Origin of the sequence: Pelosinus fermentans DSM 17108 (assembly GCF_000271485.2) — a bacterium.
Classification (GTDB): domain Bacteria; phylum Bacillota; class Negativicutes; order DSM-13327; family DSM-13327; genus Pelosinus; species Pelosinus fermentans.
Genome location: NZ_AKVN02000001.1, coordinates 3,122,571 through 3,180,241 on the forward strand (window position 1 = coordinate 3,122,571; position 57,671 = coordinate 3,180,241).

The 57,671-nt window shown below is 41.1% G+C and carries 54 protein-coding genes and 3 rRNA genes (2 of these 57 cut by a window edge); 9 read left to right on the plus strand and 48 right to left on the minus strand.

Annotated features, from left to right (window positions below; genetic code table 11):
- From FR7_RS14425 to FR7_RS14450, 6 genes are all read right to left on the minus strand, one after another.
- Positions 1–252, minus strand: partial view of an inorganic phosphate transporter gene (locus FR7_RS14425; protein WP_007935559.1) — the 5' end (the start) only. It extends 738 nt beyond the left edge of the window; the window shows 252 of its 990 coding nt (coding positions 1–252); the start codon lies at positions 250–252; its stop codon lies beyond the left edge, outside the window.
- Positions 245–871 (minus strand): DUF47 domain-containing protein, encoded by a 627-nt coding sequence (locus FR7_RS14430; RefSeq protein WP_007935560.1) that lies wholly within the window; start codon positions 869–871, stop codon positions 245–247. Before FR7_RS14430 ends, FR7_RS14425 begins: the two co-directional genes overlap by 8 nt.
- A gap of 248 nt (positions 872–1,119) precedes the next feature.
- A complete protein-coding gene (locus tag FR7_RS14435) occupies positions 1,120–1,302 on the minus strand; it encodes a hypothetical protein (protein WP_007935561.1) in 183 nt (60 codons plus the stop codon).
- Between the two features lie 75 nt (positions 1,303–1,377).
- Positions 1,378–2,628: a pyridoxal phosphate-dependent aminotransferase gene (locus FR7_RS14440; protein WP_007935562.1), complete on the minus strand. Its 1,251-nt coding sequence runs from the start codon at positions 2,626–2,628 to the stop codon at positions 1,378–1,380.
- Between the two features lie 197 nt (positions 2,629–2,825).
- Positions 2,826–4,118, minus strand: coding sequence for an asparagine--tRNA ligase (asnS, locus tag FR7_RS14445; RefSeq protein WP_007935563.1), 1,293 nt, complete (start codon positions 4,116–4,118; stop codon positions 2,826–2,828).
- 151 nt (positions 4,119–4,269) lie between these two features.
- Positions 4,270–4,473: an alpha/beta-type small acid-soluble spore protein gene (locus tag FR7_RS14450; RefSeq protein WP_007935564.1), complete on the minus strand. Its 204-nt coding sequence runs from the start codon at positions 4,471–4,473 to the stop codon at positions 4,270–4,272.
- 230 nt (positions 4,474–4,703) lie between these two features.
- On the opposite strand from FR7_RS14450, the gene FR7_RS14455 reads away from it, so the two are divergent.
- Positions 4,704–5,357, plus strand: a complete 654-nt coding sequence (locus FR7_RS14455) for a DUF3794 domain-containing protein (protein WP_007935565.1) — start codon at positions 4,704–4,706, stop codon at positions 5,355–5,357.
- 216 nt (positions 5,358–5,573) lie between these two features.
- Positions 5,574–6,224 carry an SPOCS domain-containing protein gene (locus FR7_RS14460; RefSeq protein ID WP_007935566.1) on the plus strand — a complete coding sequence of 217 codons (651 nt, stop codon included), beginning with the start codon at positions 5,574–5,576 and terminating at the stop codon, positions 6,222–6,224.
- 83 nt (positions 6,225–6,307) lie between these two features.
- Here the strand turns inward: FR7_RS14460 and FR7_RS14465 are convergent, their stop codons facing one another.
- Both FR7_RS14465 and FR7_RS14470 read right to left on the minus strand, forming a co-directional pair.
- Entirely contained in the window at positions 6,308–6,700 is a 393-nt protein-coding gene (locus FR7_RS14465; RefSeq protein WP_007935567.1) for a class II SORL domain-containing protein, read from the minus strand.
- A gap of 117 nt (positions 6,701–6,817) precedes the next feature.
- Positions 6,818–7,939: a hypothetical protein gene (locus FR7_RS14470; protein ID WP_007935568.1), complete on the minus strand. Its 1,122-nt coding sequence runs from the start codon at positions 7,937–7,939 to the stop codon at positions 6,818–6,820.
- A 293-nt stretch (positions 7,940–8,232) separates the two neighbouring features.
- Here FR7_RS14470 and uraA point away from each other — a divergent pair, with 293 nt between their 5' ends.
- Positions 8,233–9,486 carry a uracil permease gene (uraA, locus tag FR7_RS14475; RefSeq protein ID WP_007951067.1) on the plus strand — a complete coding sequence of 418 codons (1,254 nt, stop codon included), beginning with the start codon at positions 8,233–8,235 and terminating at the stop codon, positions 9,484–9,486.
- A 59-nt stretch (positions 9,487–9,545) separates the two neighbouring features.
- Here the strand turns inward: uraA and FR7_RS14480 are convergent, their stop codons facing one another.
- Together FR7_RS14480 and FR7_RS14485 are read right to left on the minus strand one after the other, a co-directional pair.
- A complete protein-coding gene (locus FR7_RS14480; protein WP_007935570.1) occupies positions 9,546–10,040 on the minus strand; it encodes a YajQ family cyclic di-GMP-binding protein in 495 nt (164 codons plus the stop codon).
- A 20-nt stretch (positions 10,041–10,060) separates the two neighbouring features.
- Entirely contained in the window at positions 10,061–10,303 is a 243-nt protein-coding gene (locus FR7_RS14485; RefSeq protein ID WP_237714868.1) for a hypothetical protein, read from the minus strand.
- Between the two features lie 300 nt (positions 10,304–10,603).
- Between FR7_RS14485 and FR7_RS14490 the strand changes: the two genes are divergently transcribed.
- The 4 genes from FR7_RS14490 (at position 10,604) to fba (ending at position 13,653) form a co-directional block, all read left to right on the plus strand.
- Positions 10,604–10,936 (plus strand): hypothetical protein, encoded by a 333-nt coding sequence (locus tag FR7_RS14490; protein WP_007935575.1) that lies wholly within the window; start codon positions 10,604–10,606, stop codon positions 10,934–10,936.
- A gap of 84 nt (positions 10,937–11,020) precedes the next feature.
- Positions 11,021–11,485, plus strand: coding sequence for a hypothetical protein (locus tag FR7_RS14495; RefSeq protein ID WP_007935577.1), 465 nt, complete (start codon positions 11,021–11,023; stop codon positions 11,483–11,485).
- Between the two features lie 209 nt (positions 11,486–11,694).
- Positions 11,695–12,579: an RluA family pseudouridine synthase gene (locus tag FR7_RS14500; protein WP_007935579.1), complete on the plus strand. Its 885-nt coding sequence runs from the start codon at positions 11,695–11,697 to the stop codon at positions 12,577–12,579.
- Positions 12,580–12,723: 144 nt separating this feature from the next.
- Complete coding sequence (gene fba, locus FR7_RS14505) at positions 12,724–13,653, plus strand: class II fructose-1,6-bisphosphate aldolase (protein WP_007935580.1); 930 nt, start codon at positions 12,724–12,726, stop codon at positions 13,651–13,653.
- A gap of 196 nt (positions 13,654–13,849) precedes the next feature.
- Here the strand turns inward: fba and rrf are convergent.
- The 4 genes from rrf to FR7_RS23920 all read right to left on the minus strand — a co-directional run bounded on the left by rrf (position 13,850) and on the right by FR7_RS23920 (position 20,092).
- Positions 13,850–13,966, minus strand: a 5S ribosomal RNA gene (gene rrf, locus FR7_RS14510).
- Between the two features lie 188 nt (positions 13,967–14,154).
- Positions 14,155–17,088, minus strand: a 23S ribosomal RNA gene (locus FR7_RS14515).
- 416 nt (positions 17,089–17,504) lie between these two features.
- Positions 17,505–19,163 (minus strand): 16S ribosomal RNA (locus FR7_RS14520).
- The 16S, 23S and 5S rRNA genes sit together here, the layout of an rRNA operon.
- A gap of 755 nt (positions 19,164–19,918) precedes the next feature.
- Positions 19,919–20,092, minus strand: coding sequence for a hypothetical protein (locus FR7_RS23920; RefSeq protein ID WP_007931704.1), 174 nt, complete (start codon positions 20,090–20,092; stop codon positions 19,919–19,921).
- A gap of 203 nt (positions 20,093–20,295) precedes the next feature.
- On the opposite strand from FR7_RS23920, the gene FR7_RS14525 reads away from it, so the two are divergent.
- Positions 20,296–20,514 carry a hypothetical protein gene (locus FR7_RS14525; RefSeq protein WP_017531461.1) on the plus strand — a complete coding sequence of 73 codons (219 nt, stop codon included), beginning with the start codon at positions 20,296–20,298 and terminating at the stop codon, positions 20,512–20,514.
- 1,358 nt (positions 20,515–21,872) lie between these two features.
- On the opposite strand, the gene FR7_RS14530 is transcribed toward FR7_RS14525, so the two are convergent.
- From FR7_RS14530 to FR7_RS14540, 3 genes are all read right to left on the minus strand, one after another.
- The gene (locus FR7_RS14530) at positions 21,873–22,259 is read right to left on the minus strand and encodes a MerR family transcriptional regulator (RefSeq protein ID WP_007931706.1); all 387 of its coding nucleotides are present in this window, start codon (positions 22,257–22,259) and stop codon (positions 21,873–21,875) included.
- A gap of 330 nt (positions 22,260–22,589) precedes the next feature.
- Complete coding sequence (locus FR7_RS14535; protein ID WP_007931708.1) at positions 22,590–23,714, minus strand: aldo/keto reductase; 1,125 nt, start codon at positions 23,712–23,714, stop codon at positions 22,590–22,592.
- Between the two features lie 78 nt (positions 23,715–23,792).
- Complete coding sequence (locus FR7_RS14540) at positions 23,793–24,794, minus strand: aldo/keto reductase (RefSeq protein ID WP_007931709.1); 1,002 nt, start codon at positions 24,792–24,794, stop codon at positions 23,793–23,795.
- A 313-nt stretch (positions 24,795–25,107) separates the two neighbouring features.
- Between FR7_RS14540 and FR7_RS14545 the strand changes: the two genes are divergently transcribed.
- Positions 25,108–25,350: a hypothetical protein gene (locus FR7_RS14545; protein WP_007931710.1), complete on the plus strand. Its 243-nt coding sequence runs from the start codon at positions 25,108–25,110 to the stop codon at positions 25,348–25,350.
- Between the two features lie 438 nt (positions 25,351–25,788).
- Here the strand turns inward: FR7_RS14545 and FR7_RS23515 are convergent, their stop codons facing one another.
- The 31 genes from FR7_RS23515 to gatB form a co-directional block, all read right to left on the minus strand.
- Positions 25,789–25,875, minus strand: coding sequence for a hypothetical protein (locus FR7_RS23515; RefSeq protein WP_237714800.1), 87 nt, complete (start codon positions 25,873–25,875; stop codon positions 25,789–25,791).
- Positions 25,844–26,167 (minus strand): hypothetical protein, encoded by a 324-nt coding sequence (locus FR7_RS24210; protein WP_237714805.1) that lies wholly within the window; start codon positions 26,165–26,167, stop codon positions 25,844–25,846. The genes FR7_RS23515 and FR7_RS24210 overlap by 32 nt, the downstream gene beginning before the upstream one ends.
- Before the next feature lie 572 nt (positions 26,168–26,739).
- Positions 26,740–27,969, minus strand: a complete 1,230-nt coding sequence (locus FR7_RS14555) for a Bcr/CflA family efflux MFS transporter (protein ID WP_007931712.1) — start codon at positions 27,967–27,969, stop codon at positions 26,740–26,742.
- Between the two features lie 98 nt (positions 27,970–28,067).
- Positions 28,068–28,676, minus strand: coding sequence for a TetR/AcrR family transcriptional regulator (locus FR7_RS14560; protein ID WP_007931713.1), 609 nt, complete (start codon positions 28,674–28,676; stop codon positions 28,068–28,070).
- 514 nt (positions 28,677–29,190) lie between these two features.
- Positions 29,191–30,123: an MBL fold metallo-hydrolase gene (locus FR7_RS14565; RefSeq protein WP_237714791.1), complete on the minus strand. Its 933-nt coding sequence runs from the start codon at positions 30,121–30,123 to the stop codon at positions 29,191–29,193.
- Positions 30,116–30,289 (minus strand): hypothetical protein, encoded by a 174-nt coding sequence (locus FR7_RS24215; RefSeq protein WP_237714793.1) that lies wholly within the window; start codon positions 30,287–30,289, stop codon positions 30,116–30,118. Before FR7_RS24215 ends, FR7_RS14565 begins: the two co-directional genes overlap by 8 nt.
- Positions 30,290–30,781: 492 nt before the next feature.
- Positions 30,782–31,861 carry a phosphatase PAP2 family protein gene (locus FR7_RS14570; RefSeq protein WP_237769527.1) on the minus strand — a complete coding sequence of 360 codons (1,080 nt, stop codon included), beginning with the start codon at positions 31,859–31,861 and terminating at the stop codon, positions 30,782–30,784.
- A 131-nt stretch (positions 31,862–31,992) separates the two neighbouring features.
- Entirely contained in the window at positions 31,993–32,811 is an 819-nt protein-coding gene (locus tag FR7_RS14575; RefSeq protein WP_007931718.1) for an undecaprenyl-diphosphate phosphatase, read from the minus strand.
- A gap of 62 nt (positions 32,812–32,873) precedes the next feature.
- Positions 32,874–33,305 (minus strand): EamA family transporter, encoded by a 432-nt coding sequence (locus FR7_RS14580; RefSeq protein ID WP_007931720.1) that lies wholly within the window; start codon positions 33,303–33,305, stop codon positions 32,874–32,876.
- Complete coding sequence (locus FR7_RS23275) at positions 33,214–33,507, minus strand: hypothetical protein (protein ID WP_071524668.1); 294 nt, start codon at positions 33,505–33,507, stop codon at positions 33,214–33,216. Before FR7_RS23275 ends, FR7_RS14580 begins: the two co-directional genes overlap by 92 nt.
- A 28-nt stretch (positions 33,508–33,535) precedes the next feature.
- A complete protein-coding gene (locus FR7_RS14585; RefSeq protein WP_007931722.1) occupies positions 33,536–34,831 on the minus strand; it encodes a sensor histidine kinase in 1,296 nt (431 codons plus the stop codon).
- A complete protein-coding gene (locus FR7_RS14590) occupies positions 34,812–35,504 on the minus strand; it encodes a response regulator transcription factor (protein WP_007931725.1) in 693 nt (230 codons plus the stop codon). The genes FR7_RS14585 and FR7_RS14590 overlap by 20 nt, the downstream gene beginning before the upstream one ends.
- Before the next feature lie 22 nt (positions 35,505–35,526).
- The gene (locus FR7_RS24220; RefSeq protein WP_237769528.1) at positions 35,527–35,871 is read right to left on the minus strand and encodes a hypothetical protein; all 345 of its coding nucleotides are present in this window, start codon (positions 35,869–35,871) and stop codon (positions 35,527–35,529) included.
- Between the two features lie 158 nt (positions 35,872–36,029).
- Complete coding sequence (locus FR7_RS24225) at positions 36,030–37,037, minus strand: ArnT family glycosyltransferase (RefSeq protein ID WP_237769529.1); 1,008 nt, start codon at positions 37,035–37,037, stop codon at positions 36,030–36,032.
- A 178-nt stretch (positions 37,038–37,215) separates the two neighbouring features.
- Positions 37,216–38,772: an ArnT family glycosyltransferase gene (locus FR7_RS14600; RefSeq protein ID WP_007931729.1), complete on the minus strand. Its 1,557-nt coding sequence runs from the start codon at positions 38,770–38,772 to the stop codon at positions 37,216–37,218.
- 85 nt (positions 38,773–38,857) lie between these two features.
- A complete protein-coding gene (locus tag FR7_RS14605) occupies positions 38,858–39,877 on the minus strand; it encodes a glycosyltransferase family 2 protein (RefSeq protein WP_007931731.1) in 1,020 nt (339 codons plus the stop codon).
- Positions 39,878–40,260: 383 nt separating this feature from the next.
- Positions 40,261–40,842 (minus strand): phosphatase PAP2 family protein, encoded by a 582-nt coding sequence (locus FR7_RS14610; RefSeq protein WP_007931732.1) that lies wholly within the window; start codon positions 40,840–40,842, stop codon positions 40,261–40,263.
- Between the two features lie 316 nt (positions 40,843–41,158).
- A complete protein-coding gene (locus tag FR7_RS14615) occupies positions 41,159–42,145 on the minus strand; it encodes a lysylphosphatidylglycerol synthase transmembrane domain-containing protein (protein ID WP_007931743.1) in 987 nt (328 codons plus the stop codon).
- Positions 42,142–42,849 (minus strand): YqaA family protein, encoded by a 708-nt coding sequence (locus FR7_RS14620; protein ID WP_007931745.1) that lies wholly within the window; start codon positions 42,847–42,849, stop codon positions 42,142–42,144. The genes FR7_RS14615 and FR7_RS14620 overlap by 4 nt, the downstream gene beginning before the upstream one ends.
- A gap of 11 nt (positions 42,850–42,860) precedes the next feature.
- Entirely contained in the window at positions 42,861–43,742 is an 882-nt protein-coding gene (locus FR7_RS14625) for a ChbG/HpnK family deacetylase (RefSeq protein ID WP_007931746.1), read from the minus strand.
- A gap of 186 nt (positions 43,743–43,928) precedes the next feature.
- A complete protein-coding gene (locus FR7_RS14630) occupies positions 43,929–45,206 on the minus strand; it encodes a Y-family DNA polymerase (protein ID WP_007931747.1) in 1,278 nt (425 codons plus the stop codon).
- Between the two features lie 455 nt (positions 45,207–45,661).
- A complete protein-coding gene (locus FR7_RS14635) occupies positions 45,662–46,207 on the minus strand; it encodes an ECF transporter S component (RefSeq protein WP_007931749.1) in 546 nt (181 codons plus the stop codon).
- Positions 46,208–46,502: 295 nt separating this feature from the next.
- On the minus strand, positions 46,503–49,124 hold the full coding sequence (gene ppsA, locus FR7_RS14640; RefSeq protein WP_007931750.1) for a phosphoenolpyruvate synthase: 2,622 nt from the start codon (positions 49,122–49,124) through the stop codon (positions 46,503–46,505).
- A gap of 55 nt (positions 49,125–49,179) precedes the next feature.
- The gene (locus tag FR7_RS14645; RefSeq protein ID WP_007931751.1) at positions 49,180–49,770 is read right to left on the minus strand and encodes a TetR/AcrR family transcriptional regulator; all 591 of its coding nucleotides are present in this window, start codon (positions 49,768–49,770) and stop codon (positions 49,180–49,182) included.
- 391 nt (positions 49,771–50,161) lie between these two features.
- On the minus strand, positions 50,162–50,548 hold the full coding sequence (locus FR7_RS14650) for a dihydrofolate reductase family protein (RefSeq protein WP_237769530.1): 387 nt from the start codon (positions 50,546–50,548) through the stop codon (positions 50,162–50,164).
- 290 nt (positions 50,549–50,838) lie between these two features.
- Entirely contained in the window at positions 50,839–51,186 is a 348-nt protein-coding gene (locus FR7_RS14655; RefSeq protein WP_007931753.1) for a cupin domain-containing protein, read from the minus strand.
- A gap of 218 nt (positions 51,187–51,404) precedes the next feature.
- Entirely contained in the window at positions 51,405–52,787 is a 1,383-nt protein-coding gene (gene rlmD / locus FR7_RS14660) for a 23S rRNA (uracil(1939)-C(5))-methyltransferase RlmD (protein ID WP_007931754.1), read from the minus strand.
- 99 nt (positions 52,788–52,886) lie between these two features.
- Positions 52,887–55,310, minus strand: a complete 2,424-nt coding sequence (locus tag FR7_RS14665) for a Lon protease family protein (protein ID WP_007931755.1) — start codon at positions 55,308–55,310, stop codon at positions 52,887–52,889.
- A gap of 101 nt (positions 55,311–55,411) precedes the next feature.
- Positions 55,412–55,666 carry a hypothetical protein gene (locus tag FR7_RS14670; RefSeq protein WP_007931756.1) on the minus strand — a complete coding sequence of 85 codons (255 nt, stop codon included), beginning with the start codon at positions 55,664–55,666 and terminating at the stop codon, positions 55,412–55,414.
- 14 nt (positions 55,667–55,680) lie between these two features.
- Complete coding sequence (locus FR7_RS14675) at positions 55,681–56,361, minus strand: CPBP family intramembrane glutamic endopeptidase (protein WP_007931757.1); 681 nt, start codon at positions 56,359–56,361, stop codon at positions 55,681–55,683.
- A 139-nt stretch (positions 56,362–56,500) separates the two neighbouring features.
- Positions 56,501–57,671, minus strand: partial view of an Asp-tRNA(Asn)/Glu-tRNA(Gln) amidotransferase subunit GatB gene (gene gatB / locus FR7_RS14680; RefSeq protein WP_007931758.1) — the 3' portion only. Its footprint extends 266 nt past the window's final position; the window shows 1,171 of its 1,437 coding nt (coding positions 267–1,437); the start codon falls outside the window, past its right edge; the stop codon is at positions 56,501–56,503.

Genomic DNA, 57,671 nt, shown 5'->3' on the forward strand with positions numbered 1-57,671 from the left:
CGCTGCAATAATAATGTGCTGATTCACCATCTGCGCCGACTTTACCAGATCGCTGCCAATTGTCTTAGCAACGCCTGTACTGTACATAGCACCGAGAAAGTTAAGCATTGCAGCCATCCATACTGCAACCCTTGGTGTTAATGCTCGTGTAGACACCGATGTAGCTATAGCATTAGCAGTATCATGAAATCCATTAATATAGTCAAAGGCTAATGCTAATAAAACGACAAAAATGATCAATGTATCAGGCATATTTCATAACCACGCCCCGCAATAAGTCTGCAATGTCTTCACAGTGGTCAAGGGCGTCCTCCATATGTTCCAATATTTCTTTCCATTTAATAACCTCGATTGGATCAGAGCAGGTTTCAAATAAAAGAGCTACTTCTCTTCGATAAATATTGTCGCCTTGGGTTTCTAAGTCAGCAATTTTATGCGTGTGACTAAGGATTTTCTCTTGATTTCCCTTAATGTTCTTAAACAAAGTAAATACCGCTACCATTTCCTCGGTACAGTCCACTAGCACATTAACTAATTGGACAGCTCCTGGTGCAGGTTTTCCAGCCTTATAGAGCACCATACGCTGCATTGTACCTTGTAGAAAATCCACAACATCATCTAACATTGTTGCCAAAGAATAAATATCCTCGCGATCAAGAGGTGTAATAAATGTCTGATTTAACTTATCAATGATTGCATCATTAATATCGTCAGCTTTATGCTCAATATCAGAAATTTGCGCCATTTTCTGCTCAAGCTGCGTATACTCATTCATTACACTTTGAAGCACATAAGCCCCTTCCCGCAACACCATACTACTTTCTACAAATAACTTAAAAAATTCATCCTCTTTTGGTTTTAAGCCAAACATCTTTGAACCCCCATTTTTCAAAATTAGAAAAATTTAGTATACAAAATGAACCCAATAAAATTAGCCCAAAAATACTATATCATCAATATCATAATAAAACAATGACCTATATTATAGTAAACCATAAGTTTGATTTTTAAAAATAATGCAAATTTTATAACATTTCTTTTTTTTTATCCATTAATATGAAATCAAATACACAGGAAAAGAGGGTGAACCAAAAATGTGTTCACCCATCTTTGCTGGATTTACCTCTCCATCAGCCTACGCAATAAACGATAAGCTACCATAGAAGCAGGCGCACGTTGAATTGCAAATCTCATACCTAAAACAAAAATGATCACTGGCCCAATTACATGTATTATCCAAAACAAAGAACGAGGAAACTCTAAGACTGTATCATCAATACAATTTTTATGCTGTCGTCCCAAATTCATCTCCTCCTTTATTGTAGTATTTCCTTCCATACTACAATCTACAAATGGATAATAGTGTAATTGGTACTTTTATTGAATTGAAACAGCTTGGATCGCTTTAGCAAATTTACCAGCCATCCCAGTCATTTTCTCAGACGTTACCGCACATACTGCGATTCGAATTCCTTTTGCTAAAGGTACAGCAAAGATATGATCCTCATGCAGTTTCTCACAAACCGCCTCAGGATTTTCAACGGGGACGGTAATAAAGAAACCAGCAATATAAGGAAGCATATGTAAATTAACTTCCTGCGCTTCACGCATAAAAATATCAGCTCGTTTGCGAATTAAGGCATAATATTCGCCGCGCTCTTGCTCTGCTTGTGCTAATAAACGCTTATCCTGATAAATATCAGCCAATAGTTTCATAGCACTATAGTTAATATTTGACCATGTAGCTCGACTTGTAAATTGATTAATGCTTTGAAATTCTGTAATTACTTCTTTATTGGAAGAAATGCCAATCATAACACCTGTCCGTTGACCATACATCGTAAATCCTTTTGACATACTGCAGGCCAAAATAGGTAATATATTAGCAGGTAAATTGCCAAATTTCTTTAAAAAAGATCGGCAAGCATTCTTTTCGCCTGCATAATCAATATAAGCAATATCAATTAAAGGAATAATATGTTTTGTAGTATCTTTAACACAGTCTTTAAAAAGATCTAATACCTGATCCCAATCACTGTCACTCAAACTAAAACCAGTTGGGTTATGAGCAGGAGTATTAATAATTATAACCAAGTTATTCTGCTTTGCGATTATTTCTCTTACTTTAGCACTAAATGCCCCAATATTAAACTTTTGCTGCTCATCAAATAATGTATAGGTATCCAATGTACGCAAGGCATCTTGACACAGTATTTTATAGGGTCCCCAATACCAATCAGAGGTTAAAATCGTATCGCCAATCTCTGAATAATTCCAAATGGTATGATGAATAGCACCCGTGCCCCCAGCAGTAGCTACGGCATCAAGATAAGCCTCTGGCTTATGATCCGCAAAAGTTAACTCTATCATCGCCGCTAGATAATCCGGCAAACCGGCAATTGGAGCATAGGGTATAATATGGTTGATTGAAAAGTTTTTAAAAACTTTCTCAACTGTTGGTATGCAAGCTAACCTCTCTTGCTCATCCATAAAAGCACCGATGGTAGCATTGATGACCTTATTTTTACCATACTGAGCAGCCGCTTTGGCAGCAGCAGCATTGGCACCGAAAATTTTGTCTGTAGCACACTTTCCCTTTGCATGACATGCAGCAACACTATAAGTCATTATTGTTCCCCCTTGAGATCGTTTTATTAGCCAAGTTGTTAGATAACAACTTGGCTAATAAATAAAATAAATTCTTTTTATGGCCTAATGTATTTACTTTTCCGTAGTAGTTAAAAGTTCCTGCTTTTAAAATTATGTATACAAAGTTTTTTATATTTTCTCTTAAGAAAGTGCTGCATCACAACTAAATCTACTGTTTAAGGATACATTTTATGTAACATTCGAGGAAATGGGATTGTTTCGCGAATATGTTCAAGACCGCATAACCAAGCAACAGTACGTTCAAGTCCTAAACCAAACCCAGAATGTGGCACTGATCCATATTTTCGCAAGTCCAGATACCACTCAAAAGCTTCTATCGGTAAATGATGCTCTTCAATACGTTGTTTTAAGAGTTCAAGATCATCAATCCGCTGTCCACCACCAATAATTTCGCCATATCCTTCCGGTGCCAGGAGGTCTGCACCCAGTACGACATTAGGATCTTCCGGATCAGGCTTCATATAAAAGGCCTTAATTGAGGTTGGATAACGATGTACAAAGACAGGTGAACCAAAGTGATTTGAGATAATCGTTTCATGAGGTGCACCAAAGTCTTCTCCCCAAGTAAAATCTTCTCCTGCTTCTTTCAGTATTTCTACTGCCTCAGTATAAGATATACGTGGAAATGGCAATTGTATGTTTTTTAATTTTTCTACATCCCGGTCTAAAATGGTCAGTTCTCTCGTACAGCGTTCTAATACCCGTGTGATTACATAGTAAACCATTTCTTCCTGCAGCTTAATATTGTCATCCATGTCAAAATAAGCCATTTCAGCTTCCACCATCCAAAACTCCATCAAATGACGGCGAGTTTTGGATTTTTCTGCACGAAATGTGGGACCAAAGCAATAGATTCTTCCTAATGCCATCGCATTTGCCTCACTATATAATTGACCGCTTTGGGACAAATATGCTTTTTCACCATGATAATCTAAACCAAACAATGTGGAGGTTCCTTCACATGCTGACGGTGTAATAATCGGAGCATCTGCCAGAACAAAATCACGATGGTAAAAGAAATCTCTAAAAGCATGTTCAATTTCTGATCGAATTCGCAGAATTGCCATTTGTCTAGGAGTCCGAATCCATAAATGACGGCGCTCTAGTAAGAAATCTACCCCATGTTCTTTATGTGTAATCGGATATTCTTCTGCAATATTAATCACATCAAAACCTGTAACTTGCATTTCATAACCACCTGCTGCCCGAGGTTCCTCCTTTACAATTCCTGTTACTGTTATCGAAGTTTCCTGTGTTAATACTTTGGTTTTATCAAACAGTTCTTCTCCTATATCTTGTTTTACAATTACACATTGCAAAAGACCGCTGCCGTCACGTAAAATCAAGAATTTTACTTTTCCTGAACCACGCTGATTATATAACCATCCTTGAATTGTGACTTCTTCGTCTAAATGTTTTCCCAGATTTTTTATCAATACGGTATTCAATATCTCCACTCCTTGTGATTCAATTCGCTGTTTAGGTATCATAATTACATTTACTATTAAGCCTAAAAAATCCTTCTATAAGAAAGTAAAAAGTATATGAAAAGATAAGCAGGTAAAAACCTGCTTATCTTTTCAGCCATATAAATGACTCTTATTTACCACTGAATTGCTGTTCTTGGGCCTGAATCATCTTGCGGACCATTTGTCCACCTACACGGCCATTATCAGCAGAAGATAATGCACCTTTATAAGTGTTCTTATAGTCTTTAAGACCAATCTCAGCTGCTGTTTCTTCCTTTAATTGATCAAGCGCCTTTTGTGCGGCAGGGTTTACAGGTTTTTTACTCCTAGACATTACGCAACACCCTCCAATAAATTTATTTGTAGTGCCTGTTTATATATTGCCTATAATGAATCGAATACATACATTGAAATTTTTGGCTGCAATACAAATTCTATCCTTCTCAATAAAAATCTTATATATAATTCAACTTTTCATTTTAATGAAGAACATCCCTTAGTAAAGCAACATAAAATAATAATAAAAATACTCTATATTTACATTTTAGTAAAGGAGGAGTTCACATGAATACGAGCAATATTGAAATTTTAGGTATAACCCCTCAATCTGAGTTTCCAATTTGTCCTCCACATTATCCTTGCGCTCAAATTTGCCAAATAGATAAACTCTTTTTAGCTTGCCAGCATGATATTCAAAAAATACTCAAAGTAATTGTAACAATTACGATTTCTTCATTTAAAATTATCAATACTCCCATTGGCAAAAAAGTAGTTGTACATGGTTTTAAGCATATAAAAGTTATTTCTGTTATTGATAAACATTGTACCCACTCTGCTTGTTTCGATATTCCTTTTTGTCTTTTTATAAAATTAAAGGAATTCGATGCTGTCATTACCAAAATATGTACTATAGTAGAAGATGTTTCTGTTCAATGTTTGAAAAATCAATTCTTATTGGTATCTAGTGTTATTTTTGCATGTCCAGTCTTTAAACCTAATATACCTATTTGCCACCATGAAAACAATAAACCTTGTAATTGCAATAAACCATCCCAGGATTGCTCAAATATTCCCATTTATCCTAAGCAATGTGGATGGAATCAAATCGATAAACCTAATCTTTTTGAAAAACAAAATCACCATCCGTCTTGTCCTTTATGCCAAAACATTCCTTCCGAAGCTTATCATACCTATCAAAGTTACCACGATGATTGCTAGTCATTTATAAGCTTTCTCATGACAAATCTTTTTATAAATTTATACTATAAAAAAAAGAGGTTGGAAAATACCTCTCTTTTTTGTAACTAAATGGCATCACCATTGATATGATATTATAAATCATTTAGATCGATTTCTAAACATCTGAAGGCTGACCACAATCTTCATAAAAATTTAGCAATAACAAATCTCTACAATCAAGGAGGAATGTATCATATGGCATGCAAAAAAAGTACACAATTTACAGTAAACGGCTTATTACCTCTCCCAAGCCACACACCAGATATTGACTTTTTACTTCGTGTAACTTCTACCCCGATCATAAAAAAAACCATAATCTTAGATAAACAAATCAGTTTTTCTGGTCATGTAAATATTTATATAGAATTTGTATCATCCAATTTTAATTCCACACAAACAGTCCATTTCATCTCTTTTGAAGCTCCATTTATTGCTCTTATTAAGAACTGCCGTGCAAAAGCAGGTATGGATTGTCAATTAAAGGCTTCTATTAAACATCAAGATTTTCAACTTATCAATAGCAGATGCATTAATAAAGTAATCGTTCTAAAGGTTTGTGTCATCAAACTGAGTAAATCCTGCATTAATTCCAAATTCCACTGCTCTGAGCCCAATCTGACTTTGCTATGCACACCCGAAAGAATTAACCTTTGTCGCACTGCAGACTATCATACAACACATCCCATAGCACCTATGGATGATTTACATGAGATGTCTGCCTTCAGCAATTATCATACTCCATCTTCCCAGCAATTAGAACCCTCTGATCCTGAAACTATTTCCAACGAACATGATAATACCCAATCCTCTTTTCATACCTGCGAATGCCAAATTGACCAAGAATAACTATTTTAAGAAAGATCTAAAAATGCAATATGTTACTTCATAAAAAAACTGTTCCAGCTAGCTGGAACAGTAAACCCTTGCTTTTATTCTACAGTAATGGTTTGAGAGCTTTCCCACAAACCATGGATATTACAGTACGAAGTCGCTAGTAATGTACCTGAACCATTAAGCTTTATAACAGCTTTCGTTGTAGGCTCAGCATATACTGGTCCTTTATTTGCGCCATCCGTAGACTCACCATGCACATTAAATTCAGAAGCTGCAACTTCAAAGACAAATTTGCTATTATCAGATTTAAAATATAACTTAATCCAACGAATATGATGTTCAGTAGTATTCGGATGAGCAATTTCCTTCCCTACCGAAAGCTCTACAGCGAAGCTTTCACCTGCTTTTACTTTCTCTGGAGCCTCAATAACTGGAGCGTGTTTTTCAGTTTTCCAATCAGCACTTTGAATTACATCAGAAATTTTCATAAATCAAAAAACCTCCTTTTATTTTTAGTATGTCTTACTACTATTACATATATTTGCTAATAAATCAAAAATCCCTTTTAATTTATTTTTTTACTATAATTTGTTCATGTGGCATTGTTAAAACAAGTCCACATGAACATTACGCACTAATTTCGTTTCTACATTGTCCCATTCCATTGGATCATCGGACTCAAAGGGTATTAAAGAAAGGGAAGTATCACAATCAAACGTAGCTTTAAGAATCTGCAGGGCAGCTAAGCCATTAGCTGCATGACAAGCATCTTCTACTATTGAACGCTCCAATTTACTGGTAAACAAACATTCTGTATTTCTGCCGTCCTTTGACATTCCATAAATATATCCTATATCAAAGGACGGTATATGAGCATAGATTAAAGACATTACTCTCATGGAAATCGCTGCACACAATTCAAAATACTGTTTGTTAATTGTACGTATTTCCTTTTCCTGAAAACTAGGTCTTCCTGATGACTGCAAAGAGCAAATTTGCGTAGGAATAATTGATTTTGGCGGCAGCCAGATCTTCACCGAGGGAATATTCATATATACAGCAATATCTGCACTTACATGAAAAGGAAAGGGAGCTGCAGTCAACACTTGATCAATTTTTGCAAAAATAGCAGCAATATCTCCTGCTAATAAACGTTCAATTCCTTTAATACGTTCATCTTCCTCACGTTCATGTTTCTCTTTTTCTTCTTTAATTAACCGTTCTTCATTTTCAATCCAATCATCGATTTCTTTTTGCTTTTCTAGAACAATACGCTCAATCTCCTGATGACGCTTTTGCAGCAACATAACGACTAATACCAGCAACGTAACCACACCAATTCCAGATATCCATAATGCAATCACATTACTACTGACAAGCAATACAACTAAAAAAATTAATAATAAACCTGTATGCATGATAATAGGCATAACAAATTTACGTTCTTCTTCAATTCTTACTTTCTCCAGTACACCGGAACAATCAGGCACCGTTCGTTCTTTCCATGGGTTTCTAACCTTCAATGAGGTATAATCAACTTCTTCATAATCTAACTTACTAATTCCAATCAATGCATTTTCTACCGATTGAGAATACTCGTATTCTTGGCGCCAACGCTCCATCTGATCTACATGACGAAAATATAATTCATCAACATACACTTTACCTTTATCCTGTCTTGCACCAGATTGTATTCGTACGCCCTGGTCATCTTTTTTTCTAGCCATTCTATTTACACCTCTCAGCTAAATCCCATACAGCATTCATATTATAGATATTTTTTCCTATCCTCTATTGTAAACTAAAGATCTATATCTGCCCAGTTATTTTTATAAAATAATAGACAAACAATATGTTTTATGATACATTTTAATAAAATAACCTTTAAGTTAGTCCAGAGAGGCTAATAAGGTACACAATGATATGGCTTTAACTAGGCCTGTCCTGTATTGACCTTAAGACTCTTACTCTGGTAAGAGTCTTTTTTATTGTGTGCTAAGGTACTATTAAGGAGGATTATATGAATACGCGTGTCATTCAAGTTGAAGAAAAACTGCCCTTGCTCCAATTATTTCCCCTCAGCCTGCAACATTTATTTGCTATGTTTGGTGCTACTGTACTAGTTCCTATTTTATTTAAGGTGAATCCTGCAACCATTCTACTGTTTAATGGTATTGGTACACTTTTATACCTTTTTATCTGCAAAGGTAAAATTCCTGCCTATTTAGGCTCTAGTTTTGCTTTTATTTCACCGGTCTTTATTGTTCTGCCCCAATATGGCTATAATGCAGCCCTCGGTGGCTTTATAGCTGCTGGCGTCGTATTTTCTCTTGTTTCATTTCTAATTGGCATCATTGGTACGAAATGGATTGATACGGTCTTCCCACCCGCTGCAATGGGCGCTATTGTTGCTGTAATTGGATTAGAGCTAGCACCTGTTGCTGCTGATATGGCAGGCCTTACAGCCAAAACATTCGATCCTCATGTTATTTTAGTCTCACTGTTTACGTTAGCGGTTACAATCATAGGTTCCATCATGTTCCGCGGTTTCTTAGCTATCATTCCAATTCTGATCGGTGTACTTGCTGGTTATATAGCAGCCTTCCTGCTTGGATTAGTCGATTTAAGCATTATAGCTGCCGCTCCTTGGTTTGCTGCTCCCACCATATATTCTCCTGAGTTCAACTTTAATGCAATTGCGATTATTTTACCTGCAGCATTAGTCGTAATCGCTGAGCATATTGGGCATCTCGTAGTCACTGGAAATATCGTAGGTCGGGATTTAACACAGAATCCAGGACTGCACCGTTCATTATTCGGCAATGGTTTATCCACTATCGTTTCAGGATTCTTCGGCTCCACCCCCAACACTACTTACGGTGAAAATATTGGTGTAATGGCGATTACTAAAGTGTATAGTGTACAAGTTATTGGTGGTGCTGCCATCCTCGCGATTGTTCTTTCTTTCATCGGCAAGCTGGCTGCTGCTATTCAAAGTATTCCAGTACCTGTAATGGGCGGAGTCTCCCTATTATTATTCGGTGTCATTGCGGCTTCTGGAATACGTATACTTGTAGAATCAAAGGTAGATTACAGTCGTTCCCGAAATCTCATTTTAACTTCTATCGTATTAATTCTAGGTATTAGCGGAGCCAGTATCACAATCGGCACCGTCACCATGAAAGGTATGGCCTTAGCCACTATTGTCTCCATCTTTCTTAGCTTAAGCTTTAAAGCACTAGACCTTCTGGGATTAACAAATGATAAAATCTAAAACTCTTTAGAAAGTTAAATCGTTCATAAAAAAGACTTCCGCTTTTGCGGAAGTCTTTTTTATGAACGAAAATTAACAAACTGAAGAGCAATCTTAAAATCACCTTGTTTCAGGTGGGCAATTGCATTTTGCAAATCATCTTTATTTTTACCTGATACGCGTACTTGGTCATCCATCAGCTGAGCTTGTACTTTTATTTTACTATTTTTAAGGGAAGAAATTACATCTTTCGCATTCTCTTTGTCAATACCTTTTTTTATTTTGATAATCTGACGAGCTGTACCACTAAAAGCGGCTTCCACTTTTCCATAATCTAAGTTTTTTAATGAAATTCCTCTTTTAATAACTTTTGCTTGTAAAATCTCGACTACATTCTTCAGTTTGTAATCATCATCAGCAGCCACTTTGATCTCAATGCCCTCTAAAGTTACAGAAGCCTTACTGCCACGAAAATCAAAGCGTTGGCTGATTTCTTTCGTTGTCTGATTCACTGCATTATCAACTTCTTGCATATCAACCTCTGAAACCACATCGAAGGAACAATCTTTAGCCATAGGATGACCTCCATTTTATATTATTTTTTTATTGCTATGTGAATCGTTTTACGCATCACAACATAAACGAAGGCAAATACACCGCCTATCGTGAAGAAAAAAGCTGCTGGCTTAACCATAAGAAGTTCGGAACTACCAACCAAACTAAATAATAAAGCCGCCATATAGGCCAAAAAGAACTCACCATATCGAGAACTATTGTTCCTCGGCGCAATAAATAACCATACAAGAAAACCATACATGATAATATTACTATTTTTCATTATTTCCAAAAAAAATCACCTCATTGTAAGCACTTAACACTTATAAATTCGAAACTAACGTTTTTTTTCCTGCATATTTTACAATAATATTTATTTTATACAGAATTCTTAAATTTAAATAGAAATATATCCCACAATAACCAAAATAATACCTTCGATCAAAAAATAATTCATATATTTTGCAAAAAAGTCTTATAAATTCCCGAAAAAAAGTTTACTGGCAGTATCATTATGTCTCTGTTCTTCATATGATGTATCATATACTCCAAGAAAATATCAATAAAGGAGGCTATCAAAGTTATGGATGGCAAATATCCACATTGGTATCATGAAGAAATGGACCCATGCTGTGACTACATGGACAAAAAGATGATGCCCCAAGAATGTTGCACCTCAGCTAAACCATACTCATATCCTGATAATTCGTTTAAAGATCGCCTATTATGTATGTTAGGTGATGATGTAATATTCTCCGTTGACGCGCGCCTTTGTCACCAAGATTCTTTTTGTGGCTCGCTCTGCTATGTAGGCTGCGATTTTATTATCGTAAATGTTTGTATGCGTAAAAGACCACTTTCTATGATGGTACCCATCAAAATGATTCGTTTTATTGGTCCTAAATCACATCGTTAATAAAAAATCTAGCTAATCCTTCACCTTCCATTCGCTTATTGCATACTATGTGGCAAAAGTCGCTGTTTTAAGGAGGTTACCCTGTTGAAAAGAACCCAGAGTAAAAAACCTATGTCAATGGACTTAGAGCATATGCGTATGCTTCATACAGAAGCGATTGAACAACTGGATTTAATGTATACTACATTAGAAGCAGCTGAGCAAGCCACGGATACTACTCGCGATAGTCTTGATGATATCTCTGTAAATCACTGGGATGCCTACATGGATATTATTCATCTTATTTCTATGCACGATGAGGCAATGAGTGCTTCCATAAAAAAGTATAGTATGAGAGAAGGAGAATTCCACAATGCAAAGGAAAGACAACTCAGCTTACAGCGTGGATTTGTCATCTATCTCTTACTTGCCTTATTGCGCCGCCACCACCGAATGGAACATATTTTTAGCTTACGTGGTAATCCTATGAATGACTATTTCCAAGAATCCTCAAACATGGAACGAGAACATATTGCTCACCTTATCACGATGACACAAAATTTAATGTAACGTCCTGAAGTGATATTCCTCTTCAAAAAGCACAAAGACACAAGGAACACAAATATTTCTATACATTATTTGTGTTCCTTGTTATGCTGTAGATCAGCATATTGTCTTTGTGTTTAATTCATTAAGAGGAACTTTTACTTTATTTAGCGAAAATAAAACATTGCAAAATAAAGAATACTAAACATAATATTACATATTAAGGAGTACCCATGTTAAATCTCATCGTACCACAGATCCTATCTCCTATGCCAATTAAGGAATACTTACGCTCCCATATCGGCCTTTCTCTTACAATATGGAGAAAAATAAAAAACACAGGTTCCATCATAGTCAATGGAAAAGAAACGACTATAACACATGTGATTTTTCCAGGCGATGCCATTACACTTCATTGGCTGCAGCCTTGTGATATTGTACCTACAAATATTCCCCTGCATATTTCTTATGAAGATGACACCTTGCTCATTATCGATAAACCAGCCGGAATGTTAGTCCATCCAACAACATCTGAACATACAGCCACATTAGGAAATGCCATTATGCACTATTTTCATACCCGAGGACACTCTTACGCCTTTCATCCTGTCCACCGCTTAGATCGCAATACTTCAGGTTTAGTGCTAATTGCAAAATACCCTCATGTTCAACACCTTTTATCCGTTAATGGCGCTAAAAATATTAACAGACAGTATATCGCACTTACAACAGGCATCATAAAACCATCAGAAGGCACTATAGACGCCCCCATTGCCAGGCATCCTGATAGTATTATCCAGCGTATCATTGACCCCAAGGGACAGCATGCCACGACCTGCTATCAAGTACTCAAGCCATTGAAAAATGCTAGTATTGTCCAATTAACGCTCTTGACTGGACGCACCCACCAAATTCGAGTCCACCTCTCCCATCTTGGTCATCCAATTATAGGAGATGATTTATACGGAGGCTCAAGAGAATTAATCTCCCGCCAAGCTTTACATGCTGCAAGACTTTATTTTACGCATCCTCTTTCAGGGAAAGTTATTGATGTAACCAGTCAGCTTCCAAATGACATATTAAACGTCATTGACAAGCTTTCCTGTCATGAAACTTAGCCTACTTTTCGAAATCCAAAATAAAAGTAAAGATACAGCATAAACAGTTGCTAAAAACATTCAACTTTTAGCATACTTTTTGTACACAAGCCTGCTAAAATCTGGTATAATTAACATAGTAAAAAACTTTTAGGAGGAATTACTTTGCCATTAGTTACAACCAAAGAAATGTTCAAAAAAGCTTACGACGGTCAATATGCAGTTGGCGCTTTCAATGTCAACAATATGGAAATTATTCAGGGAATTGTTGACGCTGCTAAAGAGGAGCAAGCTCCACTTATTCTACAAGTGTCTGCAGGAGCTCGTAAATATGCAAAACATATTTATCTTACAAAATTAGTAGAAGCGGCACTAGAAGATTCAGGTCTACCCATTGCATTGCATTTGGATCATGGGGATGATTTCGAAATTTGTAAATCTTGTATTGATGGCGGCTTTAGTTCAGTTATGATTGACGGCTCAAAGTATTCTTTTGAAGAAAATATTGCTTTAACAAAAAAAGTAGTAGAATACGCTCACGCACATGGTGTAGTCGTAGAAGCTGAATTAGGTAAGCTTGCGGGTGTTGAAGATGCCGTCAAAGTATCTGCCAAAGATGCGACTTATACTGATCCTGATGAAGCGGTGGAATTCGTTGAACGTACAGGCTGTGACTCACTTGCCATTGCGATTGGAACGAGCCATGGAGCTTATAAATTTAAAGGTGAACCAAGTCTTGATTATGCTCGTTTAGAAAAGATATCTAGTCTATTACCTAATTATCCATTAGTACTTCACGGTGCATCTACTGTACTTCCTGAATTCGTTGCAAAATGCAATCAATTCGGTGGACACATCCCAGGTGCCCAAGGCGTACCTGAAGATATGTTATTACGCGCAGGAAAATTCGGGGTCTGCAAAATTAATATTGATACCGATTTACGCTTGGCTATGACAGCTTCTATTCGTGAACATTTTGTCAATAATCCTAGTGATTTTGATCCTCGCCAATACTTAAAACCAGCTCGAGAAGCGATTAAGAACATGGTTAAACATAAAATTAAAAATGTACTAAACTGCAGTAACCGTTTATAGTAAAAAAGCTGAGATATAACGTCTCAGCTTTTTTAGACCCCTAATCGAATCACTTTTATATTTATTTTATTAATAGAGCGCAAAAAATCCCTTATGAACGTGACTTTTCAATCCTCATAAGGGATTTACTCTTCTAAATATCAATACTTCTCATTATATGATAAAAAGCACTCACATAAATGAGTGCTTTTTTATTAACCAGCAACTATCTATCCTCCCAGGCCGTTTCCAACCAAGTACTTTCGACGTATAAGGGCTTAACTGCTGTGTTCGGTATGGGAACAGGTGGAACCCCTTAGCTATCGTCACTGGATTAAAGTGAAGCAGCGCACCAAATCTTTGCTAAAAGATTTGTGTAAGTCGCTTCGTTAGCATCGCAATGCTAACATCATAGAACCTTATGGCTCTACAATAGAGATAAACATACTAGTATGTTCTCTCAAAACTTCACAGAAGAAAGACTGCATGTTAGTCGTTAGCAGCCATGCTGCTAACTAAATTTAAGTCAAGCCCTCGTCCTATTAGTACCAGTCAGCTGAATCCATTGCTGGACTTACACACCTGGCCTATCAACCTTGTCATCTACAAGGGGACTTACTAGCTTATGCTATGAGAGATCTCATCTTAAGGCTGGTTTCACGCTTAGATGCTTTCAGCGTTTATCCTTTCCGAACGTAGCTACCCAGCTGTACTCCTGGCGGAATAACTGGTACACCATTGGTTCGTCCACTCCGGTCCTCTCGTACTAGGAGCAGTTCCCTTCAAATCTCTTACGCCCGCGATGGATAGGGACCGAACTGTCTCACGACGTTCTGAACCCAGCTCACGTACCACTTTAATGGGCGAACAGCCCAACCCTTGGGACCTACTACAGCCCCAGGATGTGATGAGCCGACATCGAGGTGCCAAACCTCCCCGTCGATATGGACTCTTGGGAGAGATTAGCCTGTTATCCCCAGGGTAGCTTTTATCCGTTGAGCGATGGCCCTTCCACGCGGTACCACCGGATCACTAAGTCCGACTTTCGTCCCTGCTCGACCTGTACGTCTCGCAGTCAAGCTCCCTTCTGCCTTTGCACTCTGCGCGCGATTTCCAACCGCGCTGAGGGAACCTTTGAGCGCCTCCGTTACATTTTCGGAGGCGACCGCCCCAGTCAAACTGCCCACCTGACACTGTCCTTAGCATCGTTACTGCTAAAGTTAGAATTCCAGTAAATAAAGGGTGGTATCCCAACAACGACTCCACACATACTAGCGTACATGTCTCGCAGTCTCCCACCTATCCTGTACATCATTTACCAAAATTCAATGTCAGGCTACAGTAAAGCTCCATGGGGTCTTTCTGTCCAGTCGCGGGTAACCTGCATCTTCACAGGTATTTCAATTTCACCGGGTCCCTCGTTGAGACAGTGCCCAAGTCGTTACACCTTTCGTGCGGGTCGGAACTTACCCGACAAGGAATTTCGCTACCTTAGGACCGTTATAGTTACGGCCGCCGTTTACTGGGGCTTCAGTTCACACCTTCGAATTGCTTCTAAGCACTCCCCTTAACCTTCCAGCACCGGGCAGGTGTCAGCACCTATACGTCAGCTTTCGCTTTAGCAGGCACCTGTGTTTGTGGTAAACAGTCGCTTGGGCCTCTTTTCTGCGACCTTCTTTAGCTCATACCGCGAGGGTAATCACCTAAAAAGGCTCCCCTTCTCCCGAAGTTACGGGGACATTTTGCCGAGTTCCTTAACGAGGGTTTTCCCGCGCACCTTAGGATTCTCTCCCCGCCTACCTGTGTCGGTTTGCGGTACGGGCACCCACAGCCTCGCTAGAAGCTTTTCTTGACAGTGTGGGATCAGTAAGTTCATCAACCTTGCGGTCAACTCCCCGTCACTCCTCAGGCTTAACGTTTAGCGGATTTGCCTGCTAAACACCCTACAAGCTTAGACGCGTTTCTTCCATTCACGCGATTACTTACCCTTCTGTGTCACTCCATCACTCAAACGGATGTGGGTGGTACTGGAATGTTTGCCAGTTGTCCATCGCCTACGCATTTACGCCTCGGCTTAGGCCCCGACTTACCCTGAGACGACGAGCGTTGCTCAGGAAACCTTAGGCTTTCGGTGGACAAGATTCTCACTTGTCTTTTCGCTACTCATACCGGCATTCTCACTTCTATATACTCCACAGCTCCTTACGGTACTGCTTCGATGCGTATAGAACGCTCCCCTACCACTCATGCCCAAAGGCATAAATCCATAGCTTCGGTTCCGTACTTTAGCCCCGGACATCTTCGGCGCAAAACCTCTCGACCAGTGAGCTATTACGCACTCTTTAAATGGTGGCTGCTTCTAAGCCAACATCCTGGTTGTTTCTGAAGTTCCACATCCTTTGCCACTTAGTACGGCATTTGGGACCTTAGCTGATGGTCTGGGCTGTTTCCCTCTTGACTACGGATCTTATCATTCGCAGTCTGACTCCCAAGGTCCGAGTACAGCCATTCGCAGTTTGACAGAGTTCGGTAACCTATAAGGCCCCTAGCCCAATCAGAGCTCTACCGTCTGTACTTATTTCTTGAGGCTAGCCCTAAAGCTATTTCGGGGAGAACCAGCTATCTCCGCGTTCGATTGGCATTTCACCCCTATCCACAACTCATCCCAAAACTTTTCAACGTTCACGGGTTCGGTCCTCCACGCAATTTTACCTGCGCTTCAACCTGGCCATGGATAGATCACTGCGGTTTCGGGTCTACAACAACTAACTAGTCGCCCTATTAAGACTCGCTTTCGCTACGGCTCCACATTTTCTGCTTAACCTCGCTAGTTACTGTAACTCGCCGGTTCATTCTTCAATAGGCACGCCGTCGACCACATAAGGGTCTTCGACTGCTTGTAGACATACGGTTTCAGGTTCTTTTTCACTCCCCTCCCGGGGTGCTTTTCACCTTTCCCTCACGGTACTATACGCTATCGGTCGCCAAGGAGTATTTTGCCTTGGAGGGTGGTCCCCCCTGCTTCCCACAAGGTTTCACGTGTCTCGTGGTACTCTGGATCTCAGCCATCTCGCTCTGCTTTTCGTCTACGGGACTGTTACCCCCTATGGTCTACCTTTCCAGGTAGTTCGACTAAGCCTGACTTGAATTATGCTGGTCCTCAACCCCGATTCAGTAAACTGATTCGGTTTGGGCTCTTCCCCGTTCGCTCGCCGCTACTTAGGGAATCTCACTTGATTACTTTTCCTCTGGGTACTTAGATGTTTCAGTTCCCCAGGTGCCCTCCTCATACTCTTAAGGTATGGGTAACAATGCATTACCATTGTTGGGTTTCCCCATTCGGATATTCACGGATCAATACCTGCTTGCGATTCCCCGTGACTTTTCGGAGCTTACCCCGTCCTTCTTCGGCTCTTGGCGCCAAGGCATCCACCGTATGCCCTTCATAACTTGACTTATTGTCTCGTTACTCGGTTGTCAATAACCTATCATCTGCGTTGTTGTCGCTGTGGGCATTCGTTCGACGTACAGAAGTACGACTCACTCTTGTCCTCGCTCCGCCTAGCATCTGACAGCTTCTTGCCAACCTTTAGTTGGTGGTATATTCGAGTACTAAAACAAGAATATACATGTTTCAAAAAATCCTAACATGCTCGGTAATCACCCTAATATTGCTATTAGAATTAATTACGTTGCTTTCTTCTGTGCAGTTTTCAAAGAACATCAAAGGTACTACATATACATACTACCACCATCACTGGCAGCAACATGGGATGTATTCCCTCAAAACTAAGCAATGTAAGTACCGTGAACAACCAGATGTGTCGACCTTGGATTAGAATCCTGTATTTCAAGAATTCAAATCTCCATAGAAAGGAGGTGATCCAGCCGCACCTTCCGATACGGCTACCTTGTTACGACTTCACCCCAATCACTGATCTCACCTTCGACGGCTGGTTCCATTGCTGGTTACCTCACCGGCTTCGGGTGCTCTCAACTTTCGTGGTGTGACGGGCGGTGTGTACAAGGCCCGGGAACGTATTCACCGCAGCATGCTGATCTGCGATTACTAGCGATTCCGACTTCATGCAGGCGAGTTGCAGCCTGCAATCCGAACTGAGAGCTTGTTTTTGGGTTTGGCTTCACCTCGCGGCTTCGCTACCCTCTATTTAAGCCCATTGTAGTACGTGTGTAGCCCAAGACATAAGGGGCATGATGACTTGACGTCATCCCCACCTTCCTCCGTGTTATCCACGGCAGTCTCCCATGAGTTCCCACCTTTACGTGCTGGCAACATAGGATAAGGGTTGCGCTCGTTGCGGGACTTAACCCAACATCTCACGACACGAGCTGACGACAGCCATGCACCACCTGTCTATCTGTCTTCCGAAGAAGAACTTCCTATCTCTAGGATCATCAGACGATGTCAAGCCTTGGTAAGGTTCTTCGCGTTGCGTCGAATTAAACCACATACTCCACCGCTTGTGCGGGCCCCCGTCAATTCCTTTGAGTTTCAACCTTGCGGCCGTACTCCCCAGGCGGGGTACTTATTGCGTTAACTCCGGCACTGGAGGGGTCGATACCCCCAACACCTAGTACCCATCGTTTACGGCCAGGATTACCGGGGTATCTAATCCCGTTCACTACCCTGGCTTTCGCGCCTCAGTGTCAGACACAGTCCAGAAAGTCGCCTTCGCCACTGGTGTTCCTCCTAATATCTACGCATTTCACCGCTACACTAGGAATTCCACTTTCCTCTCCTGCACTCAAGAATAACAGTATCCAATGCTTCACGGGGTTAAGCCCCGAACTTTAACATCAGACTGATTATCCCACCTGCGCGCGCTTTACGCCCAATAATTCCGGACAACGCTTGCCACCTACGTATTACCGCGGCTGCTGGCACGTAGTTAGCCGTGGCTTTCTTGTCAGGTACCGTCATTATGGATCATTATTTACAATCCACACATTCGTCCCTGAAAACAGAGTTTTACGATCCGAAAACCTTCTTCACTCACGCGGCGTTGCTCCGTCAGACTTTCGTCCATTGCGGAAGATTCCCCACTGCTGCCTCCCGTAGGAGTCTGGGCCGTGTCTCAGTCCCAGTGTGGCCGTTCATCCTCTCAGACCGGCTACTGATCGTCGCCTTGGTGAGCCATTACCTCACCAACTAGCTAATCAGACGCAGACCCGTCTTCTAGTGATAGCTTATAAATAGAGGCCACCTTTAGTACATCGAGTATGCACTCAATATACAACATTCGGTATTAGCACCACTTTCGCAGTGTTGTCCCCAGCTAGAAGGTAGGTTGTCTACGCGTTACTCACCCGTTCGCCACTATCTGATATTCAACACTCAATCCTCAGCTTTTGTGTTGGCACTTATTAAATGCGTGAAGCGCTCTCTTCTTTCGCGCTTGACGCTTGGCTACACTGCTAAATATTCAGTGTTGAATACCAGACCGTTCGACTTGCATGTGTTAGGCACGCCGCCAGCGTTCGTCCTGAGCCAGGATCAAACTCTCCATAAAAGTGTATTTATGAAGAACCTTGATGGCTCTTTAAAAAACAAATTGTTTGTGTCAGTTCATTTGCATGAACCAACTGTTTTGTACTCCAAAACGAGTACCGCACATCTGGCTTATTTTAACCTTACTTACATTGTTTAGTTTTCAAGGAACACATTCTTTCATAACATTGTCATAGGTTTTAGCGACAACTTTTAAATTATATCATTTCTAAAAAATTATGTCAATATTTTTTCTTTTTTTTTGCTGTTGTGTTTAACAGCTTGCTTATAATAACACGAGCCAATACTCCATGTCAACACTTAATTATTCCAATAAGTTTATATTGCAAAAATGATATTATCTTTAATTTGTTTTAACTGCTATTCAGACCTAAACGTCAACAATAAAAACAATCGTCTATTTTGAAGATAGACGACTAAAAATGTACAATACTCATCAGACCTCGTTCCATCCTTTTAAATTAAATAAACGACTATTTATCCGATAATTCGCTAAGACTATATAAATATAATACTAAGCCTGCAGTCAATATAATATGAACTATGTTAAATAACCAATCTCCTAATATCACAATATCATCTCCTTACTTTTAGCTAAGCATTAATATCATTATAGAGTTACGTATAAAATTTTATAAACTATTACCTGTCGCTTACCTGTTTTTATATTACCAAAAAACTATGACGAAAATGTGACGAGAGCAAACAATAGCCGCCTACCTTAAAATCAAAGATAGACAGCCACTCTTACTACTCTTATTCTTTTGCGAGAAGTCTAGCAACAACTATAATCCCTGAAATCTTAAGTAATTCCATACTCGATACCATAATTGACGTGTTTAAAGGTATGTCCGAGGATATGATCAAATCCATGCCTGAAACTAAAACCACAATCATAGCTGATACCATGACCGAATTCTCCAAAGTCACGACCAACCACCTCAAATATTCTGTTTACTACTATACTATGTAATGAAGAAATAACGGTGCCAATTGAAAGTCACTATGTAAAGAAATCGGCTTTCTCAATTAAATCAGCGATTCTGCCGATAAGAAAACGACTACATTCTAAAATCTCGAACATTTAATTCTTTAATAATTTATTGATAAAGCATTACTAAGGGGATGTTACCATGAAATGTCCAATGTGCGGTACAAATACACAATATAATTTCTTATATTGTCCAACTTGCGGCTATAAAACAGCGCTAGAGGTTGAGCAGCCAATACCAAATTGGAGACAACTACCAGGTTTTCGTTCTAAGACACCATGGAAGATGATCCTAGCTGTAATAATTTACGTATGGATATTACTCGCAATTATTGTTTCCTTTTTTGGCGGTATAATATGATGGGCACAAATGATGGGCACAATCGCTTCACCTAAGATAATCTTATTATTGAAATAATAAATTCTAGCTCATAACAAAAGCAAAACCATGTCCTGGAGTCTTTTCTCCTCAGACATGGTTTCAGATGTTATTGCAATACATCATTTTTTGCTATTGGTATAATTATATACTATTTGATAATGATTGTCAATTGTTTTTCCCTTTTTTGATACTAATTTTATATTTTAAAAGTATAAGAAAAAGCACCTCAAAAGATGCTCTTACAATGAACATTAACCTTTCAACGTAAAAATTTGACCGTAAATCTGGCAAATGGCTACTTAATGGCTATTTTAATTGAAGTAAACATTTTCGGTTTTAAATCATTATCTTATACTTCCAAAAGCACACAAAAGCAGAATTCATAGCAAAAAATACTAAAGGAAATTGGTCTTGGTTAAAAGTCTGGAAATTCTTCAACCTTTTCCATGTTGCTTAATTGTTCTATCGCTTCATTTTTGGTTTTGCCAATTATTTTACCTTGTTTTGTTTTAAAATTTAAGAAAAAAAATCCATCATTTGATACAACAATTGCTGAAGTTTTGTCGTTACTGAATATTGGAGTAGTAAAATCTGCACTCTTGCTTATGATAACCCTCTCCCTTTATTGTCTGATGATTCGGAATATACTTCTATCTTATCCAATAAGAGGTAACATTATCCTTTTAAATTAGAAATATTAGATAATTATAAGATTTTTATCAGTATCACAAGATTCTTAAATTTAGAGAAGTTATCAAAACCAGCAAAATTCAATTTTACTCCTTCTTGCGCCAGTTGCTACAGTACTTATATAGATTACCTGCTGAAAATTTAAAGGTTCATTAAATCTTCAGTATAGAATATGTTTTACCAGGACATACTGTTATTGACGACCTCTCTTGTCGTTTTTTAACACTTCTTCTCTCCCATTTTTTTATGGCTCTCCTTAGGAGAGCTTTTTTTATTTTTTTGCACATAAAGTAATGAAAGGAATATGATACAGTAGTACATCTCCAATTTATTGCTTACATAGCAATAATCTACTGGCTGCTTATTTTAAGCAGCCAGTATTTTTATAGATACCAGATGACTCACTCTTATTTACCATAGATTATATTAATACAGCTTATACTTATAAAAGAAATACACGGGTTAAAGCAAGTGCTTTAACCCATGTATTTCTTTATTATTTAATCTTAACTTATGATAAACAATCTCCACATATACGGATTTTATCATCCCTGCTATGACATTAAGCAACATAGCCGGTGGTTCTCTATAATAAAACAGAGAGCAAACTCATTACAGTTTAACGCTCTTATTCCCAAGTGTAGTTGCTAATCTTCCGGCCTTTTTAGTGCTTTTTCTTTATCAACTATTGCTTGTTCATAGCTTGTAATTTTATAATCCAGGCGTTCCAGGGTTTTTCTCATATCTTCCATTCTTTTTATTATCTGCTTACGCTGCTCAATAAAGAGTTCTTTCCTTGCTTCAATGGTTTCATCACCCTGTTGAAACAGCCCGATATACTCAATCAAGACTTCAATCGGAAGACCTGCACTCCGCATGCATTTGATAAATTCGACCCACTTACAGTCTTCTTCAGTATAATCCCTGATTCTGCTTTTATTGCGATTCACACGTGGAAGCAGTCCGATGCGTTCATAATACCGGAGCGTATCTTGTGAAACATCAAATTTTTCACTTACTTCTGTAATAGTCATGCGATTTCACCTCCTAATATATATATCATTTAAAATTAACTCTAAGTCAAGAGTTTCTGATTAAGGGCAGGTAAGCCGTGTTTCAGCCATCCGGTATCTCTCATTTAAGGATTCGTGTTGATCACGATATGTGTAAGCCAGTTATCCAGCTTAGCATCATTCCAATATTTCACACTTTGTGCACAATCAATTAATGCTCCGCATTCGTCATAACTTATATTTTTAAAATCCCTCACCGTCAATTCCTATGGCACTTACCTTACTCCCTGTTCTTCAGAGCTTTTGATATTCCATAGTAACCACCACCATAACGATCTACCCGAAAGAAAGTTATGATGCTTCAAATGTATCCGCTACATCCTTTAAAGCTTTGGTAATCTCAATATGCTGCGGACAATGTTTTTCACACAGTTTGCATTCGATACAGTCTGATGCTTTACCATGTGTTTTTGCATAGTTATTATAATATACCTGTTGTATTGAAAATGCTGTTTTTAAAGATTGTTTTTCTGTATTGTATAATGCAAAATACTTGGGGATGGCTATGTGTTTCGGACAGTCATCTACACAGTACTGGCAGGCTGTACAGGGAACTGCAATTGCTTCATTAATCGTCGTTACAGCCTGTTTTACAATATCATATTCTTCCTGCACCAATGGTTTAAACGCCTGCATATATCCTGTATTATCCAGTAACTGCTCCTTGTCAGACATCCCACTTAACACCATCATAACGCCTTCCAGACTTGCTGCATAACGAACAGCCCATGAGGATATGGACAAATCAGGATGATATTCTTTAAATAATGCCTCTGCTTTTTCAGGCACCTTTGCAAGATTACCACCTTTGACAGGTTCCATAACAATAATCGGCTTATTATGTTTTCTTGCTACTTCGTAGCACTTCCGTGACTGAATGCTTTCATTGTCCCAATCCAGATAATTAATCTGCAACTGGACAAAATCGACTTCCGGATGTGCTGCCAGGATTTCTTCTAATAATTCAGCATGATCATGATAAGAAAATCCCATCTGTCTAATTTTTCCTGCTTTTTTCTTTTCTTGCACAAATGCAAAACTATCTAATCGTTGAGCTGTCTCATAATTCGTTACACCCAGATTGTGAAGAAGATAGTAATCGAAGTACTCTACACCGCATTTTTCTAACTGTTCGTTAAAGATTCTTTCCTGGTCTTCCTTGGTTTTCAAAAACATGGTTGGTAATTTTGTGGCCACGGTGAAGCTGTCTCTGTTATGCCGCTTTACTACAGCCTCTCGAATCGCGATCTCACTCTTACCCGCATGATACATATAAGCGGTATCAAAATAGGTAAAGCCTCTTTCCAAAAAAGTATCCACCATTTGATTTAACGTATCCATATCAATACTTGTCGGATCCTCCTGACTCTTTACCGGTAATCGCATGAAGCCAAATCCTAATTTTTTCTGTTCCATCTCTTATTTCCTCCTGTTGTTTTTTACAAAGCAGCAAACCAGTTACCTGATTTCAGGCACCTGGTTCACTACGATAAATTATTTTTTTACAAATCTGTTTTCACGGGCACTGTAGCGCGGCCCGATATTTGGATATTTCTTTAATACGTTTTCCATCTCTGCCAGATCCTGAGCAGTCAGAGTTACATCTGCAGCACCTGTATTTTCTTCTAGATAGTTTCTGCGCTTTGTTCCAGGAATAGGAATGATATTATCACTTTGTGCCATTACCCATGCTATGGCAAGCTGTGCAGGTGTGCAATTTTTACTTGCAGCAAATTCGGCAAATTCAGCTGCTAATTTTTGATTATTATCTAAATATTCTCCATTATAGCGAGGCAAATTTTTGCGGAAATCATTAGATGCAAGTGTGCTTATATTGAGATTGTTAGTAATCAATCCACGACTTAACGGCGCAAAGGGAACGAATGTTATACCTAACTCTCTTGTTAATGGAAGAATTTCTTTTTCCACTTCACGAGTGAGCAACGAGTATTCACTTTGTACCGTCGCGATCGGATGGACAGCATACGCCTTTTTCAAATCCTCTGGTGTACACTCACTTAAACCTAAGTAACGGACCTTTCCTTCCTTTACCAGTTGAGACATGGCACCTACTGTTTCTTCTACAGGAACATTCGGGTCAACACGGTGTGCATAATAAAGATCAATGGTATCGACTTTCAAACGTCTGAGACTGCCCTCAACGGCCTGTTTCATCCACTTCGGAGAAGCGTCAAGATACGTATCACCGCCAACAAATGCATCACCGTTTGTATCTCTTACGCGAAAAGCAAATTTCGTTGCAATAAAAATCTTATTACGATTCGGAACCAGCACGTTAGAAATCAATTCTTCATTTGCACCGTTTCCATAAATATCAGCAGTGTCCCAGAAGTTTATCCCAAGATCTAATGCATATTGTAAAGTGGCAATGCTTTCTTTATCATCTTTCTGCCCGTAAGCAGTGCTCATTCCCATGCAGCCTAACCCAACTGCTGAAACTTCCATGTCTGTCTTTCCTAATTTTTTGTATTTCAAAGTAATAACCTCCCTTTGCTTACTGTTTTTACTTGTCTATCATTTTTATCTTTCAGCTATCTTAACTTTATCATTTAGAGTTTACTCCAAGTCAATAGTTTTTTGAAATTTTCATTTTATATTAAATATTTATAAACTCTACTGGCTTTGAGTCTACTCAAAGTTGTAACATAAAATATAAAGCATAATTTTTTGTGAGATATCGGTATAGCGGAGTAGCTCAAATTTCATCCATTCAATTGAACAGCTAATACTACAAATGAGCTCAGGTATGTCAATTGAACTCTTCATAATAGTACGAGGAGGAGAGCCTGTGAGAGAAAAATTATATAGAACTACTATTTTTATCAGCTTCTTATTGAGTCTTGCAACGCTCCTCTGGACAGAATGTATTATTTCAGAAACCACCGAGGTGGTATCTGCGTGGGCTGAATGCAGAACAAATTCAATGGAAAATAAACCGGCTCCAACCGTGCATTTTCCCCAGCAAATACCAGCTTCTATAAAGCCTGTGCTGACCTGGACCAAGGTCGAAGGAGACGCTTATATTCTTTAGAATCAGCCCCTAATTTATTAATAATTACTACAGCATAATACTCACCTCTTCTGTTTAGGTATCATACAATATATTAATTGACGATAAAGGAGGAATACTTATGGGTTTAGGTTTTGGAGGTGGTCGAAATGGCTTCGGCGGTTCCGGCTGTATTATTATTATAATTATTATCCTATTATTATTCTGTTGCGATAATAACGATTGTTCCTCTGGTTGTTAATTCTTCTAAATTAATCCGCCAAACCGTTTCCTCTTGCAAACTACGTTTCCACCAAAACGTGGTTTGCTTTTTTTCATAAAAAACCGTCCTATTCTGACGGTTTCATACATACTTTATATCCGATTTTAAAAACAACTATCACGCCAAGTTTTTTTTACTGACTGTTGAACGACTTCGCGAAGGAGTAATCCTCAATATGGTGATAGGAAAATGCCTTGTTACAGGATTTCTACATACCCTTCCGTCCCATTCACCCAAATTCGCTGTCCGTGTTTAATCAATTGAGTAGCATTCTCTACGCTCACTACAGCCGGAAGACTGTATTCCCTTGCTGTTGAATAGTAGCCGTCTGAGAATGCAAGAAACGTTACGACGGACAATACCCGTATTGAACATGCTGAGCGTTGCCACCGCTTTGAAACGCTTGTCAGTTTGCACTGCCTTCAGCGTATAGCCGCCATCGCCGCAGATCCCTATGATTCCCAGGCTCTCTGCATTAACTCCCGGGTAAGAAGAAATGACATCTGCCATACCATGAATGTCTTCAACCCGATAAAAATACCTCCTCCTGCTATGCAGCTCAACGCATCTTTTCAATCATCATTTTTACTCTGTCAATCGTGGAGTTTCAATCCATGCAGCATTTTTACAAATGCCGGGTCGCTGTGGTCAACAATTTCGCTATGGCCAATGTCCATTTTTGCTATAGTGTCCATTTCCCCGGAGGTAACTGGAACCCCATCCCCCTTATTATGCTACAAATAAAAAGAAACCGTTATCCCATTCATCTCAAATGATTGCCTAATCCTATCACGCCCCCTTCACCTGCTAGACTGCGTCCATGTCGGGCATACTGAAAAAAGCTATCCTGGATTATCCGAGGCCACTGAAAAACTTGTGGTTTTGATGAGGGCAAAGCAAATGAGTACGAAACACAAGACGACCCTTGTTCCCAATTTAGGGATAAGGGTCGTCTTGTACTGAGAAAACCTTTATAACTTGTCTCTTACTTTACTTTCAATATTCTCTTTATATTAACAGCAAGATCGTCATTGCCCTTTATAACGTCATGCCAACAAGGCAAAAAAAGGTACAGTCTCCTCTATTCTCTTGAGGGACTATACCTTTTTGACTTCAAGGGACTTTTTCAGTGCCCTCGCTTAGACCTGCTATTCCTTTATGCCTGCACAGGGAATATCGGATTTCATGAATACGTACCAGGCAACTAACGATATACCGGAAAATATAGCTATCATAGCGCCCAGGCTTATTACGATATTTCCCCAGGGCATGGATGCAATTAACATACCGCAACTACCCATGACAGTAAATAATATCCCCATCAAGGAAGAGACTGAACCTGTGTCTCCATTGATCTGATCGAAAAGGATATTAGTACTAAAGGGACGTATGGCAGAACCGGTAAAAGACATTATGATGAACGAAAGCAAAAAAATGACCGGAGATAAGCTGCCTATTGTCATGACTAAAATACCACTTACAATGCTTAGCACAAATGCTCCTGCTGCGATAGCGTTTTTGTTAAAATTACGCAAATACCGAACATAGATTATTGGTCCGGCAATGGATATAAATGCGTTAATTGCAAAGAAATAGCTGTATGCCTGCTGGCTGAGCCCAAAGTAATCTATGTAGATATAAGAAGAAACTGCAATATATCCCATAAAAGGAAATGCACTTAACGCAAAAATGACTGCCGGAAAAAAAAAGCTTTTATTTTGTGCTACGACAATCAAACGGCCCATTGATTCCAAAATACTCCCTTTGTTTCTTTCGTGATCTTTTAGCGTTTCCTGGTACAAAAGCGATAAAACCAGATTCCCGATAGCAATAATACTCAATGTCCAAAAAGTACCTCTCCAGCCGACATACTGGATGACAAAGACGCCAATGATGGGGGCAATCATGGGCGCGAGAGCTGACATGGATTGTGTGATTGCCAAAATAACATCTCTTTTCTTTCCGATAAAACAGTCCTTGACCATGGCGACAGATACCGCCGTAATGCCTCCGGCTCCGATACCCTGGAAAGCTCTTGCTAAAATTAGCAGATAAGCATCTACAGCCACGGCACAAAAAATACTACTCAGGAGATAAATCAAGGAACCTACAATAAGAATGGGCTTACGTCCATATTTGTCGCTTAAGGGGCCCCAAACCAGCATGCCTACGGCATAAAAGAAAAAGAAAGCACTTAAGGTTAAATTAATGATGGCAGCACTACTATCTAAATTCATACCCATGGAAGGTAATGCAGGCAAATATAAGTCAGTTGATAATGGAATGAACATATTCATTAAGGTAATAAAAGCAACAAGACCCTCACTCCCCAAATATTTCTGCGTTACTGCTATTTCAATAATGTCTGTCTTATTCATCTATCGTTCTCCTAAAACTATGTTGATTTATGCAATTCATAAGACCACTTTGCGAACGCCTTATATTTCTATTTTCAACAACGGTCTATCGGTCAAGTCTATGATTTTGATATATATTCTTTTTGTAGACCCTTAAGCAAGAAGGTAAACATATGCTCAGCATCGGCAACAATTTCTTCGTGTGCTCTAGAAATTGCAACTGGACCATGAAAACTTGCAAAAGCAAAAAAGATCATGCGGGCAGTAATGTTGATATCATCAAAAAAGAACAATCCTTCCTTTCCCCCCCGCGCTAAAGCAATCTTAATAGCTTCAATCCGCTTTGACTCAAAGCTCTGACGATGGGCAATCAAGTTGTTCTTATTTGTATACTTAATTACATCATTGTGAAAAAAATCAGCTAAGCTTTTATTTTCACGACAAAACCTACTTTCAAGCACAACACTGTTTACTGTCAAGCTATAGAGCATCTGCTCGGGATTACTCGGCTGCTGCAAAATCTGGGCAAAATAGTCTTCAGTATTTTGAAAAAAGCTCCGTAAGAAAGTTTCGACTAAGTCCTCCTTGTTTTTAAAATATAAGTAGATAGTTCCAACACTAATTCCAACCTCTCTGGAAATGTCTTTCATTGTAGTATTATCAAGGCCTTTTCTGCGGCCGATCTCAATAAAAGCATTAAGTATTATTTCCCGTCTATCTGTGTTCATATCCGCTCCATGAATCAATGAATTTTTTTTTCATAAATTCATTATAAGGATAATCTTACCTCCTGTCAATTGCTTTTTTGCCTTCTTTCTCCTTCATCTGCTCGTTGTGCTCAGACAGAAGCATTCCCGCCCACTTCACCATACATCGGTCGAAGTAAACTATCCGAGCCATTTGCTGGTAAATAGGGATACTATACATGCTACCAGAACATATTTTCTATGCAAATGTTGATGAACGTGGTAATTTATTACAATTTTGAATGCAAAACTATAACGCCGACTAAGCTGGTTACCAAAACCACCCTAGTCGGCGTTATAGTTTTGCATAAAGGTTCAGCCCCCCCTGCCCCAGAGGTAGTGCTGCTTTTGCAATCACTTTACTCCTTGGAGTCCACTCAAAATCAATACCTGAAAATCATTTCCACGTAAAATGAAAAGGTAAATTCGTGATTGCAAGGTTAAATTCATGTTTGAAGATTTTAGTCTTGCACAAAATGTGGTATGCAAGTTCCTTTTACTTCATCTTTTCCCACCAGTGATCAAAGTTGTGTCCGTTTGCGCCGATATATGCAAGTTCACCGATTTGCGGTGTGATAACTTCGTAGCTTCTCCCCCGGCTCTCCTCAACCAAAGCACGATACGGTGCATTCCAAGCATGTCGTGCCAAGGCAAATTTTCCACTATGAGCGGAAATTACAGTCTTGGCACCGATATCTTCCGCAGCCTGTACAGTTTCCTTCGGCATCAAATGAATACGATGCCAACGCTCGTTGTATTGCCCATTTTCCATAATTGCAAGGTCAAATTTACCAAACCTGCGGCCAATATCCTTAAAATGCGCACCATAACCGCCATCACCGCTAAAAAAAACGCGATGATTGCGTGTCACAAATGCAAAGCTGGCCCACTCCGTTGCATTCCGCTGCAAAAAACGACCGGAAAAATGCTGTGACGGCAAAACATGGACACTGAAGTCATCCGCCAGTTTAACCTCACTAAACCAGTCCTCCTCATGGAGCTGCTTTAGCGCAAAACCCCATTGCTCGAAATACTCGCCCACGCCTAGCGGGCACACAATTTCTCGGATTTTGGGCTTTAATGACATGATCGTCGGATAATCAAGATGGTCCCAATGATCATGTGACAGAACAAGTACATCGATATCCGGCATATCAGCCGCTGTATACACATTACTTCCTGGGAATGCCTTGTTAATGAAAAAGAGCGGCGAAGCATAATTGCTAAATACCGGATCGGTTAGGATACGCCGCCCGCCTAGTTGCAAATAAAACGTCGAATGACCCATCCAAACGATAATGTTTTCATTCACATCCAATGCCTTCAAATCTGTTTTACGTGAAAGCATTGTTTGCTGCGGTGATATTTCCGATTTATCACCAAATAAAAACTTATACATAGCTACAAAGCGATTTTCATCGTCATCCATAATGTTTTCCACTGGCTCCAAGCACTGGAATTGGCCGTTTTTGTAATGAGGCGACGCTTGTATACGCGCCAGTCTCTCCCCAGTCGGTGCACGTCCAAATTCTGGCCGATGCGTGAACAATCCCCCGCTTCCAGCAGCCAATCCCAGCACCCCAAGACTTCCCCATATAAAATCTCGCCTTTTTATAGTTCTCACCACTTTTTCTGTTTAATTCTTCACTGCCAGTTTACATACTTTCATGCCTCGTTTAAGATATAACCTCCTATCGGGTCAGCAGCTAAACATGTTTTTTTATTGTCAGCAATTCAACTAATTCTAATACATATACTATTTTACACTTTGGACTTAACTCAAAGTCAATACTCTTATCGGAAAACAATAGAAATGTACCTTTTTTCTTTTTTGGTGCCCACACTTCTAAAAGATATTAATTATGATTGGTAAGCCCAGCTATTGATAAAAGAAGAATGAACTGGCCTCTCCTATAACGGAAAGACCAGTTCAGAGACTAGTGATGCTAGAAAGCCAAATCCTCATCAGCCAAACGCAATACTCCACGTGTATGGAGGTTACATAAGGTATGAAAAGAAAACACTTTCAGCTTTTATCTTTATTATTTATGTTCAAAGATACTTGTTGGATAAAATTTTATGTAATCTTACTTATCTCTTTCGGACAGTTCCTGTTCCCACCACATGACTAATGAAATAGAGAAGCCTAACCAAGTTGCGCCAGCGGCATATCCCGCTACGACATCGCTTGGGTAGTGAACCCCCAAGTAAATTCTACTTACTCCTATGGCTACTATCAGTAACGTCGCGACAACAGCTCCCGCAATACGCCACTGCAAAGATCGCTTTCGAACAATTAGAAAAGCTACTATGCCATAAAAACATAAAGATACCATCGCATGTCCGCTCGGAAAACTAAATCCTGACTCAGCTACTATCTGAAAAGCTTCTGGTCGGGCACGTTCAAACAGGTGTTTTAACATTTCATTTAAAGCAGCTCCGCCCAATAGACACACGGTTAATCCTTTAAGCTCAATCCAACGTCGCAAGGCAACTAATATTGATACCGTAATAAACACTATAACTCCGTAAGAAAAACCAAACCCAAGATTCGTTATTGTTATCATTATTCGATCTAATTCAAAACTCGCAAAATAACGAATCAGCCAGATAAAGGCACTATCAAATATTCCCGTCGCCTGTCGGAAAATGGTCTTCCAAGCAAGCACCCCAAACAGAATTAGCATGGATGCACTGACAACAAGTGTTATGGCTATATAAAAAAAGGGCCACCGGTTCCGTATTTCCAGTAGACGATCTTTAATACGCAAAAAGGTCGGGAAACGGCTTGCAAAATGAAAAATCAGCCACAACAAATATGGTATTAAAATAAGACTAACAACGAAAAGAAGCATTAGTCCACCAAGGACAATCCTGGTAAACGGCGATTTCGCGGGAGAGACGACCCATGGAGCTTGCTCAAAATCATTGCCTGAGTAATTATTAAGTTGTCCACCCAATATAATGATCTTTCCTTGGATCTCTGCACCGGGCAAAACAGTCAAATTACCATCGACAATTATAGCTCCTTCCATTATCCTTCCCGCGACAACAGCATTGGCGCTTGATACTAAGAGCCTTTCAATATGATGGTGAGGCTCAAGCTGAATGTCCTTATGAGAAAAAAGGCTTGGTGGCTCATCATCCCTGCCATGATTCGCAGTCACAAGAACCTGTATGCTTAACAGGAAGATTAGAAGTAATACAAGGACTAATGCTTTTCCCTGCAAAGCGCTTTCCCCCTTCCCGATATCGATTAATATTTAATGTAACAACGATGCCTAACTAATTATACGTTCTAGGCTCCCCGGATCGTATAGACGATAATGGTCAGTGCCGCTATTGCTAACCTATATATTGCAAATATAGTAAAATTATGTTTTTGAAGGTATTTGAGTAAAAAACTAATGCTGATAAGACCTACTATAGCTGATGTGATGGTTCCAACCAAAAACAGGGGATTGGCAATGTTATGAATGATGCCGGGAGTTTGTTTTAATGCCGCCCCAGCAATGATCGGTGTGGCCAACAAAAAAGAAAACTTGGCGGCCGCTTCCCGCGTAAAGCCTAACAGTCGTCCTATAGTCATCGTAATTCCTGAACGGGATACGCCGGGAATTAGGGCTAGTGCCTGGGCGATACCAATCAACATTGCCTGCTTAAAGGTGATTTCTTCAAAACCGACGATTTGATCCGCTTTTTTGTCAACATAGTAAAGAACAATACCCATAATTGCCAAACCCGCCGCAATAACCAGTATCTGAGATCGAATAAAATGCTCAATCACTGATTCCAAAGCAAGTCCCGCGATCCCTCCGGGAATGGTAGCTGCCACGAGATACCAAAACATTTTCCCCTCTTGCGTCTTAATCCCCTTGGATAGACCGTGTGTAAGCAGTTGCAACCAATCCCGAAAAAAATAGATCAGCACTGCCAGCAGTGTTCCTACATGGAGGGCCACATCTAAGACTATATCAGTGTTTTCACCTAAATACTTAATAATAGGGTCCCAGTCAAAAAACCAACGAGTAAGAATTAAGTGCGCTGAACTGGATATAGGCAAAAATTCGCCAATGCCTTGCACAATTCCAAGAGTAATTGCAATATGCCATAACATATCTACATCACGCTCCCTTTTAATAAATAATCGCGAAGTAATTTCCTTCTCTGAAGAACAAATTACCCCACCGCCACGAGTATCGCCCCCAACGCAATCAAAGCCACGCCGATACCACCTAGCATACTGATCTTTTCCCCCAATAAGCTAACGGCGATGATAGTGGCAATTACGACGCTCAACTTGTCGATGGGCGCAACCTGAGATACATTGCCGAATTTGAGGGCCAGAAAATAAAACAACCAGGACAGCGCTCCGGCAACACCACTAAGGGCTATATAGGTTATCGCTTTTTTATCAGCGATGATTGCCGGGATTTCCAATAGACTCCCCTGGCACACAACGACTAAAATTAGAAATACCGCCATAATGACCGATCTGATCGCCGTGGCGGTATTGGCATCAACCGATTGCAGGCCGACTTTGCCGAATACCGTTACTAACGCCGCCATGATGGCGGATAACAACCCGAACACTAGCCAAAGCTTCTCCATATTCATCCCTCCGTTCGACCGAATATCCTGCCACCTCCAGTCGCAGCGGCACAATCAGTAGGTCTAGGTTTACCACCAGTGGCAGCATGATACTTGACAACGACACCTGCAATGCTAGAGCTTGACGATACGCCAGCTCACAGCCGCGCCGCCTTCCTGGCGAATTGACACTGCCTCTGTTTGGATTTTTGAATGGCTGCACCTTTTAAACCGAGATAATAGTGACTACATTACTGGGGTAAAATAACAATAAAGGAACTCCCTTTCCCTGGAGTGCTTTCCACTTTTATTTTTCCGCCATGGACATCTACGATCCACTTGGCAATAGACAGTCCAAGGCCAGTACCACCTTCTTCCCGCGATCTTGCCTTATCGATTCTGTAAAACCGCTCGAAGATTAGCTTTCGCTCTTTTTCTGAAATACCTTCCCCCGTATCGCTTACAGCAATCGTAACAGATGGTTTCGGAGTCGCTGTCCTTGTGAGCAAAACATCCACCTTACCGCCGGCAGGAGTATATTTGATCGCATTATCAATCAGAATCAAAAGCAGTTGGCTTATTCTTTCGCGGTCGGCCGTAATAGGAAGTGTTTCATCACCACTCATTGCTAATTTAAGCCTCTTCACTACCGCTAACGGTTGTATTGAACGAACCAGCGGCTTTGCCATGGCAACCAGATCGAATTTCTCTTTTATAATATTGGTTGCTCCAGCATCAGCCCTTGCGAGAGTTAATAAGTCGTTAATAAGTCTAGTCATCCTGCGGATTTCACTGTTCATGTCATCAAGCACTTGAGTGGAGAATGGTGATAGCTTTTGGTCATTATCGTTTTGTACTGCCTCCGCGGAAAGCTGGAGGACGCTAAGGGGCGTACGCAATTCATGAGAAGCATCGGCAACAAATTCACGTTGTCGGGAAAAAGCCTGTTTAATGGGAATCATTGCCGTCCCGGCTAATAAGTGTCCGGCAAAAGCAGCGATGATCAGGAAAACAAGGGAAAGTATCACCATCATGATTAATAGCATTTTTAACATTTGATAATACGAGCTGATATCTTCTCCTACAAAAACTGTGCCCAATACTTGGGAACCATTGTATATTTTCATGCTGCATAACATCACTACGGCTCTGTCTCCATTAGGAAGACGAAATTTCTTCAGTTTAACTTCTCCATCCGCTGCGTCCCAGTTGTGAATAAGGCGTAGCACACCATCGCGAATTACATATGATGGTTCCTCGGAAGCAGCCAACTGACTATCGGTATCGAAAACATAATAAAAAATCTTTGCACCATGGTCTAGATCCTCAGTTTCCTTCGGTGACAGTTGAAAAAAGCCAGTCTTTTCTTTATACATCCCTGCTTGCTCTCTAGCCTCTTCTTCCGTAAAAGACCGTAGATCCTGCCGTTCTTCCTGATAAAGTATCCAAAGCAGACCACCGGAGCTTGTAATAATAACAGCCATCATCAGCAGCATCATGACCATCGCATACCGCAGAGTTAACCGATTACGGATTTTTGCAAACATCTTGAACCTCCAGCTTATAGCCAATGCCCCGAATAGTTTGTATGACGACGATATCCTCAAATAGACTCAGCTTTCGCCGTAATAGACGTACATAGGCATCCAGATTATTCGAAGAAACATCGGTTTCCAATCCCCATATTCGCTCCAAAATAACTTCGCGCGGGATTACACGTTCCTGATTGCGGACCAGCAGATCAAGCAGTTGAAATTCACGACTAGTAAGCTGTACTTCCGTATCGCCCCGCAGTACACAATGTGTCAGGCCATTAAAGACTAAATTACCGACCTGTAAAATATCTTCCTCCAATCTCACTCTACTGCGCCTAGCTAAAGCACGTATCCTAGCAAACAACTCTGCAAACTCGAATGGCTTCACAAAGTAATCATCAGCTCCCGTATCCAAGCCCAGTACCCGGTCATCAATGGCGTCTTTTGCTGTCAGCATCAAAACAGCGCCGTGATAACCCCGTTTACGCAGCTGGTCACAGACGGCAACACCGGTTTGACCGGGCATCATCCAATCCAAGATAACCACATCATAGGGATCGTAGAGTGCATACTCCAGGGCCATATCCCCGTTTAACACCCAGTCAACCTGAACTCCGGATTTTTCCAGCATATGCTTAATTAGCTTCCCCAGCTTTGCATCATCTTCGGCAAGTAATACTTTCATCTAGACTCCTCCTTATCCAGCATCAGTACCGTCCCTTATTCTGTATTAAATAATAAGACAAGCCTTCACTATTTTTTAGCAATTGATAGTTAAACTTAGCTGCCTCCCGCAGAAATTGGTCTCTTTGCTTATCCTCCACGATGATCAAACGATCGGATAACGGGGGATTCGCCCCAAAGTCAGCTATTCCCTGGGTCGGCATGGTGTATTTGCTTGACCAGTCCAGCACTTCCGCCTGACGTGAAGGCACTTCACTTGGCGGTATAAGCTTGAATGCGACCTTGCCGCTATAAAAAACCGCTGAAGTACTGTAAAACTTGTATATTCCTATTTTCTCCGCTCCAAGGTTAATCATACTTTCTGCCATCCCTTTTCCCGACCGACTTTCCGCTATAGTAGGAAATATAAACAGGGAAAGTATGATATATGACCCCAGTTGGCACAAACAAAGCAATTTTAAAACATCGACCGCAGTACGATTTCTTGATCTCCACGCGCTGAATACCAGGAGCAACAATAAACTGACTATCGCCAAACTAAGCTCCCCCCTGCCAGATAGCGATACGCTGCAATGATATATACAAACATGAGCAGGGCTACCGGAACCCCTATCCAACAGAAAATTTCCGCCGCTTTATCTTGCGTAATCATCTGCTCCAGTTGAGTAGCCGTTAAGATTGCCACTGGAAAGAGAATAGGAAACGTATAAGTCAGGTATTTGGTTGCCATTAGCGAATAAAAGCCAAAGTAAACGGCTATCCACAGGAAAAGGAATAACAGCAGCGGGGACTTCTGTGAACGCAAGTCCTTACATCCTTGGATCAAAGCTTTGACTGCCAAAGCAGACCAAGGCAGCATACTGAGCATAAATACAGCAAGATAATAGTAGCTTACATTATCCTTGGGGTGTTCGGAAACGGTCGCACGAAGATAGTTGTGAACGCCAAAAAAGTTATCAATAAACTCCGTACCATGCAGGGTATACATCGCAGCATACCAGGGCAGCGCCACAACGACAAAGAGAACAACCCCTGTCGGCAAAAACATTGCTTTAAGTTCCGTCCAGTTGCGCTGCAGCATAATAAACAGCAGCATAACCAGACCAGGAAGTAGAGCACCGACCGGTCCTTTGGTCAATACAGCCAGCGCCATGCTGACATAGGCTGCCAGATACCATCGCTTAGTGCCATCCATTTTTACATACCCCAGGTAAAAAAATCCCAGAGCAGCACAATTAAATACAAAAAACACCATATCAGTAATGACCAGCTTTGACAACAGAATATACTCAAAGGATGTTCCCATAATCACCACGGCTAAAAGCGCTGCTCTTCGCATTGTTGTTTTAATTATAAACCAGTATAGCAGCACTAAGCCTGCCGAAGCAAACAAAGCTGGCGCCAACCGGGCTGCCCACTCGGAAAAACCGAAGAGTTCAAAGGATAACGCCGTAAGCCAGTAGAAAAATATCGGCTTGTCAAACCAGACATTCCCATAGATCCTTGGTGACACCCAGTCCGCTGTCAGCACCATTTCTTTCGCTGTAAGCGCATAGTTCGATTCTACTGGATCGGTGATGGGGATGGCCTGATTGAAAAGGAGATAGAAACATAACGAACCCAGAAATATAACCCAATACATTTTTGGGGAAGCTGCGAAGTCATTTATGCCACCAGATGTTTTCATATCAAAAACCCTTTCTAACGAACAGTTACTTGTTTTCATACATTAAAAGAACCTTATCCTCTTGCATAATGAACAAGCGAAACTTACTCTGCATTGCTGTGGGGAGCTTGTCATAGTTCTTCTTTTTCATAACCAAATACGCCCTGCCACTTTTGCTGTCAGCAACTGCCGCTAAATTCTCCCGGCTTAGTTCAGTTCCTGGAATCCCACTGTAGTACATAAAGCCAGGCCGGTAAAATTTTTCAACATAGACCGGAGCCTGTCCATCATAGTGCTGCTGAAACTCATTAACAAACGGTTTTACAGAAAGCCCAGGAGTAATAATAGGCAGGGCTTGCATCATTAAAACCGCGAAAAAGATCATTACGCCCAGTACCTGAATGGTAAACACAGCACGAAAATTACGGCGAAAACTCTGCACCAGGACAAAAGCCGCCAATACAGCTAAAATCACTGACAGAACCTTGACAGAAACCATTAGTTCCGTTGTTACCGCTGTTCCGGCGTAAAGCAGGCCGGCGCTCAGGAGCGCAGCGACAATTCCGAAAATGCCGCTAGCACATTGTAATGCTTTATATCGCTGCTCTGTCCACACTTTGTCGAAATAATAACCGGTCAGTAACGCTAACGGAGGATACATCGGCAGGATATACGAAACGAGTTTTGTTTGCGATAGCGAAAAAAATAAAAATATAACCGATGCCCATATCATCAGAAAGACACAGGGATTGCGATATTCTCCTTTTTCTTTGATTGCTGTAAAAAAGGCCTGGACTAGAAGAGAAGACCATGGAAAAAAGCCCAAAATTAACACCGGAATATAGTAATACCAAACTGCGCCTGACGCGTGTTCAGGCTGAAGAAACCGGGTCACATTATGAAACCCTACGAAAGTATCAATAAAGACCATGCCATGAAGAGAATACATCACCACATACCATGGCAGAGCAATCAGCGCAAAAAGCACACTCCCTCTAACCACGTTCATTATCTTTATCTTATTTAAGCTGCCCGTTACAAGCAGGTACAGGCTAACAATCACACCGCAAAAGAAAAGAGCAACCGGGCCTTTGGTTACTACGGCGAGTGCGGTAAATCCATACAGCAGGTAATATTTCTGGTGCAGAAACGCCAGTAACGCCGCCGTCAGAAAAAAAGTTAGTGTCATATCAGTGACAGCGGCGTTGCCAAGATAAAAATACTCCAAGCTGGTGGCCAACACTAGGGCGGCCAACAAGCCGGCCCGTTCATTGAATAGTTTTCGGCCCGCTAAATAGACAAGAATAGCTCCGCTTACCGCAAGGAAAGCAGAAGGAAAGCGGGCGGAAAATTCACTAAAGCCAAAAATCTTAAATGCTGCTGCCACTAGCCAATAATACATTGGCGGCTTATCATACCAAAAATCACCGTAAATCCGGGGCGAAATAAAATCCTGAAATTGCAGCATCTCTCTAGCTGTTTCGGCATATACAGGCTCATCCGGGTCCAGCAAGGGATGCGTACCCAGAAAGGTAAACATGAGTATACCGGCTACACCTAAAATCAGCAAAATTGAAAGCAAAGCTTTTTTATTTATCATCATATCAATAATTCCTTTCCAACTCGTTCAATTGCAATAAAACCAGTTCCCCACTGTTACTAATACTTTCATCTTCCATTCTCTCTCACTACTGCGACTTGATTTTAGCTAAATAGCTTCCATTGCGTTTTGGGTATTGCAAATTACCATGGGTATTGCCTTGATCAGAAATGGGTTCAGTGCCAATTTTGAGTTCAGCGCTAGCCCAGTATAATGGCCGCTGCTTAACCTCCTCAAAAATGCGTCCGATATATTCACCGATAATCCCTAGGCCCACCAATTGGACGCCTCCAAGCATCAATGTGCTCACTGTGATCGTGGCCCACCCCGGTACAGCATCAGTCGTAAACAATTTCGTATACACCACATCCAGGGTCAAGGCAAAACTCAACACTCCAAAAAGCAAGCCAAGATAAAAGGCAAAACGCAAGGGCAATTTTGAATATGCCGTAATACCATCAAGGGCAAAAGAAAGCATCTTCCTGAGCGAAAACTTGGACTTGCCAGCAAAGCGTTCAGGCGCCACAAACTCCACCTGTGCTTGCCGATACCCCATATCACCAATGATCCCCCGGATAAATCGGGCTTTCTCCTTAAAACACCGAAAAGTTTGGACAACTTTTCTATCAAGCAGCCGGAAGTCTGACCCTCCTTCCACGATATGAACATCAGACATGGTGTTAATTAAGCGGTAAAACATGCTTGAGGTAAACTTCTTTAACCAAGAGACGCCTGCTGTATCTACGCGAACAGTTTGCACGACCTCAAAGCCCTCTTCCCATTTCGCTAGCAAAAGCGGCAACAGTGCTGGCGGATGCTGCAAGTCGCCGTCCATAGTGATTACCGCGTCCCCCTTAGCATAATCAAGCCCGCAGGTTAAGGCCACCTGGTGTCCAAAATTGCGCGCCAGAAGTACCGCCTTAACATTTGTATCCCGCTTTGTCAGCCGGTCAAGAATAGCTGCGGTATCATCACTGGAACCATCATCAATAAAAATCAATTCATAGGAATAGCCCAAAGGCTCCATATACTTACAGACTTCTTGATAAAAAACATTCACATTCTCCTGCTCGTTAAAAACAGGTACAACTACTGAGATTAGTTTCATTTATATCTCCGCCTATCCGTAAAATATTAAAAGGTATGTTTTAAATGCCTGCGTGATCTACGCGATCAACTATATCTGCAAAATGAAGGGTGAAATGGCTTGGGATATTGCTTGTCTAATTTGTCAGACTGAGTGTAACAAGTCAATCTGAAAATACTATGAAAAGAAAGACTGCACGTAATTAATTTAAAAGGGTGCGTCACAAACATTTTTTAAAAATGCAAAGCGACACGCCCCTGGTTTTACAACTTAATGAAAGATACCCCGGCAATACAGAAAAAAATACATATCTTGCCGTAATAAAGAACATTACAAGGAACTCAGCGGTTGACTACCTGGTAACGCCCCCGAAATATAGTTAAAATCATGACCGGTTAAAAGCGTTAGGATACACCTTCCGTAGCTCGCGCCATGCCGGCATACTTTTTCAATAAGAATTGAATAAAGATCGCGCCGATGACAACGCCAAGGAAGACACCGGCAGTCACCTGCAGAGGCGTATGCCGGGCAGCCTCTACCCGAGACCAGGCGATGATAGCGGCATAGGTATACCACAGCCAGCCCTGACGGGGGAACAGCGTTGTCAACGCAAACGCCATAGCAAAGGCATGCGTAGTATGACCGCTGGGAAAGCCACCCATCACGCCGTTAGGCCTGAGCGCCCACTCACCAAACGGTATCAGTTTGATCGACTGTACAACCAGCCAGACACCAGCATCCATCACCAGCGTCGAACCAATAATACCAGGTATCTTTTGGCGCCAGGCCCAGACAAAAATGATTCCATTTGTGGCTAGTAAAAAAATATTGTTGCCAACACCGCCAATCTGGGTGGCAAAATGAAACACTTGTCCATTATCCGTCTGTCCCAAAATATAGACCAAGGCAATGGTGATAGCACCGGTAATGGCAGAAAGTTCAAACGCTAAGCAAAAGCTAGCTTGCTTCAATTCCATCGAACGCATACAATTGCCACCTCCATTGCTGTTAAGAAATTTTCATGCCTGATAGACCGAAGTATAAAGACTCGCCTATTTATCAACTGAGCCTCAATTGCTAACTGACGATCTTCTACACTAATGATTTCAATACTTACACTTATCAGACTGAGTATAACTAGTGCATCTGAAAATACTATGAAAAGGAAAAGATTCAAGTAATAAATTTTAAAAGCTCATCCATCTTTGACCAAGAATGGATGAGCTTTTTGCTGTCACTATTTATATAATATTTTTTAAAAAAATTCTGCCACTTGCAAGGTATCAACATTGAAATGTAAAGCTATCGAATCGTCCTTTTTGCCATAAGAAGCTTGCCTTTCAATATTTTTAATGTAAAATACATGCCTGCGGCAAAAGGTAAATATTCAGCAAGAATTCTCCATACAACGGCTAAGAGCCCAACAGTACCAGCAGGTACAAAATTGCCAAACAGGTAAACAAAGCCACCTTCCGCAATACCAGTCCCGCCTGGTGTCGGAGCAAAATAAAGTAATAAATTTAAGATAATCATTCGCCCCATAATGATCGGCCAGTCTACAGTAATGCCTAAACCAAGAAAAAGAGCGGGAACGATAGCATACAAAGATAACAGGCTTAAACCCGTGTCAATAAACACCCGTGCCATACCGCGGGATGAAGACAAAAGCAAACCGAGCGAATCTAGGATATCACAATACAGCCGCCATATACGACGCCGCAATGGATTTGATGTCCGCTTTACTATCCATAAAACGGTACGCGCCATCATTTTGGTGCGCATGCCCCATGCACTACCTATCATAATTCCCATCAACGCAACCACTAGTATACTTACAAATTTCGGCTGCAGCCAGGGTATTAGGATCACATCCAAATAAAATACCACTGGAAGACAGATGATTAAAAACAGAATAGATAAAATCGTCCGGACGAAAACTAATACTGTGGCTTGTCCTGTCGGCACACCCAGTTTGCGGAGGAAGAGAACCTGAGCGACCGGCCCACCGGTCGCTCCCGGCGTTAACATGGCGAGAAAATAGTTGCTCAATATCACTTGCAATGACTGAAACAGGCTAATCTCCTTTCCTGCCATTTTTGCCAGCGTGACTAAGCGAGTGCTGTCAAAATACATGCCGAAGCTTAAAAAAAGAAAAGCCAGTATAATTGACCAAGGACGAAAAGCGTTTAAGTGGACAATCATATTGATATCCCCGGTTAAATAGATAACCATTCCCGATACACCGATGATAAAGAGAACCAGCAGAACTAATCGTTTGTAATAGTTCATCGACGTTCCTTCCTCTTGTATTCTGGTTGTTTTTTTATCACTGTGCATTGCTGTAAGTCATCCCCACTACCTGCGCCATCTGATTCCTCGGGAGACAGGTCAGAACTGTTCTGTTTAGTTGAAGCTGCCCCCCTCACAATGCGGCCCGGTTTTACGAACTTAATGAACAGGAATACCCCGACAATACAGACAAGGATCACTAATGCAGCAGTTCCCACGGAACTTACATTGTCCAGCAATGCAATCGCTTTTGGCCCGAAATAGTAAATCAGGATGCCCTCCAGTAAAAATCTTTTGGCCCTTCCTATAACGGACGCCAGAATAAAAATAGGAAGTCTGATGTCAAACATACCGGCGGTCAGTGTAATCACTTTGTAGGGTATCGGTAATAACGCACCGGCATATACCGCCCAAGCTCCGTATTTATCAGCCAGCAGCCGCATCTGATCAATATAGTGTAATGGTATGAAGCGCTTGATCACCGGAAGTCCCCACGTTTTGCCGATAGCATAGCCGATCAGTCCGCCAAGCACAGAAGCAACTGTGGCCACCATGCCATAATAAACAGCGTTTTGCGGATTTGCAATCGCCATCGGGATGAGTAAAAGATCTGGTAATACAGGAGAAAATATGGATTCCGCTAAAGCAATTACAAACAGACCTACAGTTCCATAATTATTAAGATATTGTATTATAAACTCCATGGTAGTTCTCCTTACTGTTTAACTAAATTTATAGACCGCCCATCTATATTTCCTATATCATTGTAATTTACTAACTGAATTTCGCACTTTTTAATACTCTCTAAGACTTCCTTGCTTTTTAAAGCCTCCATTTCTTCCTGCCAATGATACCCCCACGGAAAGAGCTGTTCTAGTGCCTGGGTATTTTTTCCCGGATGCACCATAATTTCAGAAATTCCCTCCGGCAGTCCTTTCAGAATATGCAGCAAGGATGATTGCCGCATAGATCCTCCTACCATCATGCCAAAAAAATGTTGTGGAAAAAAGAATCCCATCCTCTTATAAATGCTTTGCGCCAATAATGAACAGCCAGTAAGAACTGTCTTTGCCATTAACCGGCTTATATCAGGAACTCCCTTCCCCAGAAAACCTATAGGTTCGGCCGGTATTCTTATCTTATTAACATTAAATTCCCTGGCAACCCGGCCAATCACTTCAGCCAGTCCCGGCAAGGCGTGCAGATGTTGGTGACTGTCGATGTGCGTAATCTTAATCCCTGTGCCAGCAGCTCTCTGCATCTGGCATAGAAGTTCCCATTCTACATGCTTTCTAGAGATTTTACCACTAACATATTTCTTAATAAACTGACCGTAGCTTGGAAAGAAAGCGCCTTCCTTAGTTAGCAGCGTATGAATATCGCCGCGTGCTACCGGACATGCCCCGACCAGCGTCAGATGCACGCCAACACCAAGCTTCGGATGTTTTCTAGCCAATCTGACTGCATGTTCAAAGGCCTCTCCGCCTGCCATAATGGATGTACTGGTCACACATCCTGCAACATGACTTTCCACTATGGCCTCATTTATTAACTCGTGCAGCCCAAAATCATCAGCATTAACGATAAGCTGTTTCATAAACTCACCTGCTTTTGTTATAAAAATTTTGGTACGTTTCTCTGAATCATTCTAACGGATGATTCTGAAATTAAAATGAAAGTAAATAATTGCTCTGCAAACAGCCCGAAATGGACAATAAAAACCTCCTATCAGTCTTCACTAATAGGAGGTGCTCTCGACACAGGACAACATCATGACTTTGCATCATTCACTTTTTCCTTTATGTCCGCCCACATAATCCGCCCGTTCAAGGAAGGTTCCACCAGCCATCGACCCAGCATAAAAGATCATTTTTTTGCCAAATCGCTTCCGAAGATCATCTACTACTCTATCTATGGCATGGTTCTTTTCTTCCCCTTCAAAAAATAGCTCTAACTGCTCATGTCCTTCTGATACGATTTTCCCAGCAGTAACATTTACCGATCGTACCGGTTCGCCCTGCCACCGCTTACTAAACTCCTGGCGTGCCGCTTCACTAATAATATCCGTTGCGTGTTCTGGGCGAATTAACTTAATTCTTGCAGTAAACCCCAGCTTAAAATTCCTATCCGAGTATCCTATTTTTAAATATACCTCTTGGCATTTTTCCTGGTGCTTTCGCAGCCTAGTGCATACATCTCCCACCATTTCCTTGATGATCATTAGAATTTCTTCTTTTACATCATAATCCCGCATCAATATCTGGTTTTTACTATAGGATTTACGTTTTGACCGTTCCTTCTGGCTAATGATGCTAGCATCCAAACCCCATGCGTGATAATATAACTGCACCCCTATTACGCCTAGAGTTTTCTGCAGCCACAGTGGATTGGCGTGAGCCAGCCCCTCAATTGTATAAATACCCATTCTCTTGAGTTTTTGATCATATCCTCTGGATATGCCCCAAAACGCAGTCAACGGCTGTATTTTCCATACCGTCTCTGGCACCATCTCATACGTCCATTTTGCAATCCAAGGCGGACGTTTTTTCGCTTCATTGTCCAGTGCCAATTTTGCCAAAAGCGGATTATCGCCAATGCCTACCGTCACAATAAGACCTAACTCATCCTTCACTATCTTTAAGATGGCCGCCGCAATCACCTCTGCAGATCCAAACAAATTTCGCGATGCGGTAACATCCAATATGGACTCATCAATGCTATAAACGTGTAGATCTTCATCTGTTACGAACCGGCGAAATATATTTTGTATCGCCTGGTTAACATTGATATACAGCGCCATATTTGGTTCTACTACCATAATCGGCGAATGTTTTGGAATTTCAAAGAGCCGGTTTCCGGTCTTGATATTATATTCTAATTTAACCCTCGGGCTGCTGGCCAGTACGATTGCACCCGCTCTTCTTACATCCGATACTACGACAATATAGGCTTCTAGCGGGTCAAGCCCCCGCCGAACCGCCTCTACGGATGCAAAGAATGATTTTACATCGATGCACAATACGCTCCTGCGAGGAAAACGCGAAAAATCAACGAGCCCCATTGCTTTTGCCTTCTTTCTCCTTCATCTGCTCGTTGTGCTCAGACAGAAGCATTCCCGCCCACTTGATCATACACCGGTCGATATAAACGATCCGAATCATTCGCTGGTAAATAGAGATACTTAGTAAATCTATCGTATGTTCGCTCATCACTATCCACCCCCATATACATACTACCAGAACGTATGTTCTATGTAAATGTCGATGGACCTAGTAATTTATTCCAACTTGAATGGAAAGAAAGCCGGCTAAGATGGTCATCAAAACCACCCTAGCCGGCGTTTCCTTTCACACTCAAATTCCATACCATCAAGCAAGCTAACAATCACTTTCTCCCTAAATATTGTTTTCTTCCTTTGTTTGCGAGAACAAACCGATATACGATTATCAGATTTAAAACCGAGAATAACAAAGGCTTTTGCCAAGTCCTTACAGACACAGGCAAAAGCCTTGGTTTTTACTTGCGATTGGAAAGCACAGCATCTCTCAGTTCTGGCGCAGCTACATATTTTCGCAGTTTTTTCACCAGCGGCAGGGCGATAACCGCCGCCACTCCGATTTGAACTAAATTGCCGGGAATGGAGGTCATCGGCGCCACCCAGTTGCCGTAAATAATACCTTCTGCACCATAATAACCCACCACTTTAATCAGGCAAGCCGCCACTAAGGCTAGGATATACGCCGTCAAAGTCCGGTTCTTTTCACAAATAGCTCCGACTGTATACCCCATCATGCCGACAATCAGCAGGGTAAAGGGAGCCCACAAAAACCAGCCACCCACCACATCGAACAGGGCCATACCAATACCGCCGGCCAAAGCACCGGTCCAGCGGCCGTAAAGAATGGCAAAAAGAAAAAGTGGTACATTTCCCAAATGAATCAGTCCGCCGTTGGCGGCAATAGGAAGACGAAGATTAATAAAGGATGTACAAGTAAATACGAGAGCAATGCCTAACGCGGCATAGGCCAGTTGTTTTGTCTGACTGAAAGCTTGTTTTTTCATACCGTTTTTCCCACCTTTATTTTAAATGACAAGTACAGTATAAATCATATTTGTATTCTTTAAAATATCCAGATTATTATTTTTCAATAGGTACAGTTTTTATAAATGAGTTTGACAATAGATCTCTTGTACTTGATCCCACTTTGCCAAGCCTATATATCCAGCCAAATCGAACAGGGAACCTTATCCGCTGGCGTGCAAAAAAACGACAAAGCCATTGAACCCAGGACTCTCCTGGTTTCAATGGCTTTGTTCTCTTTGTCCAAATGCAGCACTCTGTTAATCTACTTTGTTATTACAAAATTTCTACATACCCTTCCGTCCCATTCACCCGAATTCGCTGTCCGTCTTTAATCAATCGGGTAGCATTCTCTACGCTTACTACAGCCGGGAGACCGTATTCCCTTGCAACAACGGCGCCATGAGTCATCATCCCGCCTACCTCCGTCACCAAGCCTTTAATCGCTACAAATACCGGTGTCCAACTTGGGTCAGTAAAGGTAGTGACCAAAATATCTCCTTCTTCGATATTGGCATCCTCCATGTTGAATATGACCCGCGCCCGTCCCTCAATGATGCCAGAGGAAACCGCCACACCGGCCAAAGCACCGGAAGGAATGCTGCCGATGTCATATTCACTGGAGATAATTTCCCCCTCAGAAGTAATGACCCGGGGAGGTGTCAGTTTCTTAAAAATCTCATAGTCTTCTTTTCTCTTTGCTATGATGCTGGAATCCAGCCGGCCTGTTCTAACTGTTTCCCTCAATTCCGTAAAAGATAGATAGTATATGTCCTCGCTAGCTCTTATCACTCCCTTTTGCACCAGGTTATCGGCTTCCTTCAGCAATGCTTGCTTGACAATCCAAAGATACCAGACAAGCAGATACTTGCTATATTCCCTGTACCCAGCGAAATTGCGCAAAACGCTAATCATCCTCTTGGTCTTTTTAACTTTGCTCTTTCCGCCGGGCAGTTGTTCCAGACGTTTCAGAATATCCTCTTCCTGCTGTCTTGCTTCCTCCAGTCCTTGCTCAAATTTCATATCGTGGGCACCAGGCCGGAAAGCCTTGATGTTGCTGAGAATCATGGGAATAAGTGTCGTTGGCTTCTCATTCCAGCGTGACCTGGTTATATCAATTTCCGCAGAACAACGCATGCCGTATTTTTTAAGGTATGCCCGGATAGAAGCACTCACGGCTTGCCCACCTTCCAATTGAGCCAAATCTGCAAAAAAGGTCTCGTCACTGGCATGCGCAAAATACGCAAGCACCGCCGGATACTTCCTGACAACATCTGCTACATCCAAAAGTTCCAGCCCCATTTCGGAGGTAACATTATCGGGGACCGACTGGGCAAGGGCGTCAGCCGCATTTTTTTCTCCCAGCCATTTTTGGATGTTTTTATTGATCCAGGAGCTGGCATAAGCACCTGTAAAAACCGCTCCGTAGCCGGCAAAAACCGCATCCTTTATGTCCGCATAGCTCTTAAAGATAACATCAAACAATTCATCGCCCGATACTTTGGCAATCCTTTGCTCCAGGTCGTGCATCACCATCTCATTATGAGCCATAAGGTTTTTCACGATATCATGGTCATTCCTAAGATAGGTTTTTAGTGTGTCGATTCCCCATTTCAGCCACACGGAAACCCCCAGCATCATTCCCTTTTCCCGGGACAATCCTTTGATAAAATCCTTCCGTTTTAGAATATTATAAACAGCCTTCTGCATCAAAACATCAACCACGCCCATACTTTTGGCCAAATTCTTGCCTATTATCGGTAAACTGAGTTCACGGGACATGTCGATATATAACCTGCCTCCGAGTTCAATCATTGCCGAACCGGAAATCAATTTAAAAAAATCCTGAAAAAAGCTGTAACCTAATGGTTTCATAGCTTCGGTCATCATCTGCCGATGACCGAAGGAAAAGTAGACATGGTTTTTTCCATCCTTTGCCCCCGGTACAGGGTATAGGGTCGTGATGGGGCGGCTTTGGACGATATAGAAGCTATCTTCATACAAGCACCATTCGATGTCCTGCGGACGGCCAAAATACGCCTCAATCCTTCTGCCCATGCCCTCAAGCTGCAAGATCTGCTCATCCGTCAGCGTCTGCGTATTTTGCTTTTCAGGCGCTATCTCTTTTTCCTCCGTGCCGCCTTCTTTTAAGGCGTAGATGGCCAGCTTCTTGGCGGATATCTTCTTATCGACGATCCTGCCCTCTCGCACCTTATAGATATCGGCGTTCACCAGGCCGGAGACCAGCGCCTCACCAAGGCCAAAGCTGGCGTCGATAGACAGCACTTGCCGGTTGAAGGTAACAGGGTCGGCAGTAAACAGTATCCCCGCAGCCTGCGGGAAAACCATCTTTTGAATGACGACAGACAGATGGACCTTGCGATGGTCAAAGCCGTTTTGGATACGGTAGGTTACGGCCCGGTCAGTAAACAGCGACGCCCAGCATTTGCTGATATGCTTAAGAATGGCCTCTCTGCCGATAATGTTTAAATAGGTATCCTGCTGGCCGGCAAAGGAGGCATTCGGTAAATCTTCCGCGGTGGCGCTGGATCGCACGGCATAGGCGGTTTCTTCACCAAGTTTTGCGATATAGCGGATTATCTCCTCCTCTATCTCCCCGGCAATGGGTATCGCTTCGATGATCCTGCGAATTTCGCCGCTGATTTCGGCGATTCTCTGTCTTTCGTCCGCCCTAAGCTGTGCCAGTTGATCCAGCAACGCGTCAAATTCCGAAGTTTGTCCGATGGTTCTTTTATACGCTTCGGTAGTCACGCAAAAGCCCTCTGGCACCCGTATCCCGTCAATCCTGGATAGTTCGCCCAGGTTGGCACCCTTGCCCCCTACTACCGCCAGCTTTGTTTTATCAATCTCCCGGAAGCCCAGTACATATTGATTCACAGATATCCCTCCTTGTTAGTTGCCAAACCGATTGACAGCTATATTCTAGCAATCCTTAAACCCTTGCAATTCCTGCTTTGATTATGTCGAGACCGTCATTAATCTTTTTTAGATACATATTCTCGTCGAATCCAAACAGGGAAAACTGCTTCCAAATGAGAGAATAAATCATATCCGCGACCAGGTCGGCGTCAACTTCCGGCCTTATCAAGCCGCGCTCTTTATCACGCCCGATTATTTTGATCAAACCTTCGAAGGAAGCAGCACGGAGCTTGGTAATGAATTCGCTATTATCAATCTCCATCAGTATAGCGATTTGGCTATATTCCGATTTTGACCGGCCCCATGCTAATGAGGCTTTGGTTGCTTGCATACAGATTTCAAAAACATCCGCGTCCGGATCAAGGGATTTTGACTGATAGACAACCTCCCGTTTTTCTTTTAGAATCTCTTCGAACATATAAAGAAAGATATCTTCCTTACCGCTGAAATACTGATAGAAGCTTCCCCTGGGTATGCCGGCAGCCTTAACGATCTGGTTGATGGATGCCTCACTGAACCGCCGGGTTGAAAATTCCTGTACGGCAGCATCAAAAATCTTCCCTTTCTTATCATCACTTAAATTATGGAAAGTGTCTTTCGGCACGCTATCATCTCCTTTGAAGATATAATAGCACGATACGACTTACATGACAACCTTATCATATGACAAAGTTGTCATTTTTATTTTATGTAATACTGAAGCAAAATATTAGGGCTGCAGAGCAGGCTAGTAAATTCCGTTCCATCAATAGAAAAAATGAATTGCCTCACCTTTTTGTGTCCGCAAAAGGTTGACTATTCTCTTCTTGATGGTCTTGGATACCTATAAAAAATAGCCGGTCAAGATGATTTTTCCAACCACCTAACCGGCTCATTGCGAACCCAGTTCTTGCCTGGCTTCATGAGGCAGTATTTTCTTTTCAGCAGAACTGTGTGCTCTACGCAGGCGAGTGCTCAAATGTCTATGCCGCCTTACACTCTGTTGATCTCGCAGTCTACCTTGTTCGGTATACCAATTGAACCACGCCCGAACTGTATCTTCGCACATCCGTAAGCACCAGGCTGAGTCGCTCACGCAAACTCTCAAATAATGGTTTGCCAGCCCCCAGCACAACCGGGTGAACAGATAAACGATACTCATCCACCAGCCCAAGATTGATAAACGTGGAAATTAAACTTGCTCCGCCATATAGCCATACATCCTTACCCGGTTCCTGCTTGAGCTTCCTTATTTCCGCTTCGATATTGCGATTAATGTATTGTACCTCACCACTTGAAGCTGTGTATGTAGTAGAAACTACGACTTTATTTTTGCTATGAACCAGTGCCCAGATTTGTTTTTCACATTCAGAAGCCTTGTCAGAAGGGGTATAGTCCCCCATAACTCGTAGCTTTTCCTCCCATATACAATTGTGTCTATTTCACTTAGGAACTGCTCAAATTCCATTTCCTCATCCATGATACACCAATCTACTTCACCATTTAGACCTTCAATAAACCCGTCCAGCGTTACTGCCAAATCTAAAATTACTTTTCGCATCTGAACAAGCCTCCCTAGCCTTGAACCGCTGCACGCAGCAGCATTCTATAGTTTACCAAACGTCAATGGATTATCATGTGTATTCTGCGTATTAAGCAACTACACGGAAATTTGGCAACCCCTCTGTCCCTGTTAAACATCTGCATCTGTTGCAAAGGCCTCCGAGCCCATTGGTGAAATTGTAACAAAAAGGCGCAAGACATCTTCGCCGATGTTTATAACCTGCAGGCTTTCCTGCCCATCAACCTGCATTAACTCACCCGCCTGCAACGAGGTTTCATTGCCATCCGTGACAACCTTGGCATTCCCCTCCATGACTTGCAGGAAAAGGGTTGATTCTAGATGTGTGTGTCCTGGTAGTATTGCCCCTTTTGCAATGTTCAGTATAAAAGCAATTACATTATCGCTTTTGAAAAGCATCCGCTTGGCGATTTTTTTCTGAGGCTCATGGAAATAATCATTGAAAATAAACTTGTTCATAGGTAAATCCTCCTTCATTTAATTTTAGAATTTAATATACCCCAATTGGGCCATATATAACTACTCTCTTTTCTGCAAAATGTTTGAATATCTCAAAAGGAAACAACCATCAGGCTGCAATACACGCACCCCTTGCGGCGTGTGCCAACTTGAAATAGCAGCTTTTCCAAGGATTATATCGAACTTGGGGCTAGGCTCACCCCAGTCGCCACCTGATCTCAAAGGCTATCTTTTCTTACCAGCCTTGCCACGCACTCCACGTGATACGTATGGGAAAACATATCAATTGGCTGGATTTCTTGTGCCTTATATCCCAGCTCTTCTAGTATGGCCAAGTCTCTGGCTAAAGAGGATGGATTGCAAGATACATATACAATACGTTTAGCCTCCATAGCTGCAAAGGTTTCCAATACCAGCTTATCACATCCTGCTCTGGGAGGATCAACGACAATGACTTGCGGACGAATACCTTCTTTGAACATTTTTGGCATGCTATCTACCGCATCGCCAACAATAAATTCAACATTGGAAACTTGATTCATCTGCGCATTATGCTGAGCATCACGAATCGCAGGTGCAACAATTTCGATTCCATATACTTTTTTTGCATGACGGGCTAAAAACAATGTGATGGTTCCAGTACCGCAGTAGGCGTCAATTACAGTTTCTTCTCCAGAAAGTCCTGCATATTCTACAGCTTTATTGTACAGCACTTCTGCTTGCTTCGTATTGACTTGAAAGAAGGATCGAGCTGAAATATGAAAAGTAAATTCCCCTAATGTATCCGTAATGTAGTTTTCTCCCCATAAGGTTATTGTTCGATTTCCTAATATTACATTCGTTTTATTGCTGTTTATATTCTGTATGACACTAACTAACTTGGGCACTCTTTGACGCAAGTGAGCAATGATTCGATCTTTGTGAGGCAGTTCAGACGTTGCGGTTACTAAGACTACCATAACTTCATCGGTAGCTGTACCTACCCGTCCTAATACATGACGCATAGTCCCCTGACCCGTACGCTCATCATAGGTACTAATACCAAGCTCTGTTACAATTTCTTGCAAGGCTTGAGCAACTTGATTATTAGCTTCATGCTGAATATAACAATGCTCCGTATTAATTATGTTATGAGTTCCTTGGGCAAAGCAGCCTACTGCGACCTTCCCATTGACTGTACCAATAGGAAATTGCATCTTATTTCGATAATACCAGGAATTTTCAGCACCTATCGTAGGATGAATTATCACATCATTTATTTTCCCAATGCGAGTCACAGCATCTATCACTGTCTGCCTTTTCAAAATAAGCTGCTCATTATAAGCAACATGCTGCAATTGACAGCCGCCACAATCATAATAAATGGAGCATCGTGGCTGGCAGCGTGCAGCTATCGGTTTTAGGATTGCTTTTAACTTGCCTTTTGCATAACTTTTTTTCACTTCGGTAATTGTAACTTCTACCTGTTCCCCTGGTAGCCCATGAGGTACGAAAACAGTAAACCCTTCATATTTTCCGACTCCTTCCCCACTATGTCCCAAACTAACAATATCCAGGGTATATGTATTATTTCTTACAATTGGTTTTTCTTCTTTTACCATCTTATTATCACCTTTCCATTCAATCAGGAGTTTTTTAATCCAGCTTTTTATTCAGAAATAAAGAGTGCCCAGTAAGGCACCCTATCAATAAAGAATTTATTAATGTTTTGCATCAGCTGCAGCTTTACTTAATGTAATAAAGCTATCCGTATATTCTTTTAGTTTCTGCGTTACTAAATAATGAATACTGCCAGGTGGATAGGTTCCATCCACACGACATTCACCTGCCGGTACATCCGTTAATAATTCGATACCTTCATCAATTGTTTTTACCGCATATATGTGAAATTGTCCTTGTTTCACCGCTTCAATGACTTCATCATTAAGTACTAATTCATCTACATTCTGGTGAGGAATCATAACGCCCTGCTCACCTGTCAAGCCTCTCATTTTGCAGATGCTGAAGAAACCTTCAATTTTTTCTGTAACCCCTCCAATGGGTTGGACTTCGCCTTTTTGGTTAACCGACCCTGTAACAGCAATTGATTGTTTAATTGGAACACTTGCCAGACTCGACAGCAGCGCATATAGTTCTGTACTAGAGGCGCTATCGCCATCAATGCCACCGTAAAGTTGCTCAAAGGTTAAACTTGCAGTAAGTGCCAATGGATACTTCTGCGCATATTTTTGTCCTATATAGCCACTTAAAATCAACACACCTTTGGTATGACTTGTACCGCTCATCTTGGTTTCGCGTTCGATGTTAACAATACCGCTCTTTCCCATATAAGTATTAGCAGTGATACGAGAAGGCTTTCCAAACATATGCTCTCCAACTGCCATAACAGCTAAGCCATTTACTTGACCAATTTTTTTATCTTTTGTATCAATCATGAGTTTACCATCAGCAACCATTTCCTGCAAGTGTTCTTCATATTTATTACTGCGATATCTTTTTTCTTCTATCGCTTGTTTGACATGTTCTCCTGTTACCATATCATTTTGATTCATGGTGGCCCATATATCTGCTTCGCATAATATCTTTACTATTTCGCTAAAGCGAGTGGTCAACTTTTTCTGACTCCCTGCTAATCTACAGGAATATTCCACAACTCTGGCTACAGCAGAGCGGTCGAAATGTTTTAGCTTTTTACTCTCAATTGCAGAACTAATAAACTCAGCCATTTTTTGCACATTGTTCATATTACTATCCATTTGCGTATCAAAGTCAGCGTGAATTTTAAACAGTTTACCAAAATCTTCATCATAATTATACATTAAATAGTACAAATAGGGATTGCCGATTAAGATTACCTTCACGTTAATGGGCACAGGCTGAGGTTTCAATGACGCCATAGCCATCATCCCATATTGTTCACTCAGATTTTCTACATATAATTTTTGTGTTTTCAAAATCCGCTTCAAGGCTTCCCATGCACCGATGTTAGTTAAAACATCCCGTACATTCAAAATGAGATAGCCTCCATTTGCTTTATGCAGTGCTCCCGCTTTAATCATGGTAAAGTCCGTACTTACCATGCCCATACGTGTTTCATATTCTACCCGGCCCACTAAATTATAATAAGTAGGATTGGCTTCTACAATGACTGGAGCACCTTTTAGCTCACGATTATCCACCAATAAATTAACTTTGTATTTATCCCGAATAGAATCTTGGGTATTCTTTTTCAAAAAGGCAAGAGGATTACTGTGATCATCATCACCACTGCTGTTCTTAAAATCATTAATATTTTTTACAACATCATCTTTTACCGCTTCTAAATATTCTACAACAGCACTATGATCTTGATATTTCTGCCGCACTTCATCAATCATACTGCCAGCGGCAAACAGACCTACCTTACCATCTAATTTCCGGATTTCTTCCCGCATTTCTCTTTCCAATTCCTGCATGCGCCTTACTACTTCCATGGCTTTTTCATGAACGGCCAATATTTTTTTCTCAGTAGCTTCTCTTTCTTCTTTTTCCAGGCTTTGAAATTCCTCAGGAGTCAGCGTTTTCCCATCCTTCATCGGCATGCCGACAAAGCCAGTCGTTGACCATTGAGGCAATATTCCATTCTCACTGGCTTTTTCGTTAAAAGAATCAATAATCAGCGTACGCCTTTCTTGAAATGACTTTATGGTATTATTTTTAGCATTTTCGTAATCATCGCTGCTAAAAACTTTCCCAACTTCTGTTTTTATGTCTTCAATTAGACCTTCTATATCCTTGCAAAATACATGACCCATTCCTGCTGGCAATAATAAAGCGATAGGCTGGCTGCTATTTTTAAAATTATTCACATAGCACCAATCACCTGGACGTTCCTGTTCCTTGGCAACTTTAGCAACGGCCGCTTTCGCATAAGTAATTTTTCCAGTTCCTACCAGCCCCGAGATAAAGATATTATATCCATGATTTTTTGCAAACAAACCAAATTCTACCGCTTTAACAGCACGCTTTTGTCCAATCATTACATCAAGAGGAGATATACTCGCTGTAGTTTCAAAATGAAATAAATTTTCATCACAAGTAAAACGAAGTTTATTTACTGGCAGCTCAGGATATTTGGTCATCATATCTGCTCCCTTTTTCCACATTTTAAAGACATACTTCGACTATTTCCATAAAAACCCCTTTTACACTCTTAACTTTTCTTTTCCTTCATCTTCTGAGCAGGTTACTCGCCCTCTTCACTCCACAAAACAGATTGATAACCACATTGTACACATATGTCAAAAAATTTTTGAGGTTCATGGCATGCAGCATTAATCATGGACTTGGTGGCACCCGAACTATGAACCCACATCAGTTCACGATCCGTTTTAAATTCTCCGATTATACCTGATAAAGGACCATTCGCATACATACCCGAGGGAGGAATCTGACTAGCCCCGAAACTTTTTATATTACCACAGTTTTGACATCTTGGCATACTTTCATCTCCTTTTATACAAATGATATCCCCAAAAATAACATAATGATTTTAGATGTATTCAGCACCGAATGGGCAGCAATCGAACTAATGAGTGAACCGGTCTTATAATAAAGATAGGATAGGCCCACTCCAACCAGAATCATTTCACTAAGCCAATACAAATTAAAATGCATAAGTGCGAAAACGAAGGAACTAGCAATCGCTCCTCCCCAAAATCCCCATTTTTCTTTCATGGGTAAAAAAGTAAACAATCGATATAGTATTTCTTCTGTCAAAGGTGCTAATGCCCCCGCTAGGAATAAAGGGGAGGCTAGATCACGCCATGAAATGGCTTTTTCAACTTGGGCAACTAAAGGATGCTGGCTAGGTGTTAAAAAAAGAACTGTCGTATATATTCTTTCACTAAAAATGCTTACACCTAGCAATATAAAACCAACAATGATTCCATAAAGTAAATTTCTGTTAAAATTATGAAAGGTTAGTCCTAGTGCTTTGAAGTTGCCACTATGCCTTCGGACTACAAAATAAACCAGCGCTAATACCACCAACCGATCAGTCACTTCTATGACAAAAGGTGTCGCCACAAAAATCATGGGATATAAAAGTCTTACTAAGAATAAACCTACCATTAATCGTAATACATGAATCGAAAAAACATCCTTGAGATTCCAAGGGACTTTATTTTCTAACATAATATTACCTCTTAAATTAGAAAGACATATCAATACCATTATGCACGTCCATATCATCTTTCATGCTTGGAAATTTTTAAACAAAAAATAGCCTTCCTGCCTTGGTCTCGACAGAAAAGCTATTTTTCAATCTATCTTATTATAATCTTTCACGCAATAAGGTATTTACCATATCCGGATTCGCTCGTCCCTTTGTTTGTTTCATAATTTGTCCGACTAAAAATCCTATAGCCTTGTCTTTACCTGCTTTAAAATCAGCTACGGATTGAGGGTTTGCTGCGATTACACTTTCTACAATGGCAACAATCTCACTACTATCGGAAATTTGCACCAGCCCTTTTTCTTTGACAATCACTTCCGCATCTTTGCGGCTGGTCCACATTTCTTCAAATACGGTTTTGGCTATTTTATTAGAAATTGTTCCCTTTTCAATTAGAGCAAGCAGCTCTGTTAATTGCTTAGGTGAAACAGGGCAGTCCAAAATCGTTATGCCTTCACTATTTAAGTGTTTAGATACTTCCCCCATCAACCAATTAGCTACTACTTTTGCATCTCCATTATTTTGCACACTTTGGTCAAAATAATCAGCTACCGCTTTACTAGACGTAATAATGCCAGCATCATATTCTGATAAGCCGTAATCATTCATTAGACGCTGCCTGCGAGCATCAGGCAGTTCTGGCAGATTGGCACGAATTTCGGCCACTCTGGCTGGGTCAACCACAATTGGCACCAAATCAGGCTCTGGCAGGTACCGATAATCGTGGGCCTGTTCTTTACTGCGCATAGAAGCAGTGACCCCTTTATTTTCATCCCAAGTACGTGTCTCTTGGATCACTCTTCCCCCATCGTCAAGTATATCTTCCTGACGAATCACTTCGTACTCTATACCGCGCTGTACAGAACGGAAAGAATTGAGATTCTTAATTTCCGCTTTTGTACCAAGAGCAGCTTGTCCATGGGGCCGCAGGGAAATATTAGCATCGCAGCGCAAACTGCCTTCTTCCATTTTGCAGTCCGATACATCTAAGTACTCCAAAATGGCTTTTACTTTCTCCAAATACGCCCTGGCTTCTTCTGCAGAGCGAATATCTGGTTCAGAAACAATCTCTAATAATGGTACTCCTGTGCGATTATAATCTACCAAGGCAGAGTCCGAACTGCTGATCGTAGCTCCTGAATGCACCAGTTTTCCGGCATCTTCTTCCATATGTATGCGTGTAATATTAATACGTTTGGTTTCTCCATTTACCTCAATATCTAAATGCCCATTTACAGCAATGGGTAAGTCATATTGAGAGGTTTGGAAA

Bases quoted from the DNA above. Each gene is read 5' to 3' on its own strand.
- FR7_RS14450 (WP_007935564.1), bottom strand. From the start codon at position 4,473: ATGTCTAGGAGTAAAAAACCTGTAAACCCTGCCGCACAAAAGGCGCTT.
- FR7_RS14480 (WP_007935570.1), bottom strand. From the start codon at position 10,040: ATGGCTAAAGATTGTTCCTTCGATGTGGTTTCAGAGGTTGATATGCAA.
- FR7_RS14430 (WP_007935560.1), bottom strand. From the start codon at position 871: ATGTTTGGCTTAAAACCAAAAGAGGATGAATTTTTTAAGTTATTTGTA.
- FR7_RS14675 (WP_007931757.1), bottom strand. From the start codon at position 56,361: ATGTTAGAAAATAAAGTCCCTTGGAATCTCAAGGATGTTTTTTCGATT.
- FR7_RS24215 (WP_237714793.1), bottom strand. From the start codon at position 30,289: ATGGGGAAGTCTTGGGGTGCTGGGATTGGCTGCTGGAAGCGGGGGATT.
- FR7_RS14585 (WP_007931722.1), bottom strand. From the start codon at position 34,831: ATGTTTGCAAAAATCCGTAATCGGTTAACTCTGCGGTATGCGATGGTC.
- FR7_RS14555 (WP_007931712.1), bottom strand. From the start codon at position 27,969: ATGAATAAGACAGACATTATTGAAATAGCAGTAACGCAGAAATATTTG.
- FR7_RS14470 (WP_007935568.1), bottom strand. From the start codon at position 7,939: ATGGCTAGAAAAAAAGATGACCAGGGCGTACGAATACAATCTGGTGCA.
- FR7_RS14605 (WP_007931731.1), bottom strand. From the start codon at position 39,877: ATGAAACTAATCTCAGTAGTTGTACCTGTTTTTAACGAGCAGGAGAAT.
- FR7_RS14465 (WP_007935567.1), bottom strand. From the start codon at position 6,700: ATGAAAATTTCTGATGTAATTCAAAGTGCTGATTGGAAAACTGAAAAA.
- FR7_RS14530 (WP_007931706.1), bottom strand. From the start codon at position 22,259: ATGACTATTACAGAAGTAAGTGAAAAATTTGATGTTTCACAAGATACG.
- FR7_RS24225 (WP_237769529.1), bottom strand. From the start codon at position 37,037: ATGGTGCTGACAGCGGACTGGGTGTCACCAAGGATCTATGGGAATGTC.
- FR7_RS14440 (WP_007935562.1), bottom strand. From the start codon at position 2,628: ATGACTTATAGTGTTGCTGCATGTCATGCAAAGGGAAAGTGTGCTACA.
- FR7_RS14490 (WP_007935575.1), top strand. From the start codon at position 10,604: ATGGATGGCAAATATCCACATTGGTATCATGAAGAAATGGACCCATGC.
- FR7_RS14610 (WP_007931732.1), bottom strand. From the start codon at position 40,842: ATGCGTTCGATGGAATTGAAGCAAGCTAGCTTTTGCTTAGCGTTTGAA.
- FR7_RS14485 (WP_237714868.1), bottom strand. From the start codon at position 10,303: ATGAAAAATAGTAATATTATCATGTATGGTTTTCTTGTATGGTTATTT.
- uraA (WP_007951067.1), top strand. From the start codon at position 8,233: ATGAATACGCGTGTCATTCAAGTTGAAGAAAAACTGCCCTTGCTCCAA.
- FR7_RS14615 (WP_007931743.1), bottom strand. From the start codon at position 42,145: ATGAACTATTACAAACGATTAGTTCTGCTGGTTCTCTTTATCATCGGT.
- FR7_RS24220 (WP_237769528.1), bottom strand. From the start codon at position 35,871: ATGGCAGAAAGTATGATTAACCTTGGAGCGGAGAAAATAGGAATATAC.
- FR7_RS14600 (WP_007931729.1), bottom strand. From the start codon at position 38,772: ATGATGATAAATAAAAAAGCTTTGCTTTCAATTTTGCTGATTTTAGGT.
- FR7_RS14620 (WP_007931745.1), bottom strand. From the start codon at position 42,849: ATGGAGTTTATAATACAATATCTTAATAATTATGGAACTGTAGGTCTG.
- FR7_RS14460 (WP_007935566.1), top strand. From the start codon at position 5,574: ATGGCATGCAAAAAAAGTACACAATTTACAGTAAACGGCTTATTACCT.
- FR7_RS14650 (WP_237769530.1), bottom strand. From the start codon at position 50,548: ATGGGGGACTATACCCCTTCTGACAAGGCTTCTGAATGTGAAAAACAA.
- FR7_RS14625 (WP_007931746.1), bottom strand. From the start codon at position 43,742: ATGAAACAGCTTATCGTTAATGCTGATGATTTTGGGCTGCACGAGTTA.
- FR7_RS14655 (WP_007931753.1), bottom strand. From the start codon at position 51,186: ATGAACAAGTTTATTTTCAATGATTATTTCCATGAGCCTCAGAAAAAA.
- FR7_RS14670 (WP_007931756.1), bottom strand. From the start codon at position 55,666: ATGCCAAGATGTCAAAACTGTGGTAATATAAAAAGTTTCGGGGCTAGT.
- FR7_RS14565 (WP_237714791.1), bottom strand. From the start codon at position 30,123: ATGGATGACGATGAAAATCGCTTTGTAGCTATGTATAAGTTTTTATTT.
- FR7_RS14590 (WP_007931725.1), bottom strand. From the start codon at position 35,504: ATGAAAGTATTACTTGCCGAAGATGATGCAAAGCTGGGGAAGCTAATT.
- FR7_RS14455 (WP_007935565.1), top strand. From the start codon at position 4,704: ATGAATACGAGCAATATTGAAATTTTAGGTATAACCCCTCAATCTGAG.
- FR7_RS14665 (WP_007931755.1), bottom strand. From the start codon at position 55,310: ATGATGACCAAATATCCTGAGCTGCCAGTAAATAAACTTCGTTTTACT.
- FR7_RS14575 (WP_007931718.1), bottom strand. From the start codon at position 32,811: ATGTTATGGCATATTGCAATTACTCTTGGAATTGTGCAAGGCATTGGC.
- FR7_RS14535 (WP_007931708.1), bottom strand. From the start codon at position 23,714: ATGGAACAGAAAAAATTAGGATTTGGCTTCATGCGATTACCGGTAAAG.
- FR7_RS14630 (WP_007931747.1), bottom strand. From the start codon at position 45,206: ATGGGGCTCGTTGATTTTTCGCGTTTTCCTCGCAGGAGCGTATTGTGC.
- FR7_RS14635 (WP_007931749.1), bottom strand. From the start codon at position 46,207: ATGAAAAAACAAGCTTTCAGTCAGACAAAACAACTGGCCTATGCCGCG.
- FR7_RS14560 (WP_007931713.1), bottom strand. From the start codon at position 28,676: ATGAACACAGATAGACGGGAAATAATACTTAATGCTTTTATTGAGATC.
- FR7_RS14500 (WP_007935579.1), top strand. From the start codon at position 11,695: ATGTTAAATCTCATCGTACCACAGATCCTATCTCCTATGCCAATTAAG.
- FR7_RS14525 (WP_017531461.1), top strand. From the start codon at position 20,296: ATGAAATGTCCAATGTGCGGTACAAATACACAATATAATTTCTTATAT.
- rlmD (WP_007931754.1), bottom strand. From the start codon at position 52,787: ATGGTAAAAGAAGAAAAACCAATTGTAAGAAATAATACATATACCCTG.
- FR7_RS14580 (WP_007931720.1), bottom strand. From the start codon at position 33,305: ATGGAGAAGCTTTGGCTAGTGTTCGGGTTGTTATCCGCCATCATGGCG.